At 69.6% G+C, this 56,918-nt stretch carries 54 protein-coding genes and 3 pseudogenes; 26 read left to right on the forward strand and 31 right to left on the reverse strand.

Annotated elements, in window-relative coordinates; translation table 11 throughout:
• Positions 1–307: 307 nt before the first annotated feature.
• Positions 308–493, forward strand: a pseudogene (locus A3IC_RS0138820) (transposase); the annotation flags it as partial.
• Between the two features lie 416 nt (positions 494–909).
• Here A3IC_RS0138820 and A3IC_RS0138825 read toward each other — a convergent pair.
• The 3 genes from A3IC_RS0138825 to A3IC_RS59045 all read right to left on the reverse strand — a co-directional run bounded on the left by A3IC_RS0138825 (position 910) and on the right by A3IC_RS59045 (position 2,454).
• Complete coding sequence (locus tag A3IC_RS0138825) at positions 910–1,176, reverse strand: hypothetical protein (RefSeq protein ID WP_020555466.1); 267 nt, start codon at positions 1,174–1,176, stop codon at positions 910–912.
• On the reverse strand, positions 1,169–1,528 hold the full coding sequence (locus A3IC_RS0138830; protein WP_026219241.1) for a hypothetical protein: 360 nt from the start codon (positions 1,526–1,528) through the stop codon (positions 1,169–1,171). Before A3IC_RS0138830 ends, A3IC_RS0138825 begins: the two co-directional genes overlap by 8 nt.
• Positions 1,529–1,992: 464 nt before the next feature.
• Positions 1,993–2,454: a MarR family winged helix-turn-helix transcriptional regulator gene (locus A3IC_RS59045; RefSeq protein ID WP_052174014.1), complete on the reverse strand. Its 462-nt coding sequence runs from the start codon at positions 2,452–2,454 to the stop codon at positions 1,993–1,995.
• 61 nt (positions 2,455–2,515) lie between these two features.
• Between A3IC_RS59045 and A3IC_RS0138840 the strand changes: the two genes are divergently transcribed.
• Positions 2,516–3,931, forward strand: coding sequence for an MFS transporter (locus A3IC_RS0138840; protein ID WP_106669134.1), 1,416 nt, complete (start codon positions 2,516–2,518; stop codon positions 3,929–3,931).
• 459 nt (positions 3,932–4,390) lie between these two features.
• Positions 4,391–5,402, forward strand: a pseudogene (locus A3IC_RS59050) (TniB family NTP-binding protein); the annotation flags it as partial.
• A gap of 1,960 nt (positions 5,403–7,362) precedes the next feature.
• On the opposite strand, the gene A3IC_RS73785 reads toward A3IC_RS59050, so the two are convergent.
• The 7 genes from A3IC_RS73785 to A3IC_RS73790 form a co-directional block, all read right to left on the reverse strand.
• Positions 7,363–7,824, reverse strand: coding sequence for an SUKH-3 domain-containing protein (locus A3IC_RS73785; protein ID WP_079026967.1), 462 nt, complete (start codon positions 7,822–7,824; stop codon positions 7,363–7,365).
• A complete protein-coding gene (locus A3IC_RS59055; protein ID WP_020555474.1) occupies positions 7,825–10,131 on the reverse strand; it encodes a polymorphic toxin-type HINT domain-containing protein in 2,307 nt (768 codons plus the stop codon).
• A 79-nt stretch (positions 10,132–10,210) separates the two neighbouring features.
• Positions 10,211–10,606 (reverse strand): hypothetical protein, encoded by a 396-nt coding sequence (locus tag A3IC_RS0138860; RefSeq protein ID WP_020555475.1) that lies wholly within the window; start codon positions 10,604–10,606, stop codon positions 10,211–10,213.
• A 202-nt stretch (positions 10,607–10,808) separates the two neighbouring features.
• On the reverse strand, positions 10,809–11,627 hold the full coding sequence (locus tag A3IC_RS0138865) for a hypothetical protein (RefSeq protein WP_020555476.1): 819 nt from the start codon (positions 11,625–11,627) through the stop codon (positions 10,809–10,811).
• Between the two features lie 312 nt (positions 11,628–11,939).
• Complete coding sequence (locus A3IC_RS0138870; protein ID WP_020555477.1) at positions 11,940–13,379, reverse strand: tetratricopeptide repeat protein; 1,440 nt, start codon at positions 13,377–13,379, stop codon at positions 11,940–11,942.
• Positions 13,380–13,617: 238 nt separating this feature from the next.
• Positions 13,618–14,199 (reverse strand): hypothetical protein, encoded by a 582-nt coding sequence (locus A3IC_RS0138875; RefSeq protein ID WP_020555478.1) that lies wholly within the window; start codon positions 14,197–14,199, stop codon positions 13,618–13,620.
• A gap of 7 nt (positions 14,200–14,206) precedes the next feature.
• Positions 14,207–16,675: a DnaB-like helicase C-terminal domain-containing protein gene (locus A3IC_RS73790; protein ID WP_020555479.1), complete on the reverse strand. Its 2,469-nt coding sequence runs from the start codon at positions 16,673–16,675 to the stop codon at positions 14,207–14,209.
• A gap of 340 nt (positions 16,676–17,015) precedes the next feature.
• Between A3IC_RS73790 and A3IC_RS73795 the strand changes: the two genes are divergently transcribed.
• On the forward strand, positions 17,016–17,510 hold the full coding sequence (locus tag A3IC_RS73795) for a GIY-YIG nuclease family protein (protein ID WP_425387384.1): 495 nt from the start codon (positions 17,016–17,018) through the stop codon (positions 17,508–17,510).
• A 491-nt stretch (positions 17,511–18,001) separates the two neighbouring features.
• Here A3IC_RS73795 and A3IC_RS63240 read toward each other — a convergent pair whose 3' ends face one another.
• Genes A3IC_RS63240 through A3IC_RS0138910 form a run of 3 tightly spaced genes read right to left on the reverse strand, consistent with a single transcriptional unit; the run spans position 18,002 to position 20,000 of the window.
• A complete protein-coding gene (locus tag A3IC_RS63240) occupies positions 18,002–18,814 on the reverse strand; it encodes a serine/threonine-protein kinase (protein WP_052174015.1) in 813 nt (270 codons plus the stop codon).
• Positions 18,815–18,816: 2 nt separating this feature from the next.
• Positions 18,817–19,785, reverse strand: a complete 969-nt coding sequence (locus tag A3IC_RS59075; RefSeq protein ID WP_020555484.1) for an MvdC/MvdD family ATP grasp protein — start codon at positions 19,783–19,785, stop codon at positions 18,817–18,819.
• On the reverse strand, positions 19,785–20,000 hold the full coding sequence (locus A3IC_RS0138910) for a hypothetical protein (RefSeq protein ID WP_020555485.1): 216 nt from the start codon (positions 19,998–20,000) through the stop codon (positions 19,785–19,787). The genes A3IC_RS59075 and A3IC_RS0138910 overlap by 1 nt, the downstream gene beginning before the upstream one ends.
• A 202-nt stretch (positions 20,001–20,202) precedes the next feature.
• Here A3IC_RS0138910 and A3IC_RS0138915 point away from each other — a divergent pair, with 202 nt between their 5' ends.
• The 3 genes from A3IC_RS0138915 to A3IC_RS0138930 all read left to right on the forward strand — a co-directional run bounded on the left by A3IC_RS0138915 (position 20,203) and on the right by A3IC_RS0138930 (position 25,990).
• Positions 20,203–21,510 carry a helix-turn-helix domain-containing protein gene (locus tag A3IC_RS0138915; RefSeq protein WP_020555486.1) on the forward strand — a complete coding sequence of 436 codons (1,308 nt, stop codon included), beginning with the start codon at positions 20,203–20,205 and terminating at the stop codon, positions 21,508–21,510.
• Between the two features lie 914 nt (positions 21,511–22,424).
• Complete coding sequence (locus tag A3IC_RS0138925; protein ID WP_026219246.1) at positions 22,425–25,538, forward strand: NACHT domain-containing protein; 3,114 nt, start codon at positions 22,425–22,427, stop codon at positions 25,536–25,538.
• The gene (locus A3IC_RS0138930) at positions 25,469–25,990 is read left to right on the forward strand and encodes a hypothetical protein (protein ID WP_020555487.1); all 522 of its coding nucleotides are present in this window, start codon (positions 25,469–25,471) and stop codon (positions 25,988–25,990) included. The genes A3IC_RS0138925 and A3IC_RS0138930 overlap by 70 nt, the downstream gene beginning before the upstream one ends.
• A 319-nt stretch (positions 25,991–26,309) precedes the next feature.
• On the opposite strand, the gene A3IC_RS69180 is transcribed toward A3IC_RS0138930, so the two are convergent.
• Positions 26,310–26,480, reverse strand: a complete 171-nt coding sequence (locus tag A3IC_RS69180) for a hypothetical protein (protein ID WP_020555488.1) — start codon at positions 26,478–26,480, stop codon at positions 26,310–26,312.
• Positions 26,481–26,827: 347 nt separating this feature from the next.
• On the opposite strand from A3IC_RS69180, the gene A3IC_RS0138945 reads away from it, so the two are divergent.
• Positions 26,828–27,337, forward strand: coding sequence for a hypothetical protein (locus tag A3IC_RS0138945; protein ID WP_158696280.1), 510 nt, complete (start codon positions 26,828–26,830; stop codon positions 27,335–27,337).
• A 218-nt stretch (positions 27,338–27,555) separates the two neighbouring features.
• Here A3IC_RS0138945 and A3IC_RS69185 read toward each other — a convergent pair whose 3' ends face one another.
• Positions 27,556–28,713, reverse strand: a complete 1,158-nt coding sequence (locus A3IC_RS69185) for a DUF8094 domain-containing protein (protein ID WP_020555491.1) — start codon at positions 28,711–28,713, stop codon at positions 27,556–27,558.
• A gap of 750 nt (positions 28,714–29,463) precedes the next feature.
• Between A3IC_RS69185 and A3IC_RS0138960 the strand changes: the two genes are divergently transcribed.
• From A3IC_RS0138960 to A3IC_RS0138980, 4 genes are all read left to right on the forward strand, one after another.
• Entirely contained in the window at positions 29,464–30,120 is a 657-nt protein-coding gene (locus tag A3IC_RS0138960) for a hypothetical protein (RefSeq protein WP_020555493.1), read from the forward strand.
• A 113-nt stretch (positions 30,121–30,233) separates the two neighbouring features.
• Positions 30,234–30,434 carry a hypothetical protein gene (locus tag A3IC_RS0138965; RefSeq protein WP_020555494.1) on the forward strand — a complete coding sequence of 67 codons (201 nt, stop codon included), beginning with the start codon at positions 30,234–30,236 and terminating at the stop codon, positions 30,432–30,434.
• Positions 30,435–31,052: 618 nt separating this feature from the next.
• Positions 31,053–31,904, forward strand: a complete 852-nt coding sequence (locus tag A3IC_RS59080) for a hypothetical protein (protein ID WP_020555496.1) — start codon at positions 31,053–31,055, stop codon at positions 31,902–31,904.
• Positions 31,901–32,362, forward strand: coding sequence for a hypothetical protein (locus A3IC_RS0138980; RefSeq protein WP_020555497.1), 462 nt, complete (start codon positions 31,901–31,903; stop codon positions 32,360–32,362). The genes A3IC_RS59080 and A3IC_RS0138980 overlap by 4 nt, the downstream gene beginning before the upstream one ends.
• Positions 32,363–32,399: 37 nt before the next feature.
• Here the strand turns inward: A3IC_RS0138980 and A3IC_RS59085 are convergent, their stop codons facing one another.
• Complete coding sequence (locus tag A3IC_RS59085) at positions 32,400–32,921, reverse strand: NUDIX hydrolase (RefSeq protein WP_040877871.1); 522 nt, start codon at positions 32,919–32,921, stop codon at positions 32,400–32,402.
• Between A3IC_RS59085 and A3IC_RS69190 the strand changes: the two genes are divergently transcribed.
• Complete coding sequence (locus A3IC_RS69190; protein ID WP_158696281.1) at positions 32,901–33,272, forward strand: hypothetical protein; 372 nt, start codon at positions 32,901–32,903, stop codon at positions 33,270–33,272. The genes A3IC_RS59085 and A3IC_RS69190 overlap by 21 nt on opposite strands.
• A 72-nt stretch (positions 33,273–33,344) precedes the next feature.
• Here the strand turns inward: A3IC_RS69190 and A3IC_RS0138995 are convergent, their stop codons facing one another.
• The 4 genes from A3IC_RS0138995 to A3IC_RS0139005 form a co-directional block, all read right to left on the reverse strand.
• Positions 33,345–34,394 (reverse strand): hypothetical protein, encoded by a 1,050-nt coding sequence (locus A3IC_RS0138995; protein ID WP_205353671.1) that lies wholly within the window; start codon positions 34,392–34,394, stop codon positions 33,345–33,347.
• Positions 34,395–34,515: 121 nt separating this feature from the next.
• On the reverse strand, positions 34,516–34,923 hold the full coding sequence (locus A3IC_RS72745; RefSeq protein WP_079026970.1) for a DUF6262 family protein: 408 nt from the start codon (positions 34,921–34,923) through the stop codon (positions 34,516–34,518).
• The gene (locus tag A3IC_RS0139000; RefSeq protein ID WP_106669136.1) at positions 34,913–37,156 is read right to left on the reverse strand and encodes a tyrosine-type recombinase/integrase; all 2,244 of its coding nucleotides are present in this window, start codon (positions 37,154–37,156) and stop codon (positions 34,913–34,915) included. Before A3IC_RS0139000 ends, A3IC_RS72745 begins: the two co-directional genes overlap by 11 nt.
• Positions 37,153–38,259 carry a tyrosine-type recombinase/integrase gene (locus tag A3IC_RS0139005; RefSeq protein WP_026219249.1) on the reverse strand — a complete coding sequence of 369 codons (1,107 nt, stop codon included), beginning with the start codon at positions 38,257–38,259 and terminating at the stop codon, positions 37,153–37,155. Before A3IC_RS0139005 ends, A3IC_RS0139000 begins: the two co-directional genes overlap by 4 nt.
• Positions 38,260–38,518: 259 nt before the next feature.
• Here A3IC_RS0139005 and A3IC_RS0139010 point away from each other — a divergent pair, with 259 nt between their 5' ends.
• The 4 genes from A3IC_RS0139010 to istB all read left to right on the forward strand — a co-directional run bounded on the left by A3IC_RS0139010 (position 38,519) and on the right by istB (position 41,115).
• Positions 38,519–38,863 (forward strand): helix-turn-helix domain-containing protein, encoded by a 345-nt coding sequence (locus A3IC_RS0139010; protein ID WP_020555503.1) that lies wholly within the window; start codon positions 38,519–38,521, stop codon positions 38,861–38,863.
• Between the two features lie 269 nt (positions 38,864–39,132).
• Positions 39,133–39,831 carry a hypothetical protein gene (locus A3IC_RS59090; protein WP_020555504.1) on the forward strand — a complete coding sequence of 233 codons (699 nt, stop codon included), beginning with the start codon at positions 39,133–39,135 and terminating at the stop codon, positions 39,829–39,831.
• A gap of 61 nt (positions 39,832–39,892) precedes the next feature.
• The gene (locus A3IC_RS0139020) at positions 39,893–40,348 is read left to right on the forward strand and encodes a Mu transposase domain-containing protein (RefSeq protein ID WP_020555505.1); all 456 of its coding nucleotides are present in this window, start codon (positions 39,893–39,895) and stop codon (positions 40,346–40,348) included.
• Positions 40,345–41,115, forward strand: coding sequence for an IS21-like element helper ATPase IstB (gene istB, locus A3IC_RS0139025; RefSeq protein WP_020555506.1), 771 nt, complete (start codon positions 40,345–40,347; stop codon positions 41,113–41,115). Before A3IC_RS0139020 ends, istB begins: the two co-directional genes overlap by 4 nt.
• 17 nt (positions 41,116–41,132) lie before the next feature.
• Here the strand turns inward: istB and A3IC_RS0139030 are convergent, their stop codons facing one another.
• Positions 41,133–41,507 carry a hypothetical protein gene (locus tag A3IC_RS0139030; RefSeq protein WP_020555507.1) on the reverse strand — a complete coding sequence of 125 codons (375 nt, stop codon included), beginning with the start codon at positions 41,505–41,507 and terminating at the stop codon, positions 41,133–41,135.
• A gap of 792 nt (positions 41,508–42,299) precedes the next feature.
• On the opposite strand from A3IC_RS0139030, the gene A3IC_RS0139040 reads away from it, so the two are divergent.
• From A3IC_RS0139040 to A3IC_RS0139055, 4 genes are all read left to right on the forward strand, one after another.
• Positions 42,300–42,563: a hypothetical protein gene (locus A3IC_RS0139040; RefSeq protein WP_020555509.1), complete on the forward strand. Its 264-nt coding sequence runs from the start codon at positions 42,300–42,302 to the stop codon at positions 42,561–42,563.
• Positions 42,564–42,723: 160 nt separating this feature from the next.
• A complete protein-coding gene (locus A3IC_RS0139045; protein ID WP_026219250.1) occupies positions 42,724–43,155 on the forward strand; it encodes a hypothetical protein in 432 nt (143 codons plus the stop codon).
• Positions 43,156–43,224: 69 nt separating this feature from the next.
• A complete protein-coding gene (locus tag A3IC_RS73195; RefSeq protein ID WP_020555511.1) occupies positions 43,225–43,362 on the forward strand; it encodes a hypothetical protein in 138 nt (45 codons plus the stop codon).
• A 399-nt stretch (positions 43,363–43,761) separates the two neighbouring features.
• Positions 43,762–44,451 carry a DUF6461 domain-containing protein gene (locus tag A3IC_RS0139055; protein WP_158696282.1) on the forward strand — a complete coding sequence of 230 codons (690 nt, stop codon included), beginning with the start codon at positions 43,762–43,764 and terminating at the stop codon, positions 44,449–44,451.
• Between the two features lie 98 nt (positions 44,452–44,549).
• Here A3IC_RS0139055 and A3IC_RS59095 read toward each other — a convergent pair whose 3' ends face one another.
• Positions 44,550–45,128: a hypothetical protein gene (locus tag A3IC_RS59095; RefSeq protein ID WP_158696283.1), complete on the reverse strand. Its 579-nt coding sequence runs from the start codon at positions 45,126–45,128 to the stop codon at positions 44,550–44,552.
• A 51-nt stretch (positions 45,129–45,179) separates the two neighbouring features.
• Here A3IC_RS59095 and A3IC_RS59100 point away from each other — a divergent pair, with 51 nt between their 5' ends.
• The 3 genes from A3IC_RS59100 to A3IC_RS73205 all read left to right on the forward strand — a co-directional run bounded on the left by A3IC_RS59100 (position 45,180) and on the right by A3IC_RS73205 (position 46,684).
• Positions 45,180–45,614, forward strand: a complete 435-nt coding sequence (locus A3IC_RS59100) for a hypothetical protein (protein ID WP_020555514.1) — start codon at positions 45,180–45,182, stop codon at positions 45,612–45,614.
• A gap of 392 nt (positions 45,615–46,006) precedes the next feature.
• Positions 46,007–46,186, forward strand: coding sequence for a hypothetical protein (locus tag A3IC_RS73200; protein WP_321184063.1), 180 nt, complete (start codon positions 46,007–46,009; stop codon positions 46,184–46,186).
• 111 nt (positions 46,187–46,297) lie between these two features.
• Positions 46,298–46,684: a hypothetical protein gene (locus A3IC_RS73205; RefSeq protein ID WP_020555516.1), complete on the forward strand. Its 387-nt coding sequence runs from the start codon at positions 46,298–46,300 to the stop codon at positions 46,682–46,684.
• A 279-nt stretch (positions 46,685–46,963) separates the two neighbouring features.
• On the opposite strand, the gene A3IC_RS69195 is transcribed toward A3IC_RS73205, so the two are convergent.
• Positions 46,964–47,170, reverse strand: a complete 207-nt coding sequence (locus A3IC_RS69195; RefSeq protein WP_158696284.1) for a hypothetical protein — start codon at positions 47,168–47,170, stop codon at positions 46,964–46,966.
• Positions 47,171–47,448: 278 nt separating this feature from the next.
• On the opposite strand from A3IC_RS69195, the gene A3IC_RS0139080 reads away from it, so the two are divergent.
• Positions 47,449–47,757, forward strand: a complete 309-nt coding sequence (locus tag A3IC_RS0139080; RefSeq protein WP_026219252.1) for a hypothetical protein — start codon at positions 47,449–47,451, stop codon at positions 47,755–47,757.
• On the opposite strand, the gene A3IC_RS65840 is transcribed toward A3IC_RS0139080, so the two are convergent.
• The 7 genes and pseudogenes from A3IC_RS65840 to A3IC_RS0139115 form a co-directional block, all read right to left on the reverse strand.
• Positions 47,747–48,646 carry a DUF397 domain-containing protein gene (locus tag A3IC_RS65840; protein ID WP_079026971.1) on the reverse strand — a complete coding sequence of 300 codons (900 nt, stop codon included), beginning with the start codon at positions 48,644–48,646 and terminating at the stop codon, positions 47,747–47,749. The two genes, A3IC_RS0139080 and A3IC_RS65840, sit on opposite strands and share 11 nt — an antisense overlap.
• A gap of 628 nt (positions 48,647–49,274) precedes the next feature.
• Positions 49,275–49,475 carry a hypothetical protein gene (locus A3IC_RS0139090; RefSeq protein ID WP_020555520.1) on the reverse strand — a complete coding sequence of 67 codons (201 nt, stop codon included), beginning with the start codon at positions 49,473–49,475 and terminating at the stop codon, positions 49,275–49,277.
• A 125-nt stretch (positions 49,476–49,600) separates the two neighbouring features.
• Positions 49,601–50,482: a helix-turn-helix domain-containing protein gene (locus A3IC_RS0139095; protein ID WP_020555521.1), complete on the reverse strand. Its 882-nt coding sequence runs from the start codon at positions 50,480–50,482 to the stop codon at positions 49,601–49,603.
• A gap of 426 nt (positions 50,483–50,908) precedes the next feature.
• Positions 50,909–52,534 carry a hypothetical protein gene (locus A3IC_RS0139105; RefSeq protein WP_020555522.1) on the reverse strand — a complete coding sequence of 542 codons (1,626 nt, stop codon included), beginning with the start codon at positions 52,532–52,534 and terminating at the stop codon, positions 50,909–50,911.
• Positions 52,535–52,928: 394 nt separating this feature from the next.
• A complete protein-coding gene (locus A3IC_RS63245; RefSeq protein WP_020555523.1) occupies positions 52,929–53,489 on the reverse strand; it encodes a hypothetical protein in 561 nt (186 codons plus the stop codon).
• Positions 53,490–53,744: 255 nt separating this feature from the next.
• A pseudogene (locus A3IC_RS73800) lies at positions 53,745–53,889 on the reverse strand (IS256 family transposase); the annotation flags it as partial.
• 69 nt (positions 53,890–53,958) lie between these two features.
• Positions 53,959–54,735 (reverse strand): SDR family oxidoreductase, encoded by a 777-nt coding sequence (locus A3IC_RS0139115; RefSeq protein ID WP_020555524.1) that lies wholly within the window; start codon positions 54,733–54,735, stop codon positions 53,959–53,961.
• Between the two features lie 197 nt (positions 54,736–54,932).
• On the opposite strand from A3IC_RS0139115, the gene A3IC_RS0139120 reads away from it, so the two are divergent.
• Positions 54,933–55,823, forward strand: a complete 891-nt coding sequence (locus A3IC_RS0139120; RefSeq protein WP_020555525.1) for a helix-turn-helix transcriptional regulator — start codon at positions 54,933–54,935, stop codon at positions 55,821–55,823.
• A 452-nt stretch (positions 55,824–56,275) separates the two neighbouring features.
• Here A3IC_RS0139120 and A3IC_RS71745 read toward each other — a convergent pair whose 3' ends face one another.
• A complete protein-coding gene (locus A3IC_RS71745) occupies positions 56,276–56,758 on the reverse strand; it encodes a helix-turn-helix domain-containing protein (protein ID WP_245599787.1) in 483 nt (160 codons plus the stop codon).
• Positions 56,759–56,918 lie beyond the last annotated feature (160 nt).

Below are 56,918 nucleotides of genomic sequence, written 5' to 3' on the forward strand. Positions count from 1 at the left end.
CGGCGTGACCCGGAACCGAAGGAGTTCATCCGGCAGCGTCCGGACCGGCGGTGGAGCCCGGAGCAGATCTGCCAGGCCCTGCGCACCGCCTTCCCGAACGAGCCCGAGCGGCACCTCGCACACGAGACCGTCTACCAGGCCGTCCATCTGCCGCACCGCAGCGGCCTGGAGCGCACCCCCGGCGTCCTGCGCACCGGCCGACCCGCTCGCCGTCGACGCCGCCGGCCCGACATACGCGCCACCCGGTTCATCGACCCNGGCACCCTGATCGGCCATCGCCCCGAGGAGCTCAACGACCGTCGAGTGGCGGGTGGTTAACGAGAACACGAACGGCCTGCTCCGCCAGTACTTCCCCAAGAGCACCGACCTGTCCCTCTTCGGCGCCCAGGACCTCGCCTTCGTCGCCGCCGAACTCAACAGCCGCCCCCGCAAGACCCTCGGCTGGAACACCCCCGCGAACCTCCTCGCTAAGCTCGTCGCAACACTGGAATGATCACCGTGTTGCGACGACTGCTGGAATCCGCCCTTTAGGCGTACAAGGCTATGTGCAACACACCCGCGCGTTCTCAACGAAACTGCGACATCCCCAGGCCAGACCCCTCACGGCCCTCGCCCGGACAGCCGCAAAACGTTCTCAACCAACCTGCAACACCCCAGCTCACACCACCACCCACACACCAACTACCACTGCGAAATCACAGCAACGTGTGGTGTCGGTGACTGAGGCTTCGTCATAGCGATCAGGTGTGGAGTGGCCGGCGCCGACATCCCGCAGTTCCTCACCACTTACCTCACGCAGCATTCCTCACACAAAACCCTCACCAACTTCCGAGTCGGCATCGGAACTCGCCCGCGTGCCACCGTCCGGGCTCCGGAGCGGGCGGCACGGGCGACGACAGGGGGCGGGTGTCAGGGTCCGAGCCAGGTGACCTGGGTGACGTAGATGCATTCCTGGCGGGGGACGGTGAGGTATTCGAAGAGGAGGTTGCGGGCCGGGTCGCTGTGGGTGCGAATGCCCGGGCCGGTGCCCTGGAAGTCGACACCGTCGAGATAGACCATCGAGTTGACCGTGGCCAGGTCCGCGGCCGCCTTCTCGACGGCGGACAGCACCTCGGACGGCAGACCCGCGGCGACCTCTTCCAGGCTGGGCAGCCATTCCCAGGACCAGTCACTCACCGGCGATCTCGCGGTGCGCCTCGGCGCGCAGGCGGGCGATCTCGGTCCCCGCGTTCCGAATCTCCCCGGGATCGTTCGACCGCGCCACGACACGCTCCAACTCTCGCAGACGCCGCGCGAGGGCGGGGCGGCGCTCGATCGCCACGAACACGGCCCACTTGCGCAGGAACAGACGCACCGCGTTCGGCTGGAGGTTCTCGGCTACCCAGTCCAGAGCCTCGTCCTCCTCCTGCTGGAACTCCGGCAGATAGGTCGGACTCAACACGGCCACCGCCTCCCGAAGCGCCCGGATCTTCAAGGGCGGCATCGAAATCAGCGGCTCGTCACCCCACTCGGCATGCTCAGCGGTCATGATCTCCTCCTCCACCACCCAGTCAACCAGAACCATCCGACCCACACCCCGACGACCCCAAGTCCCACCCGACCGCCGGCCATCGCGAGTTCGCCGGGTCCGCCGGGTCCGAGACCGCCCACAACCGAATCGAGGTGACCGCACGCGAGCCTCGACGGGCCACGTGAGGTTCGGGGCGACCGCGAGGCGTCGCCCGTCCCCAGTCGCCGAGACGAAGACGACGCCGTCGGGTGTGACGCGGCTCGGGTACCCCGGGGGATGTGACGAGTGCGGCGCCACTCCCGTACGCGGCGATCGCGAGGTCCGCGTCGCCGGCGTCGTCCTGTACCACGAAGCCGGGCCCCGATGTCCTGACCCACAGCGCGTGGTAGAGCGTGTCGTCGTCGCCGCGGCGGAAGGCGACGCGCGGCGCGCATCCAGTCTGCGCGGCGGGCTGTCGTCTCGGTCGCGGTGGATCCGGTCGGCTACCGGCGCTCTTGCTGGGCGGCGAGGAAGCGTTGCAGATACCCGTGGAAGCGCTGCACATCGTCGGCCGACCAGTCGGCGGTGAGCTCGGCGAAGACGGATTCCTGCCACCGGTGGGCAGAGGCGAGCATCTTCGCTCCCTTGTTGGTGACGAGGAGTCGCCGTTGCCTCGCATCGGTGGGCGAGGCGACCTTGCGGAGGTAGCCGCGTTCGACCGCCTGGGTAAGGAACCGGCTCGCGCCGGACTGGTCGATGCCCAGTTCGTCGGCGACCGCATTGACCGTGGCGCCCTCGTCGCCTTGGAGGGCGGCGACGGCCTCGGTGACCATCACGTCGCGTCCGCGCTCGGCGTCGACGCCCTGACCTGTGCCGGTCCACCGACGTGACCAGTACCGCACTACGCGGAACAGCGCACGCCCCGCCCTGGCACGTTCTGCGGGCTCCGGTGTCTTCGTGTCCACGCGAAAGAGTCTATGCGATACGCATGTACAGTGTATGCGTATCGCATAGATCGGGAGGGTGATGAAAACCGAGGCATCACCAAGGTCAGGCAACCGCCGGGCAGTTCCGGCGCGTGTCGAGCCGGCGTTCTTCGCACTGCTGCTCGGGATGCTGCTCGCCCAGCTCGACACGAACATCGTGGTGGCGGCTCTTCCGGGCATCGGCGACGACCTGGATGCCGGACCGGCGATAGCGGGGGTGACCGCCGCGTATCTGCTCGCCGTCACGGTCACGACGCCGATCGCAGGCAAGCTGGGCGACATCCTCGGCCGGCGCGCGGTGTTCGTCGGCTCGGTGCTGGTCTTCGCCGCCGGTTCCCTGGCATGTGCTCTGGCACGCTCGATGCCGCTGCTTGTCGCGGCTCGCGCCGTGCAGGGCATGGGCGGGGCCGGGCTCATCGTGACAGCGGTGAGTACCCTGGGCGTGCTGTTCGACAAGACCGAGCTGATCCGCCGGCAGGTGTGGCTCACCGCGGTCACCGCGATCGCGGCACTGGCCGGGCCTCCCGTCGGCGGGTACCTCTCCGCGTGGGTCGGCTGGCCGGCGATCTTCCTGGTCAACCTGCCCGTCTGCGTCCTCGCCCTCGTGATCGGATACTGCGGTCTGCCGGGCAGGTCCGGCACGACCAGCCTGCGTGGCTTCGACTTGGCCGGAGCGGTGCTCATGCTCGTGGCGACCTCCGGCATCGTCGTGCTGGGATCGTTCGAGGCGATCGCCGGCTCCGTCGTCCCCTCGGCGGCGCTTCTGGCCCTCTCCGTCCTCGCGACCATCGCGTTCGTCGGACGCGAGCGGCGAGCCGCGGACCCGCTCGTCCCTCCCGCGATCTTCGCCTCGCGAGGATTGTCCCGGTCCATCATCGTCACCGGGATCGGTGGGGCCGCGCTGTTCGGAACGTTCACCTTCGTTCCTCTGGCCGTGAACGCCGGCACCGGGTACGACGTGTCGACCGTCTCGACCCTGCTGGTCGCCCTCACCGCCGGCCAGCTCGTCATCACCGCAACCTTCTCGGTCGTCGCGCGGAAGTTCCCTCGCATCGTGCCCTGGGGACGGCTCGGTCTGATGCTGGGTGTGGTGGGCCTGGGCCTGCTCTCGATCCTCCCTCTCGGGAGCACCTGGCCGAGTCCTCTCGTGCTGGGAATCGCGCTTGTGGGCCTGGCGCTGTCCGGTGCCGCCCTGGGTCTGCTGATGCAGGCGTACACGCTGCTCGGCATCACCACCGCCCCGCCCGAGCATTTCGGCTCCGCGATGGCCACACTCACCCTCGCCCGACAACTCGGTGGCTCGATAGGCGCCGCCGCGTTCGGCTGGCTGCTCATCATGATGTCCGGCTCATCGGACGCCACCGTCGCGATCCTGGCCGTCGCCGCCGTCCTGCTCGCGATCGGGCTTGTCGTCGCACCACGGCGCCGTGACGAATCCGAGGCCGAGAGCACATGATCGTCCGGCAGTGGTGACACCCGATCGAGAAGCAGACCGGCTCGGAGGCCTGTGAGGTGGGCCTGCGATGTCGGCGTCGATCACGCAAAAGGCAAGGACTGCCGGGCGCGCGTTCGGCCCACGAGTCGAGGCCGTGGAGGACGAGCGCGGCGGCGGGGTGGAGGACGACGAGCCGGTGCTTTTGCGGGACGACCGGCTCGCCGGCGCCGCCGGTCCCACCCGACGAGCCCGATGGCCCTCGGGAAGGAATACCGCACATCTCGAATAGCGCTCCCCGCCAGTCGGTGCCGCCGCCTGGACCACGGCCGAACGCCAGGCGTACGCCCACGACCCGGACGACGGGCACGGCGACAGAGCGCAGTTCGCAGACGTCGCTCGAGCACGGGGTGGGTCGCCTGTGTCGGTCGACGACGTGGGCACCCGAAGGCGGGTGATCGGGCAGGACCGCGGTCGCCGGCCACCTGGGAGGGTTGGCGGGACTTCGTCGCCGCGCCCGTTCCCGTCCCTCCCCCGCCCGGCGCCGAACCGCGGGGCCCGGAGGAACGCCTCGCCTATCACTCCCGGTTCGCCCGCCGTGCGCACCCCCGCCATCGACGCGCTCGCGAAGAACGTGCGCACCCTGATGATCCCGGGCCGGCACCAGGACGTCACCGCACGCCCCGGCCTGATCGTCACCGGGCCCGCCGCCGCGGGAAAGACCACGGCCCTGTTACAGGTCGGACGCGCCTGCCACCTCGCCCACACCGCGCGAAGCCGCGCGGGCGGCAGTGAGGGCGGCGGTGAGGGCGGCGGTGAGGGGGTACCGGTCGCGTACGTCCTCGTGCCGCCCGCGGCGACCGCGAAGACCCTGGCGGCCGAGTTCGCCCGCCACCTCGGCGTGCCGATCACCGACCGGATGACCCAGGCGCAGATCACCAACGCCGTCTGCCACGTCTACGGCGAAGTAGGGGTGCGACTGGTGATGATCGACGAGATCCACCGACCCAACCCGCGCACCACCGCCGGCGCGGAGACCGCCGACCTGTTGAAGGACCCGACCGAGCGCATCGGCGCGACGTTCGTGTACGCGGGCATCGACGTGGCCGCCACACCGTTGTTCACGGGGGTGCGCGGGGCGCAACTCGCGGGCCGGGCGGCGTTGATCGACTGTGGGGCGTTCCCCGCGCGTGTGGGTGGGGCGGAGCCGTTCCTGGACCTGGTCGCCGCGATGGAGAACGCTTTGGATCTGCGCGCCCATCGGGCGGGGACGCTGCCCCGGTTGGTGTCGTACCTCCACGCCCGCACCGCCGGGCGGATCGGCAGCCTGGCCCGGCTCGTCCGCCGGGCCGCCGTCACCGCGATCCTCGACGGCACCGAACGCATCACCCGAGGCGGCCTGGACGCCGTGCGCATCGACCACCTCGCCGAGGAGCACCACCGGCCCCGCAACCCCGCTCGGGCGCGCACCCCGCCCGCCCGCGCGACGGCGTGACGCGTTCCGTGAACGCGAACGAAAGGGCACGCGGGAGGGGGAAGGCGCGCGGGGGGAGGGGACGCGAGAACGACGGGTGCGGCGGGGAGCACCGCGGCCCGGGCCCGACGTGGCGATACCCGCAGCTCCCGCCCTCGGGTGCCCTGCGGGTCGCGCCCGTGGCGTTCGAGTCGACCGCCTCGTACCTGGGGCGCCTCGCGGGCGCCTACCGCATGGGGGCGGCGCAGTTCCTGGACGGCCTCGGTATCGAACTCGACGGCCCGGGAGAGCGAACGGGACCGGGACCGGCGGCGCCGCGCGTCGAGATCCACCTCGACACCGAGGCGCGGCTGCGCCTGGCCGCGTTCACCCGGGTCCCCCACGACCACCTGACGCAGGCTCTGCCGCGTCCGACCACTGCGGCCGAATCCGGCCCGCGCCCGCCCGCCGGACACAGCCGGCCGGCATCGACGACACGGTGGGGCCGACCCGCGTCGGCGAGGAGGACACGACGCGCAGACGGACGGCCCACGCGCGGGTACGCGTCCTGGACACCGACGAGCGACCCACCCGGGCCTGCCCGGTGTGCGTACGACGCCGTACCTGCGGGGCTGGCGATGTCGTGTGGACGTATCCGCCCGCGCACCGCGTGTGGTGCCCCCGCCACCGGTATTGGGCGAGCGAGCCTCGACTGCCGGGCCCCCTCGACACAGGTGGGTTACCCGAGATCGGCCGCGCGTATCGGTCCCACCTGCGCCTCGCGCGACACCGTGACAACGCGGCCGCGTACGCCTGGGCCGGGGCGGTCACCACCCGCCGGCAACGACCGCGGACACCACTTGGCACGACGCCGGCAGTCGCGGCTGGGCCGGCTCACCGCGGGCAACCCCGCCCCGGCCGCGACCGACGGCGGCGTCTCGCCGGTTCTCCTGGCCCGCGGTGTGGTCACCTATCCCGAAACCGTCGCCCTCGCCCGCGCGTTCACCACACTCCCCCACCCCGCCCCGCGGGACACACCCCACGGGCCGGCTCACGCGTGGCGACACACGCGGGCCCTGGCCCACATCGCCGGCCACCTCGAACTCCCCCGCCTGACGGTCGCGCCCGACGACCTCCTGTGGGCGAGACTCCACCACCACAACCCGGCCCGACCCGCTGCCCGGGGACAATCACCGACCCCCGCAAAACACCAGGCCACAAGGCCGATCAGGCCTGCGAACACCCACCTCGGGCACCCCCGCACCGACACCCCGAGACCCGAGAAAAACCCGCAGATGCCTTACGACGCATCAATACATCAACGAGAAAACCACAACAGTTCTCACGAAACTACGAAACCCCAGGCCACCACCACCGGGCCGACCCCAAGAAACCCCCACCACCACAACCCGAAACCATCGACCGACCCCGCCGGATTCTCAACCAACACACGAAACCCCAGATGGGCCATCAACCCACCCCACCACCGCAATGCTCCGCCACATCAAGGCCCCAGAACCGGCCACGACAACCCTGGGCGGCCCCGATCGAAAGCCCGAAAGTTGTAAGGAAAATCCGGGGCAGGAATCGGGGCACCGCAGAGCACCCACCTCCACCCGGCGCAGCACCCCAACCCACACGGCGGACCGGACACGGCCAACTCACGGGCACGCATGGGAAGTTGCAGGACACTGCCCCGCAGGACGTCGTCTCCCCGACACCGGAAACCACATCCAAACGACACGAACGGCGCCATGCGAGGCCGCGACCCCAGGCACACCGACCCACGACATCCTCACACGGCCACCACGACACCCAACCGCAACTCCACAGCGCCCTACGGCCCCCACGCCGCCACACAACAACGAACCGGCACCGACTGGCAAGGGCAGGGTTCCGGATCCTGTTGGTCACAGTTCGGCGACGTTCCCAACCCAGACGGGTGAAATCAGGCCACACCGCCTCGGAAACCGAGAACCCGACCTGCGTGGAAGCATACGGATCATAGCTGAACTAGTTCAGCTCGATTCCGAACATCGCGCAAGGCGCGATAACCATCCCGGGAAATCTTGGCCAGAAATCGATCGTGACCTCCATAAGTACTTCCATCAGAGGCCATGTACAAGAATAGGTTCCCACTGGCCGATTGCCCAATTGGGCACAATCCACGACCAAGTCGCTCCTCATATCCTGTCACCAGTGACCGCATAACTCTTCGCGACGAAGCAACGCCTGATATCAGACATGAATGCAATCCACCAACGGCCGGGTGCCTAGGATAGGTAAATTCAAGACCACTGCATTCTGCCATGAACTCACGGACTGCATCAGGGACCGCGTATCCGAACAAGGACCACGCCTGAAGGTCGGCTGTCAGATCCACGTCCCGGCCTGGGCGCCACCCGATACTCGTCATAAAATTGACTAGATCGACATCGCCAGATGCCAAGGTCATGAGACCCATTCAGCTCGCCGCCTCCCTAGCACCACCGCCACCCAACAGGAACCGACAGTTGTCACAGGAGGGGAAATTACCTCCTGTTGTCCGATATATAGTCGCATACTCTACCTCATCAAGCATGATACCAGGCCGCTTCCACAGTAGATTATTACAAGCATTGAATTCGGCACACTCACCCATTGGCCAATCCTCCAAAGAGCCACCGTGCTGTTTCGTCAATGCATCAAGGCGTGCCTGCAGTTGCGGGTGGACACGCGCGGGAGTCATTCCACTTTCACCGTAAGACCATTCCCCTGTATACGTATCACGGGCAACTGCCCCTGCCGTGTTCTGGCTCGTCGACTTCGCTGATTCGATCCTGGCGAGATCGTGCAGATCGCAGTTATGCACGAGAGCCGAGACGGTGCCCGCCAACACATAATAGGTATGGTCGGCATCCACGGTCAGGTCGTATGTGCGTTGCTCCCGAGCAAGGATCCGAATCGCGCTAATCTGAACTCGGGTGCCTGCGGAGGTCTGGAGCCATTGGCCTGGGTTGAGGTCGCCGGCGTTGATCCACTGCTTGAGATCCGGGATCCAAAATGGGTGGTTAGTAGTGGTGATGATGGAGGCTTCGCCGTCGTCGGTTGTGATGGTGAGATCGGCGAATTCCTTGTCGTCCTCGGTGGTGATGGCGGCAAGCACGGTGCGGGGCTTGGACTCGCCGGTTTCGGGGTCCGTGGCCAGGACGACGTCACCCGGTTGGATGTCCTGGATGGCCTTGGTGGTGCCGTCGGCCATGAGGACGCCGGTGCCGGGGACGAAGCTGTGGCAGACCCGCGCATACTTGTTGATCACGCCTTGGGCCACACCACCCGTCAAGGCGCCGACGCCGGCATCCTCGGCGATCTTGACCAGGGATTCGGTGGAGCTGCGGTCGCCGTGGTTGAGCTGGTCGTCGAGGGCGCCGTAGATGGAGTTGCCGAGTGCTCCGCACAGCATGGCCCCGCCCACCGCGGATGCGCCGGCGGTGGCCGCGCCCGCGCTTGCGGCCGCTGCCATGCAGCCCCATTCGGCGAGGCCGCCGACCACGATGGGGGCGACCTTCTTCCAGTTGTCCTCCGCGTAATGGACCGCCTGGGAGGTCTTCTTCTTGACCCCGCCCCAGGCCTTCGCGAAGGGGTTCTGGTTGCCCTTCCCCTTGCCCGTGTGCGAGGTGGGCTTCTTGGGCTTGTCCATGCAGTAGTTGACGCAGCCGGCCGTGCCCCCGGGGGCTGTGGGCGAGGTGGTGGTCTGGTCGGTCCCGGAGCCTCCGCAGGCCATGACGTTGCCGCAGTAGACGGGGTCCGGGTCGCAGGCCATGACGTTGCCGCAGTACTTCATCCCGGAGGGGTCCGAGAACGTCAGGGGGTTGTTGTTGCTGTAGGTGTAGCCGTGCATCTGGCCCGCGTCGGTCAGGTCCATGATCGGGTCGACGCTGATGAAGCGGCCGAGGCTCGGGTCGTATTCGCGGGCGCCGACGTGGGTCAGGCCGGTGGCGTCCATGGGCTTGCCGAGGAAGCCCTTGTCGTCGGGCCATTGGCCGTTGGCCTGGGTGGGTTGCGGGCCGCGGGCCTCGCCGAAGGGCTTGGACTGGCGGCGGGTTGCCGTGAGGGTGGCGGCGTCGAGGGTGCTGCTCGGGGTGCCGTGGTGGTCGGCCGCCATGTACACCAGCGCACCGTTGCCGCTGCGGACGACCGTGGTGCCGCCACCTGTGGGGTAGTAGCGGGTGCCGACGACGGGGCCGGTGCCGTCGGTGTTGGTGGTGAGTTCGTCGCCGCCGAGGTAGAGCGTGGTCTTGCCGGCTTCGCGGCGGATGATGCGGCCGCCGTCGGCGTCGTAGACGTAGTCGCTCGTGCCGGTCGCGGAGGCAACCTTGGTGAGCTTGTCCTCTTCGTTCCAGGTGAGGGTCTGGAGGTTGGAGTCGGCGCCGGGACGGGTCTTCGTGTTGCCGGCCTGGTCGTAGGTCAGGCCGGTGGTGACGGCCTCGCGGGTGCCGGTTTTGACGGTGACGGTGTCCAGGCGGTGGGTGCGGTCGGTGGACTGCGCGCCCGGGCGGTAGGCGTACTCGGTGGTGACGTTCTTGGTCGGGTCGTTGGTGGGGTCGTGGTCGACGAGTTTGGTGCGGTTGCCGACGGCGTCGTAGTCGAAGGACTGCCAGTACGGGTCCGGGCCGCCGACCGTGGTCGTGTTCGGGGTCGGGGTGGTGCAGTTGCCGAGGCCGCCGGGGCGTGTAATCGCCGGGGTGTCAGGCGCCGACGCTGTGACCTGGACGTCCCTCTTCAGTCTCACGACATGTCGGCCGGCGGTTGTCTCAGCTCGGTGTCATTTCCTCAGACTGTCCGGCAGGCTGCATCACTGCCCAGAGGCGTCACGAACCTGCTTCGGCACCCGTCCCTTCCATCCACTCGCGGACGGTTACCGCTCGCTCGATGCGGCTGACAATGTCCTTCTTGGAGGCCGGGTCCAGGGTCTCCGGGATCTTGTCGAAGGTGTCGGGAAGGACGTCGAGCAGCCCCCAGATCTGTTGGCCGGTGTTAACGGTCAGCAGTTGCTGGCACCTCCACTGCAGCGGCATCTCGGGGCGGTGCGTGAGCCGCTGCACGAGCGTCGGGAACAGGTAGTGCGTCGCCTCTGCGGCGAGGTGCTCGCGGAGCCAGTCGACCGGAAGCCGCTGGCTGAAGCCGTGAATGGCGGCCTCTTGGGCCAGGTCCAGGAGTTGAGCGGTGTCGACGGCTCGAACAGTGCGGGGAAGGGTGGGGGCCATGTCGCGATGATGCCAAGAAGTCCCCGCAGGGCCGAGAAGTCAGCTGAACCGAGATGCGACCTGGCGACGGGCAGCCCCCAGACTGCCTCGAACCGGTCGAAGCGGCCTGGTTGTCACCGGTGAGGCCCGCGACTCGTCGGATCGGTGCGCGGTGTTCGGGCGCCCGGCACGATCCGAAGGCGAGCGCCCGGGTGACGTCCCATCAGGAGCGGTTGAACCAGCGGCGTTTGGCCCGAGGCTGGGGCGAGGCTCCATCGGCCTGGGTCACCGACGGGTCGTCGTACTCGCGGGAGATCACCCGGACTTGGCCCGACTCGACGTCGTGGCGCACCGTGTCCAGACCCAGGCGGTCCAGCTGGGTGATGCTTTCGGCGTGGATGGTGGTGTTCAAGGGGAGCATCCCGACCTTCGGGTGCGTCCGGCCGAGCTTCACCTCCCCGCCGAGCAGGATCTGCAGCAGATGGTCGGCGGAGGCCGAGGGCAGGTCCTCGTCCACGGCAACGTGCAGCATCAGGTGTTCCTCGCCGGTGGCCCGCCATCGGACCTGCGCCACCCACACCGAGCGGACGGCGGGGAACTCGCGGACCCGCCGAACGAGTGCGTCGCACAAGGCGACCGCCACTGGGTCGGTGGACCATTCGAGCTTCATTTCCGCCCCGGGCCCGTAGGTCGCCCAGTCCCGCAGCACGTGCTCGGAACAGATCGCCTGTCCGTTCTCGGAGCGGATCCCGAGCACGGCGACGCCGGTCTTCTCCAGGATGTCCCTCACCCGCACCGCGTCGCAGTGCACCATCCCGGCGGCCGCTGGCAGCAGTTGCGCGCCCAGCGCCGCGTCGGTGAAACCGAGCAGCGTCGGTGGCTGCTCGTCGTCGGGGAGGAACATCACGGATCCGGTGTCGGTGACGGGAACGAACACCCCGCCCTCGAACAGCGCGGCGAGCACCGCCTCCGGCCCGGGCTCGAGGCCGTCCGCACGGCGGTCGAGAAGGTCGGCGAGACGTACGTTCGAATGCTCGATCACGCGTGCAGCGTAGTACCCGGACCTCCACCGGCCCCGCCCCATCGTCAAGGCAGCAGGTTGAGGCGTCACTCGAACGAATGACGCCTCAACCTGCTGTCCTGTCGCACTCGGGATATCCGTGGATCTTGTCCAGCGCTGCAGGCTTGCCAGGTCGGTTGAGAACTGTCCATCCGCGCGTTCTCAGCCGACCTGGCTTGTGCGAAATCCCGGCGTGGCTGCCGAAGCGGATCCGATCAGGCGCTGGTTCGCGCCGCGACTGACCGGGCCATGAGCTCGGCGGCCTGGCGGACCTGTGCTGCGTACGCCCCCTGGCTAGAACGGGGGCTCCAGGGTGAACTCGCCCTCAGCAGACCAGGGATCATCTTGCTTCCGCCGCTCCGCTGCCTCCCGTTCCCGCTGTTCGACGGTCGCGCGCGCCTCGGCGATCGTGGGGATGGAGTCGAGGGCCTCGGCCGGACGATCGTGCCTGATCAGCATGTCGGGCAAGTCGTGGTGAACCAAGTAGTGAGTGGAGGAGCGGAGCAGTGCGAGGGCCTCCTCCAGTCGTCCGTCCCGCTCCAGCAGCCGCGCCAGCGCGGTGTCCCACCGGCCCGGCTCCCGCTTGTTGAGGGTGGTGGCCTCCGAGATGCCCTCCGCGCAGCGGCCCGCCTCGCCCAGCAGCCAGAGCCGCAGGTGGCGGACCTGGTCCGGGTGCTCCTCGACGTATGCGACGGTGAGGCCGTCCAGGAGTTCGAGCGCCCGGTCGGGCCGGCCGTCGTCGACGAGCAGTTCCAGCGCCCAGTGGAGGAAGTTCCAGCAGTCGTAGTACTCGTAGGTGGGCCGACCGATTTCTACGGCTTCGTCGACCCTCCCCCGGCGGACGAGGAGGCGCATCAGCGCCGCCCGGTCCTTCGGGTGGTCGTGGGCCTCGATCCCCTCGCGCAACACGGTCTCCGCCTCGGACGCCCGCCCCGCGTCCTCCAGCGCCTTCGCGTACACGTCGAGAGCGGAGCGATGGTCTTCGGCAGCGAGGGCCCCCAACTCCTCGATCAGGCCCTGCCGGGCGAGGAGTTCCGCGTAGTACTCCGGGAAGTTGACGGGGTGGCGCTGGCCCGAGGCCCACTCGGCACGCAGGACCTCGACGGCCTCGTCCGCACGCCCGGCCCGCTCCAGGACCCGGGAGATCAGCAACAGCACGTCCCACCGGTCGGTCCGGCCCGTCCCGCAGGACTCACCGCAGCGCTCGCACGCCCCGGCCTCCGCGCGCTCCCCACGCTCCGCTTCCCGCGTGAGCACCTCCAGGACGAGGTCGTCGCGTCCCTGGCCCTCGGTCACCTCGACCAGGCGGGACCGGAGCCAGTACTCCCCGAGATGGGGCGTGAGCACATCGACGGCCTCCTCCACCCGTCCGGCCTTCGACAACAGCTCGGCGTAGCGGGCGCACACGTGGCCGTCGCCCAGCTCGGCGGGGTCCGGACGCACCATCGCGAGTGCCTCGTCGTCCTCGCCCCGGCGGATCATGATCTCGGCGGTGACCCACTCGGCGGCCCGCCAGCGGATATCCGCGAACGGGTCCACCAGGGCCAGCGCCCGATCGAACTCCCCGGCCGCACACAGCTCCCGGGCCGCCGCCTCCGCACAGTTCCAGTCCCCACGCTCCCGCGCCGCCCGGATCAGCAGTTCCACCTGCCCCAGGTCGAGGAGGGTCCGCACCATCCGCGGGTAGACGCCACCATGGTTGCGCGCCTGCCAAGCAAGATCATCGATGTTCACGCGGGCACCCTACGAACTGCCACCGACAGCCTTCGCCCAGCCGCAGCCGGGGTGCCGACACAGACCCCGCTCGGCTCACGAAACGGTGCGAATCCGACAACACGGATGAGATCGAGTGAGAATCCGCCAACTGCAATGCGACAGGACACCTGCAGTTCTCAGCTCCATGTCAGATCTGACATTCACCTGACATCGTGATTGAGAATCTGACACGAGTTTTGAGAACCTACACTGGCCGTCACGCGGCGAAGCCGACTCCGGTGGCGTATTCGTAGCCGCCCCAGTCGGAGCCCAGATCCGCCAGGACCTCGTCTGTCCACAACTCGTCCAGGGCGTGTTCGTCGCCGGTCGCCCAGGCGCGGACGATGGCGTCCCACCGGCGGACGTTGACGCTGCGGTGCCCCGCGACACCGGCCCGGCGGTGCTGGTCGCGCACTCCGGACTGGTCGTGCGGGTGCAGTTCCACCCGGGTGCCGCGGCCGCCGTTGTTCAACCGGCGGATCAGCGAACGGGCCACGTTGCGCCGGCGCAGGTCCCGGTAGGCCGCGTCGATCCGGCGCAGGTTCGCCCGGCTCGGCGTGCGGTCCTCGGCCAGCCAGGCCGCGAGGGTGCGCGGCGTGACGGTGATCCCGGCGCTGTCCATCGCCTCGTAGCCGGCTCCCGAGGCGGTGAGGTAGCGCAGGCGGGCGGCGAGGCCGCGTTCGGTGTCGACGGGGGAAGTGACGCCGTCGGCGAGTTCGTCCAGGCGCTCGGCCGCCAGGGCGGAGGCGCGCATGCCGCGCATCCCGTATTTGCCGGGCTCCAGGGAGCGGTACGGCATTCGGCGTTCAGTTCCTTTCCTTGGTCTGGAGGGTGTAGGTGTCCTTGATCTTCACGTCGCCGACGCCGCGGCCCTTGGTAAACACGGTGCGCCAGTCACCGCCGGTGAGGTGGAGTTCGTCCGTGCCCATCACCCGCACCACCGTCAGGCCGCCCTGGTGGGCCTTGAACGCCTTGACCCACAGGTTGGAGAACGCCTGGGAGCGGATCATGTGCATCCAGTCCGGGCGATTGATCTCCCGGTTGTAGTTCGAACCACCCATCGTCGAGACGAGTTTGGCGTACATCTGCTTCACGTAGTCCAACGTCACGTCATCGCCCTCCGCGATCGCCGCGTCGCGGGCATCGCGCAACGCGGTCCGCAACCGCTCCAGGAGGTTCTCCGTCGCCACCGCCGTCCACGAATCCAGGACCTGCGGCTCCTCGCACAGGCTGCCATACGCGGGCGACGCGCAGCGCAGGAGCAGACGCAGCGTGGGGTCGGTGATCCACAACGGGCCGGGCTCGTCCCGGTCGCCGAGCGGATTCGGCAGATCGTCGTGGTCCCACGCCGGGGGCTCGACAAGGTAGATGCCGGCGCGGCGGCGTTTGCGGCCGCGCGGCCCGTCGAAGTCGTCCAACTCCGGGCCCGCGCGGTGTTCGAGCGGACCGATCGGCAAGTGGGCCTTGAGCGCGGACAGGTACGCCGCGTTCATGTCCAGCGCAATGACCTCGTGATCCCCCGCGGGCAAGTGCCTGTTGCGCCACTTGGGGCGGGCCTCCCACACCGCGTCCGACTCCTCCTTGCTCCGTTTGCGCAGCAGGTCGGGCAGGGGCGGAAACCACGTGTGCTCGTACCGCGAACCCGCCCGCGACAGGCGCAGAAGCTCCATCACGTCCGGGATCGCCCGCCGGGCCAGGGCCTCGCTCGCGGCCGTGATCTCGCCCTCGGCGGCGGCCAGTTCCTCCGCGACCGCGCCCGCGATCGCACCGGGCAGCGGGTCCTCGTCGACGTCCACCACAACCCTGCGCGCCTTCTTCGACGCCGCCGGGGCCTTCGACGCGGTCGACGCCGAGCGGGCAGTCCCGCGCTCGGGCGCGGTCGACGTACGGGGCGCGGTCGCCGGTGCGCCGGACGCGGGTCGGTCCTGTCCACCCTCGGCGCGTTCGCGAGGAGTGGGGGCCGGGGATCCTGCGGTGTCGGCCGAGGCCGCGCCGACCGGGTCCGTCTCGGTCGAGGTCGGCAGGGGGTCGGTGAAGCGGACGTGTGCCAGGTCGGCGTGCAACGCCGCCTGGGCAACCGGGCCGAGATCGCGTTCGGCGACGATCGCGAACGCCTGCTCACCCTCACGCGTCAAATGCACCACGGTGTCCGCCTCGGCCAGCGCCGCCGCAACCTCGGCCGGCTCGCCCGCGCCGGTCTCCCACACGGCCACCACCGGCACGTCCAGGTCCGCCGCCAACCGGCGCAACGCGGCCACACCATGGCGGACATCGGGACCGACAAGGCCGGCCGCACCGGGGAGAAGGTGGTTGAGCGGATCCACCGCGACCAGGCGCAGTCCCGCGACATCCGCAACAGTCTCCCGGAGCAGGTCCAGGGTCAGGTCGGTGCCGTCGTCCAGGAGCAGTCCCCCGGCGGCCAGGCGCGCGGAGGCGGCGTCGGCGGCGTGGCGTTCGGTCTCGGTGAGGGTGCCGGCGCGGAGGCGTCGGTGGTCGACTCCGGCGGCGGCCGCGGTCAGGCGGGCGGCGATGTCGGCGCGGGGGCGGCCGGGCGTGCACGAGAGCACCGCGCTCGGCGCGTCGGGGTCGTCGGCCGGGGCCAGGGTCGCGGACAACACCGTGCCTGCCGCGAGCAGGCCCGCGCCGGCGCCGGGCGCACCGACCACCAGGACCAGGCGGCCGGGCAGAGCGCCGCCGCCCAGGGCCTCGTCCAGGGCGGTGGGGCCGAAGGAGACGGCGCGGCGGCGGGCGGTGGTCGCCTCGTTCAAGGCGGTCGCGAACGCCGCGACCCGACGCCCGGTCTTCGGGGCCGTAGACGGGGCCGGCGCAACGACGTCGGCGTTCCGGTGCGTGATCGCGGCGGCTGGCGCGGCCTGGACGGTGGCGGCCTCGGGGGTACCGGTGGGGGCGGGTGCTGCGGAGAGGTGGGTGATCTGGGCGTAGACGGTGCGGTAGCGCAGCACCAGTTGCGGCGTGCCCGCTGCGGCGGCGCGCACGAGGTTGCCCAGGCCCTGGCGGGCGGCGGTCATCGTGAACGCGGGCAACTCGCCCTGTGCGGCGATCACATCCGGGGTGGGTGGCGCCAGCGCGGCCCGGACGCCGTGGGGGGCGTGGATCACGATCCGGGCGCCGGCGGCGGCGTCGGCCACCACCTGGGCCCACTTGCGGCGGACCTCCTCCACACCCAACGCCACGTCCGGACCGGACCCGGCCGGGAGGCGGTACGGGGGTTCGGTCCGCTCGTCCTGATCCGACGCCCGGCTCTCGTCGCTCATCCGCCCGACCTCTCCCACGATGGCATCGATACCTCTGATCCTACCGTGATCCGACGTGAGAACCTGGCGAATGACAAGGAATTCAAGTCGGTTGGGACTGTGGATCGGTGCTCGGAGTAATCTCGCCCGCGCGGCTCCTGTCGTGACCGATGCCGCGAGGGGCGCCGAACCGAGCGGGGACGAGGCGGTGTCGGGTGGTGGCGGTCGATTTCGGCGCCGGCTCCGGCGAGTGTTCCGTCGGACCGAGACGACGGCCCCGCCTGTGGGTGGTTCCTCCGTCCCGGCCGGCTGTGTCGAGGCGGATGAGCGGGATGCGCCGGAACGGGTTTTGGTCGGGCGGATGGACCGTGACGAGTTCGAGCGGCGCCTCGCGGAGAATCGCGCTCGCCGGCCGGTGCTCGAGGACCGACGCACCGCGGGGTACCGGCTGTTCGACCTCGACGATGTCCTGTTGTACGTGGGCATCTCCGTGGATCCGAGGAAGAGGTTCCGCGGCCACCGGTACGGCAACAAGCGGTCGAAGCCGAAGGAATGGTGGCCTCGGGTCGCGTCGACCCGCATCGAGTGGTTCGACTCCCGCCCCCAGGCCGAATCCGCCGAGTCGTTCGCCGTCGTCACCGAGTACCCGCGCCACAACAAGGCCAAGACCGGGGAGGCGTCCGCCCGACGGTTCCGCCACCGTTGGCTGGAGGAGCGCCTCGCCGGCGGGCCCGTCCGGGGCCGGACGCGGGCGCGAAGGCGTGGAAGGCGTGGGACGAGTCCACCGCCGAGATCTGCGGCCACGAGGTGCCGTTCGAGCTGTGGTGGAGCCCGCACCGGCCGTGCGGCCGCCTGACGGCGGAACGCGCCGAGGCTGCGCGCGAGCACGGTCGAACGCTCCCGGAGCACACCGCGTGGCCGTTGCCGGCCGGGGAGCCGGCACGCCTGACGCGTCATCGTCACGGTCACTGCGAGCGTTGCCGGGTGCCGTACCCGTGCGCGGTGGTCCGCTCGGCCGCCGCACGCTTCGCGAACGACCCGCAATACGCAGTGCTGTGGGACCGGCCGGCCTTGCCGTGAACGCCATGGCGGATCGGGGCGCCGCGCGGCGGTGGGCCGAGAGCGTCGTGCGGCGACCGGCCGGGGTTGGCGGCCCGCTGCCGGCCGGTGTCGGGATCGCCTTCCCGGAGGCCCAGAGCGCGTGTTCGACGGCGTAGGTGGCGATCAGACGGTCCCGGGGGCGCCGCCGGGGCGGGCCCGTGGGTGCCGTCGCCGCGCGCACCGGGGAACGCGGTTCGCCGGGATTCGGCCCGTGAAGGGTCTCAGAGTGATCCTTGGCCGTCGGTGTCACGTTCGATGTGCGGGATTCCGATGGGTCGCGTGCTGGAGGAGGGCTTCGAACTCCGGCGCCGGCCAGGGGCGCTGTCGGGACAGGGGCACGCGGTGCCGGCCGGTGGCGATGTCTTCGAGGAGGTCGGTCAGGGTGACGTCCGGCCCGACGTCGCGGGTCGTCTGGGGTGTGGTGCCGGTCCAGGCCCAGCGCAGGGTCGCGGCGAGGGCGTGGCGTTCGTCGGCGGGGGTGAGACGGATGTGGGTGTCGGGGGTGGTGCTCAGCAGGCGGCGGGCGACGTCCGGGGTGGTGGCGTGGTCCATGCCGCCGCGATAGGGGTGCGGCAACGGCAACAGGGCGGGGTGGTGGGTGTATTCGTGGTCGACGAACGCCACTTCGTCGGTCGGACCGACCAGGACGTTCCACGGTTGGAGATCGCCGTGCCGCCACCCGGCCACGTTCAGGCGCTCCAGTGCCGTGAACGCGCGGCGGGCGACGGTGAGCAGGCGGGCGGCGAAGTCCGGCGGGGGGTCGGGGACGCGGCCTCGGGCGCACCAGTGCCACAGGTCGGTGCCGGGCAGGAACTCCACCGCGGTCCACACGCCGTCGCCGACCCGCCCGTGTCGGCCGTCGGGCGCGTGCAGGCCCTGGGAGTGGAGCAGCCGCACGGCGTGGACCTCGTGGAGCAGCAGGGTGGCGGTGGCCGGTTCGGTGGTGGTCTTGATCTTCCAGCGGCCGGCTCGCCAGGCGTGGGTGTGGTGCGCGGTCAGGGGGTGGGGCTCGTCGGCGACGTCGAGGGCGGTCAGTGCGGCGGCGAGCAGCGGGTCCATCGTCACATCCTCGCGCGTGTGGCCGCGGAATATTGGGGGTCGGGGGTTTCGTGGTGGGTGAGGAGGCGAGCGATCTCGGTGGAGATGGGCAGGCCCGCCAGGGCCTCGATCCAGCCGAACTCGCCGGCGCAGTTGGTCTCCAGGTAGGTCCAGCCGTCGATGGTGACGACGAAGTCCAGCGCGGCGTAGCGCAGGTCGAGTGCGCGTACGTGTTCCACGCAGGCGCGTTCGACGTCGGCGGGTGGCGTGATCGGCGTGTGGCGGCAGTCGGCGGCCGGGACGGTGCGCCAGTCGAGGGCGTCGGTGGTGGTGATCGACGCGGCGAACACCCGGTCGCCGACAACGGTCACGCGGGCATCGAACAGGCGGTCCTCGACGAGGGCCTGGAGGTAGTGCAGCGTGCCGGCGATCGCGGACAGGTCGTCGGAGTCGTGGAGGCGGGTGGTGGGGATCAGGGTGGTGTGGCGTTGGGTCAGTGCTTTGACCACGACCTTGTCGTGGTGTGCGGTCACGAACGCGCGGGCCTGGTGCGGGTCGCAGGTGAACAGCGTGTCCGGTACGCGCAGGCCGTGGCGGGCGGCGGAGGCGAGTTGAGTGGGTTTGTGCTCGGACGCGTCCACCACGAGCGGGTCGTTCACCCACAGAAGCGGATGAGCGCGGAGCAGCCCCAGGAGACTGGTGGTGTTCTCGTCGGCGCGCCATCGCTCGTCCGGGTCGGGGTGTGTGTCGGGGCGTGTGGGTTTGCGCCAGTACACCGAGGTTGTGGGTCCGAGGGTCGCGGCCCGGTGGCCGTCGTCGATGACGGTGGTCCAGGTGCCGGCGGCGAACCGGCCGCCGGCGGTGACGGTTTCGCGCAGGCGGCCGGGGTCCAGGCGGATGAACGCGTCGCGGTCGAGGCGGCTCGCCACCAGGTCGGCGGTGAGGTCGTTCTCGGCCGCGACGACGATCACGCGGGCTTCGCGACGGGGCATTACTTGGGGTCGTCCTTGCGGCGTACGCCGCCCTGGTCCTGGGTGCTGGTGTAGTTCGCCACGACCGCGGGATCGGCCGCCTCCACCAGCAGGCGGCCGTCCGCGACGACGTTCGCACCGGCCCGGGGGTCGTAGCGGTGCTCCGGCAGCGAGAGCGGGCGGGTGGTGGGTGCGGGAGCCGCGAGGCGGCGGGTCAGGAGCAGCGGGGTTGCCATGGGTGATCCTTTTCCTGTGTCGTCGGTGGGTGTTGTGTGGTGGGGGGTTCTGTGCGTTACCAGCAGACCGCGCTGCGGTGGGGGCGGGAAGGGTGTGTGCGGTTCGTGCAATCGGTGTGCGTGTTGTGCACACGGCGTCGACGCTGGGTGATTCGCCGGCTACGGTGGGGGCGGACATCGTCTGCGCGCCCTGGGGGTCGTGATGGTCGAGCTCCGTCCGCCGTGGGACGCGCCGCGGGTGCGGCTGTTGGCCGCGCGCGGCGACGTCGGGGGCTTGGTGCGCGTCGGGCGTTTGGCGCGGAACTGGCGGCAGCGCGACCTGGGTTCGATCGTGGGTTACTCGGCGTCGACGGTGTCGCGCCTGGAGTCGGGCGCGCGTTCGGGTCGGGATGTGGCGGTGTTGCGCAGGTTGGCCGCCGCGGTGGACATGCCTGTCGGGGTGCTGGGCGCGGCACTGGGCGTGAGCGCGCCGCTACCGGCTAGGGTGGGCCGGACCGCCGTGCGGCGGGAGGAGGAGGACGACTCGATGCGCCGACGCCGCCTGCTGACCGCCTCCCTCGCGGCCGTTCCCGTCACGATGCTCGGCGGGGTCGACCAGGCGCTCGCGTCGATCCCCACCCGCTCCTCCCCCACCACCGGGGGCGACGTCCTGGCCCGGCTTCGGTGTGCCCACGGGTGGTACGACAGCGGCGATCACGCCCGACTGGTCGCGGCCCTGCCGGAGTTGCTCGCGGCCGGGCACACCCACGCCGACACCGCTCCCGGTGATCAGGGCGCGTTCGCGCGCCTGGCCGCGTGCTACGACCTCGCGACCGAGATGCTCTCGAAGATCGGCCACTATCAGCGGGCGCGGACCGCGGCCGACCGGGCGACGGTGTACGCCCACCAGTCCGGCTCACCGCTCGCGGCCGCCTCCTCCGCGCGGATGCTCAGTATCGTGCTGCGCCACCAAGGGCAGGAGGCCACGGCCCAGCGCGTGACGCTGGACGCGGCCGCGCGGGTGGAGGGCACCGGGTTGACCACGCCGGAGCAGGCCGCGGCGTACGCCCAGATGTTGTGCACGGCCGCCTACACGTGCGCCGGGGCCGGGGATCGGGCGAATGCGTTGGAGTTGATGGCCGACGCCAAACGCGCCGTCCGGCGCGTACCCGCCGGACCCGAGGCCAGGACGGTGTTCACGGTGACGCCCGCGTCGGTAGGGCTGTACGAGGTCGGAGTGCTGTACTCCCTCGGCGACGCCGGCGCCGCCCTGCACGCCGGCCGCCGGCTGCACCCGGAACAGTTCCCCACCGCCGAGCGACGCGGACGCCTGCACACCGACATGGCCCGTGCGTGGTGGCAACTCGGCAAAGCCGAACAGACCGCCGACGCGCTGGCCGCCGCTCATCGGGAGGCGCCCGGCGAGGTGCGCGACCGGCCCTCCATCCGTGGCATCGTCACCGACCTCGCCCGACGACACCCCAACGCCATCGGCGTCCGAGATCTCCTCACCGCCACCAGGACGCAGTGAAAGCATCACGCCACGCCTCCCGGGATGGCGCGTCCTTCGCGGCCGACTTTCGTGGCAGTACGGCGCAGCGGAGGTGGTTGCCGGAGCGAGTGCGGGAGTTCGGATCGACGTGCGGTCTCGTCCGTCGACCGGTGGGGGTTGCTCACCACCGCTTGGCGCGGCCCCAGGTCCGCACGCAAGGCGGGCTGGTGGGCGGTTGCGCGCCCAAAAGCGTCTGCGCGCACAACGCTTGGGCCACGTTCGCGTGGTGCCGTCGCAGCGCGCTAGAGGCGGTTTCGGGCGGCCGCCGCGTCCCTGAGCCGCCGTTCGACCTCTTCGGCGAACTGCCGGGGCAGCTTCGCGGGGGGGGTACTGGTGGTAGCGGTGGAGTAGTTCGCCGGTCTCCCGGTCGAACCCCATCTCGGCCGGCCAGGATTGTCGGCCGGAGTTGCTGCGGATCAGCAGTTCCACGTAGAAGCCGGTCACAGAGACGATCGTGACGCCTTGCATGGTGGCCGCGACGTCGCGCACGACGGCCTCGAACGCGCGCTCCTCGGCGGTCGATGCGCGGCCGTCGGACGGCTCTTCGGTCGCGGCGTCGCGGGCGTATCGGTAGTCGCTGACGGCGCCGGCGAGAAGATTCACCGCAAACACGGCTGTGAGGCCGAGGGCGGCTCGCATCGGGGTCAGGCCCTTGCGTGCCCCGGCTGCGGGCGTTCGAGTGGGCTGGTCGGGCACGGCGGCCGCCTTTCCGGTCCGGAGGAACCGGTGCCACAGTAACGGCCGGGCAGTCGCCGCGCCGGGGTTCGGCGGTTCTCGTCCGGCGACCGCCTCGGCACGGGCCCTCGGCTCCCTCGACTCCGCCCGATCGGGGTGTCGGTGTCGGGTGTCGCACCTATCTTGGGGCCCGGTGCGTGGGTGCTCGAGGGGGGCGTGTGGCGGGCGGCGGCGGTCAGTCGTGGCGGTACCTGTACGAGCGGTTGGGCGAGAAGCCCTTCCAGCAGTTGTGCAACGCGTTGCTCGCGCAGGCCTTCCCGAACGTGCGGTGCTATCCGGTGGGGCATTCCGACGGTGGTCGGGACGCGGTCGACCCCGGCGGGGACCGGAAGGTGATCTACCAGGTCAAGTGGTCTGCGCGCGCTGAGAAGAACCCTGCCGGGTGGCTTGAGGCGACCGTCAAGGCGGAGGCCGCCAACATTCGGCGGCTGGTCGCCGAAGGCGCCGACGAGTACTACCTGATCACGTCCGTCGCGGGCACTGCAGTGCCCAAGACGGGCAGCATGGACGTTCTCGACGAGGCTTTGAAGCGCCTGAGCAAAGCATTCGGTATCCCGATGACGGTGTGGTGGCGCGCGGACGTCGACGCGCGCGTGGACGGCGCGCCCGCAACCCTGAAGTGGGCGTACGCCGACATGCTCGCCGGCCACGACCTGATTCGCTACCTGATAGAGGGCGATCGGCTCGCCGCGCACGAGAACGCCCTGCGGGACTTGCTGCTGCGGGTGATCGCCACACAGTGGGAGGAGGACGCGAAGGTCAAGTTCAAGCAGGTCGAACTCGACACCCACCGTCTCGACGACCTGTATGTCGACGTGGAGGTCACGCGTGTCTCCGCCCCGCGTGCCGTCGCCGGATCCCGGTCGGAGCGGCGGGACGAGCTGGGCGGGGCGGCTGCCTACCTGGCCACCGCCTCCCAGCCGTTGGCGCTGGTGCGGGGGGAACCCGGGCAGGGGAAGTCCACTCCGGGCCAGTACCTGTGCCAACTGCACCGTGCCGCCTACCTGCCCGACGCCACCGGCGCGCCGGTGGTCGCGCGGCCGCGGATGCCGCTGCGGGTGGACCTGCGTCAGTACGCCGCCTGGTTGGCGTTTCGCGATCCCTTCGGTGACGATGACGACGCCCTCCCGAGGAAGCCGGGCCTGCGTGCGCGGGGCTCCGTGGAGACGTTCCTCGCCGCGCTGTTGCGCGCGCGCAGCGGCGGCTTGGACGCGAGTGTGGACACCGTGAACGACGTCGTGCGTCGTCTGCCGCTGTTGCTGGTCCTGGACGGTCTGGACGAGGTGGCGAGCGAGGAGACCCGGCGGCGGGTGGTCGAGGAGATCGACGCGTTCACCGCCCGGTCGCGGGTGTCCCCGTTCACGCCGCAGGTCGTGGTGACCACCCGGCCCAACGCCGCGAACCTGGCCGAGCCTTCCGCGGATCGGTACGAAACGCTGGTGCTGTCGCGGCTGAGCCCGGAGCTGCAGGCGAAGTACCTGCGCAAGTGGGCGGAGGCTCGGGCGATCCGGGGGCCGGAACGCCGGTCGTTGGAGCGGATCTTCCGGCAACGGTCCGCCGAGCCGCACATCGCGCAGCTCGCGGACAACCCGATGCAGTTGACGATCCTTCTGTATCTGATCCAAAAGCGCGGGAACTCGGTGCCGGCGAGCAGAACCGAGCTCTACGCCTCCTACATGGAGACGTTCCTGGACCGCGAGGCGGAGAAGTCCCCTGCGGTGCACGAACATCGCGTGGTGCTGGAGGAGATCACCGCTTTCCTGGGCTGGCTCCTGCAATCGCGCGCCGAGATCCACGGGGACAACGGGCTGATCGCCACCCGGAAGCTGAAGAAGGAAATCCTGACCTATCTGTTCGACGCGCGGAAGGAGACCTCGCTGGTCGAGGATCTGTTCACCGGCGTCACGGCCCGGGTGTGGGCACTCACCAGCAAGGTCGAAGGAACCTTCGAGTTCGACGTCCAGTCGCTGCGCGAGTATTTCGCGGCCCGTTACCTCTACGCGTTCGCCGGCGCCGGCACTCCCCGCTTCGACAAGCTCGCCGTGCTGCGCGAGCTGATATCCCGCCCGTACTGGCTCAACACCACCCGCTTCTACGCCGGGTTCGCCCAACCGAACGAACTGGGCGGACTGATCGAATGCCTCAAGGAGGAGTGGAACAACCCCACGTGCCTGCAACAGGTCCGGTACACCGCGTGGACCCTGCTCGTCGACGGCGTGTTCCGCTGCCGTACCCCCTCCCAGCAGAGCGCCGCCGCGCTGTTTCTCGACCCGCTCAGCGTGCGCCTGATCAACAGCGCCCTCGACCGGGCCGAGATCCCTCCGCTGGCGTGGGACTGTGGTGCCAACGATCTGACGTCCGCGTTGCTCGACCAGGTCGCGGACGACCCGCACTCGCCCGCGACCGCGGAACGGCTGGCTCTCACCGGGAAACTCATCGACGAGGAGGGCGTCTTCGACGCATGGTGGCTGCCCCGCATGCGCGCAGCGATCGGGACAAAGGACGAACTCGTCTGGTTGACCATCGGCGCCACCCTCACCGCCGCGTCCCGGACCGAGCCCGCGGACCTGGAGGACCTGAACCTGGACGATCCCCGGATCGCCGCTGCGGCCGTCGCCGCCGGCCTCCGCACCAAACCGAGCTCCGCAGCGGAACGGGCAATGGTGCGTGCGGTACTCGACGGACACTGCTCCGACCTGGACAACGCCTCGCTCACCGGCTTCCCCCACGACCTGATCCGCGTCGCGGCCCCACAACACTTCCTGCGCAAGGTCCAACTCTTCCAACGCGAGGCGACTCCCGACGCCGAGGCGATCTACCACCCACCCGTCGACCACACCGACCGCAAAATCGGCAACAACGAACAGCGGGCGGCTCTGACCCGGCTGCACGAGCGTGACGGCCGCACCTCGACGCTGCGGCAGGCCCTGAAGTTCACCCGGGGACAACGCGGCACGACCTCGCCCTGGGTCAACGCCGCACGCGCCCTCGCCGGCATCTTCGGGCCGTGCTGGCTCGCTGCCGAGATCGCCGTGATCGGCGCCGCAACCCCATCCGCACAGTTCGTCACCGGCGGGGACATCACCCCGGCTCCGAACCCCTGGGTCCGGATGCGGACTACGGTCGCCTGGTGCAGGACCTGCGAAGGTTCCGCGACACCGGATCGTGGTGGACGGCACAGTACGAGCAACACCAAGACCCCTTGTCCCGCGCCACCTGGGTCCTGGCCCTGGTCGCCATCGCCTGCGACGACGTCCTCGTCGAGAACGTGACCCGCGTCGACGAGGCGACCCGCGCTCTGCCCGAGGAGACACGCCGCGCCTTGGCCATGAGCTCCAGCCGCATCGGCGCGGCCATGCTGATCACTCCGCGCAAAACGGACGTCCTCGTGGCGGCCGGTGGGCTCTCTCCGCTGGCGACCCTGCTCGTCGCCCACCATGTCATGCCGGGACGTTCTCCTTTGTTCACCACCGCACTGGCGGAGATGGCACCGTACGGGGCCGCGGCCTGGCCACTCGAGGAGATCGGACGAGTAGTACCAAAGCGCAACCATGAAAATTTTGCGGTACTGACGGAGGAACGCAGGGCCGCCCTCGCCGAGGCGGTGACGATCAAACCCTTCGCCCTTCCCTTGAGGCTGCTCAACTCCGCCGTGGCCCTACTCTCACTCACCGAGGAAAGACCACTCGGCGAAGTCGCCGACACCAAGGGCTGGTTCGGATAGCAGCCCTCGGGTGTACCGGGCCCTGACGTCCGGCACGGTCATCGCGTGGCCCGCGCCGGGTGTAGGTCTGCCTGTAGTTCCTCCCGCGCTGCCGCCCCCACAGGCGCGTTGGCGCGAGTGGGCAGGTCACGGGCGGATATCCGGAGCTTGACGTCCGGTCCGATCAAGGGAGGTCGGGCGGGTGCCGGTTGACGAGTCGCAAGAGTGTGGCGGAATCGGGCAGGGCTGAGGCGGGCTGGGGACGAGACAGCGGGTGGATGAGGACGGGGCGGGCGGGAGACGAACGAGGAGTCTCGGGGTGGGTGGAGGCGAGGGGTGCTCAGGAGTGACGACGGATCCGTCCGCCGGCCTGTGCGTGGCATGGTGCCGCGAGGCCCTTCCCGGTGCCGATCCGCGAGACCCGCCGTCCGGTGTCGAGTTCGTCCCTGCCGCCGATCGCGTCGTTGTTGCCGGACTCGGACGCGACGAAGGTCGTCGAGTTGGGGAGCATCGACGCGAACGGCGCCCCCGCGCCGGGTTCGTTGGTGCACTTGACGGCGACCGACGGAACGGGATGCGCCGAGAGCGCCTCGACCGCCGACGGACGTCCGTCCTCTCCTCTTCGGGGCCGCGTGGAAGATTCTCGATCTGCTCGTGGAACTCGTCCTGGAATCGTCCAGGCCGGTGCACAAACAGCGCGAGCGGATGCCGATCTCCTCCAAGGTGAACAAGGCCGAGAACGGCGGCGTGTAGGAGCAGGACCCCTTCGGGGGTCGACCCGACCTGTGGGATCGGATCATGCGAATGTACGCCGCGACCGCGGAACTTCGGCATACGCTCGTACACCGAGGACTCGTCGTGGATCCGTCCACCGGCACCATCTCCGAAACCTCGCACCGGGGCACCTCCTCGGCCGGGAATCTCACCACCGACCAGCAGTGGGCCTTGTGCGGGCTCGCCCGAAGCGTGGCGGACGCGGTACTCGGCGCAGCGCCGCTGACGACGCGTCAGACCGATCGGATCGGTTGGGACCTGGACGTTCTCGTCCGTCGGCACAAGCAGCCGTCGACGGGCGCACCGGCCTGGAGCGGCCTGATCCCCGTCGTCATCGTCCGACAGGGCCCGTTCGACACGCTGCGGCTCGACTTCGGGGCCATTCGCGCCCTCGCGCCCGGCCACGCGCATCACGATCTCGAGATCCACCTCCGGGACGGGAGGGTCCTCGCGGGGCCGTTGGAGGACGCGCCGCAGGGCGCGGCCGACCTCTCCACCGACAGGCCGCCTCCATGGCTCACGTGGCAGTGCCCCCCGGACACACCACGTCGACCGGGAACCGGGTCGGGTCGGGTCGGGTCGGGTCGGCCGTGAACGCCCGGGTTCCTCGTCCTTGCCGCCGGAGCACCGCCCACCCGACGGCCGGCGTGGGGAGGCCCGTGACGGGTAGTCCCGTATTCGGCGGGGCGTTGACGAAGGCGAACGATGCGTGGTGAGCCGGGCGTCCCGCGCATCACCATTTCGGGGCATGGCGACCGTTGTTCGGAGAGTCCGCGCGGGTGCGCTGGTGGCGTCGGGACGCGGAGCGGTGGCTATGCGTCCGGGATCCCGGTGGCCGAGCGCAGGGTGCCCTGGGAGAACAGGACGTCCGCGGGGGCGCCGTCGGGGGGAACGGCGAGGACGGCGACCTCCACCAGCGTGCGTTCGACGCGGGCCCAGCGCGGTTGTGCTCCCAGCAGGCGCAGTACCTTGGCGTTCGCGTCGTAGAGGATGTGGCGGCCGGGGGCTTGGCGGGCGTCGGTGACGTCGAGGCTGTCGAAGGTGCAGGTGACCAGGGCTTTGCCGTCACCGAGTTGCAGGATCGGCAGCCCGGGGTCGGTGGTCGGGCGGAAGTCGCGGGTCCAGGTGATCGGGCCGAGTTCGCGGGCGCTTTCGGCCTCACGGCCGGTCAGGCCGGTCGTGCGGTCGCCGGGGACGAACCGCTCGCCCGACGCCTTGGGGCCGGTGGCGGTGCGGCTGCGGTACGCGGCGAAGTCCGCGCAGATCCCGGCCGCCTTGCTCGCGGCCTCGCCGGTGAGGGTACGCGCGCTCTCGCCGTCGAGGGCGGGCATCGCGGGCAGCGACTCCGGCGCCGTCTGGCCCGGGGCGAAGGTCTCGGTGGGTGTGGGGAACGGCGTGGCTGGCGCGGTGGCGTCGACGAGGGGTTGCCCGGCGTCGCCGTTCCTGACGTTGATCGGGCTCGAGAACGTGGCCTTCCAGGGGCCGTTCGGCCTCTCCTGCCGGAAGTAGGTCAGGTCTCGGCCGTGTGTGGTCGAGGGCCAGCGGGAGTTGCGTGCCAGGACCGCGAAGTAGCGGGGGTGGCCCTCCTGGCGGGGGACGAAGAAGAACGGGTCGGACTGCTTGAACGGCTTGGGCGCCTCGTTGCCCGCGCGTTCGATCGCGTAGTCGCCGGTCGAGGCGGCGAGCAAGGGCCCGTCCTCGACATCGGCCAGCCGCCGATCGTCGCGTGTCGCGTTCGCCTGCGCCTTGACCTCGCCGTAGTGGGCGAATACCGCCTCCGCGTCCCGCCGGGAGAGCCCCGCCGCCTCGGTGGAGGCATGTGCGGAGGCGGCGGGGGTGGCAGAGGCGCCGGAAGCCGGCTCGCTCGAACCGGAGGACGTGCAGCCGGTGGCGAGCAGAACCACCCCTGCGGCCGCCGTCAACGCGGCGCGTCGGTGTGTCACCCGGCCGGGCCGGTGGCGAATGACCACGTGGCGCGTCCCCCGTCTCCCTGGTCGATCCGCACACCCTAGAGGGTGCCCCCGACCAGTGGGTACGGAGGAGGAGGTGGGACGAGCCCGCTCGTAGGTGCCCGGAACTCGCCCATCGAGTCCCGGCTCGTGGGCCGTGTCGGCACGTGTGTGTCATCGGGTTGGTCCGGGCCGGTGCACTTCGCGGCTTTCGCGCCACGACGACGGCCGGACGAGCGGGCCGGACTACCGAAACAACAGGGCACAGGTCCGGCACGCGTCGACATCGCGGAGCCGGGTCACGAACCGATGTTCGCCGCATCCCGAACACACCGCCTTCGCCGCGAGGTCCGCGCACCCCACACAGACCAGCTCGTCGCCGTGCTCAACACACACGGCCCGCCTCCGGCACCACGCACACGGCGCCTCGAACAGGGCCTTGCCCCTGGGGCACCACTGTGCCGTCGCGCGCGAGGCGCACCGCCCGCACGTGGCCTCGTGGCGCGCGATGCGGGCCCTGAACACCGAAACCGCCGACACCTCGACCACCCGTTCCCCGAGCACCGGCCCGCCTTCGAAGCACGCCCCGCTGCGGGCACGCCGGGAGTCCACGACCGCACCCTCGCAGGCGGATACGACACCGCCCGCCCCGTGCCCGCACCCGCCGGCGTGTCGGCGGGTGCGGGCACGGGGGCGGAACCGGACGCCCCGGAGAGTGGCGAATCGCCATTTCGGACCCGGAGGCGGACATTCCCCGTCTACGTTCGCGGTATGAGTTTCGAGCCGCGTTGGACGCGCAACGCCGATCCCGTCACGGTCGAGGACCGCATGGACCTGGAGGACGACCTGGAGCAGGAACCGGACGGCACCCGTGCGTTCGGCGCGATGCTGCGGTCGTGGGCGCATCCCGAACCGCGCGTGGCGCGGGGGCCGCACGTCGCCGCGTTCGCCCTAGCCGCCGCTGCGGCACTGGTGGAGGGAGCCGGCGGCACCTGTGCGGGGCCGCGCTACCGGGCACGGGAGAGCGCGGTGGAGATGTCCGAGGTCGCGAACGCAGTCGCCCTGGGGAACATGGATCTGGAGCGGGCCGGAGACGGCGACATCGAAGCCCGGCACACGCTGGCCCTGCGGTTGCAGTTCCAGGCCGAACACGCCTCCTGGCTGGTCGCTTTGGCCGCACGCGTCGCCGACGAAGCCCTCGCCCTGTCCCCCGACGACCCGGCCGCGCGGGCGGACCTGGCGACCGCGGCGGCCCTGGCCCGGTCCGTACTGCAGGCCGCCCGCGCCTGCGTCGCCGGCTGCGTGGCCCGCGTCGAGGAACTGCGCCTGCCGGACGAGCCGTTCGACGCGGCGTCGGCCCGCATCGACAAACACGAGGCGACGATCGAGATCGCCGCCCGACGCCTGGCCGACGAAGTGGGGCGCTAGCGACCCCGCGTCCGCGGCACGCCTTCCTCGACGAACTCGCCACCGAACGCGGCGACACCACACGCAAACCCAAGGCATCGACCCTCTACCACCCCACCCCCGACGTCACACGCATGCTCGACTGGCTCGTCCGTCACCACCCCCACCACGCCCGACGCGTCATCGCCGAGATCGTCGGCGAGGCCGAACGCCGACTCGGCATCCCCCAGAAGGCCACCGCCCGCACCCTCCACCGGGCCCTGGCCATGGACGGAAGACTCGACGAGGACACCCTCGACGACTTCATGCGACGCGTCCTGCCCTCCACCCGCTGACCGAACCCGCGCCCGGGGACGCACCACACGGCCCCGGGCCGGCCGCGGACACGGCCACCAAGGCACCGGCTCGACGGGCCGGCGCGGTGCTTCGGGAACGTCGCATCCGCGCCGGGTCACGCGCCGTGGACGCTGCCCGTCCCCTCGGCGCGCTCGGTGTCGGGGTTTGAGGAACATCGGAACGGAAACCGGCGGTAAGGGCTTCGTACGTCTGAGAGCGCGTTGACCTGAGCTTCCTCGAGGGCTGAGCCTTCGGCAGTCGTGTTGGTCGACCGATCGAGAGGAGACCGGGTGAGTCAGGAGTGGGAGCCGGAGGACGTGATCGGGGTCTGGACGTTGCTCGAAGACGACATGAAGCAGTTGCGGAACAAGTCCGGGGCGAATCGGTCGGGTTCGCCTTGATGCTGAAGTTCTTCGAGGTGGAGGCCCGGTTCCCCGGGACGGCAGGGGAGATGCCGGATGCCGCGGTGGCGTATGTGGCCCAACAGGTGGGGTTCCGGCGGCCGAGTGGGCGGGGTACGACTGGTTCGGCAAGGCGATCAGGCGCCACCGGGTGGAAATCCGGGCGGGGTTCGGGTTCCGGGCGATCACCGAGGACGACCAGGCGGCGTTGGCCGAGTGGCTGGTCGTGGACTGGAGCAACTGCACGAAGGGCCCGCAGAGGGAGCCCTGCTACTGGGCCGGTTCGCCTTCAACATCCGCTACCAGTGGTTCAAGAACTGGGTCAACTCCGACGTAGGCCAACGGCTCGGGCTCGCGCCGATTCCCGACGGGCCGGTCAACCTGCGGATGCTGCGACGGACGTTGTCCCTGGAGATGGCCTACCGGCCGGGCGGTCTCCTGGCCTCCAAAATTCACCTGAAACACATCGCCGTGGCCACTACAGAGGGCTATGCCTCGCGCCCCGGCGGGGCTCAGGCCGAGCTGTTGTCCGAGGTCAACAAGCACGAGAGTGAGCGCAATCTCCAGCTGGTCCTTGAGGAGTTCCGCAACTACCAGCAGGGCATTCTGCCCGCCGGGCCGGGAGCCCGCGGCCTGACCGAGTTCTTCGCCGGCATCGACGAGAAGCTCGACTCGGCGGCAGCATCGGCGCCGAAGATCCAGCGCAACGACCGCGACGTGCTGAACCTGCTGACCAAACGCGCCAAGGTCCTCCACCTCGGCCCGGCGAACTACTGCTGGTTCACCGACCCCTCCCGGGCGCTCTGCCTCAAACTGGCCGGCACCCCCACCTCCGACCGGCCACTGATCGGGATGTGTGACTCCGCCCGCTGCCCGCAGGCAACCCACCACCCCGGTCACCGACCCGTCTGGGCCGAGCATGCCGACAGAACAAAGATCTTCATCGGCCAACTCGGGACAACCCGCAAGAGCGAACGCACCCGGCTCCAGGCCGACTTCGACCGAGCCCTCCGAGTCGTCGCCGAGATCGACGCCGCCAGCGCCACCACGGATGAGGAGTCCGCATGAGAATCTCCGCAACCCAGCGCACCGAGAACGAAAACCGCATCCGAGCCGCCATGGATCGCCTCCTGCGCGGCGAGATCCCGCCCGGCGGAAAATGCGACATCAAGACCCTCGCCAACGAGGCTGCCGTCGACCGCACCGCGTTCTACGGCACTCGCCCCTACTCTCACCTCCGCGTCGAGTTCGAACGACGCCTGCGGGCCCTCCAAGATGCCGGCGAAATCCCCGACCCCCGCGAAGCCCGGGTCGCCCGCCTCAAGGCAGAGAACGCCAAGCTCAAAGCCCGGATTGCCCAGTCCGAGGAGACGATCGACGAGCTCACCGACTTCCGCTCCCAGTCCCTGGCTCGCCTCGCCGCGCAACACGAAGAGATCGTCCGGCTCCGCAAAGCCTCCGCCGGAACCACCCGAGTCAGGCGGCTTCCAGCACCACGAACCACGGTGATCGGGTCCTGCAGCTGAAATGGCCGCCCTGGACCGAGGCCACTCGCATCGCCGATCACCCAGCTGCCAGTTCGCCCGCACCGCTGCCGGATCCGGACTCCAGGTATCGACGCAGAGCTTCCCGCCCTCCCGGAACGAAGCGCCATTGATCAATCACGTCGCGCAGTTCGTCCAACGTCAGCCAGTCCAACCAGCCGATCTCACCCGGGTCCGGGACCAGGGGTTCCGCCACGACAGCCTCATGCACCCCAAACCACACGGGGCTGATCCCCTCCCGGCAAAGGAACTTGAACATGAAGCGCACGGGCACACGAACGCCCAGCTCTTCGGACAGTTCCCGGGCCGCGGCTTCCTCATACGACTCACCCACGTTCACGGCGCCACCGACCATCACGTCGTAGTAGCCCGGGAACCGGGGCATCGTCTCGGACCGCCGCAGCACCAAGATCCGCCCTGCCCGATCACGGCAGATCGTCGTCGCAATGCGATGCGGCCAGCCTTCACGCTCCGCCTCGCCTCGCTCGACGACCCCCAACACGAGATCCCGCTCATCTACATGCTCAACCAGTTCGCTCACGCAGACACGATCTCCGCCCTCGCTGACAACACGACCCCACGAGCCCAGAGCAAAGTGATCTGCATTACAGGAAACGTCACCGAATGCAACACACTCGACCATCTGCATCGCGAAAGCGACCTCAACAACCCGGCCTGCTCAATCGCCACACGAGGTCATCCGCACACGGGCTCTGCGGACACAAGACATTCCTACGTCACGCATTTGATCGAGGACGGCTTCGACGCGCTGTTCGGCTGGATTATCTTGAGTCTGGTCATGCTTCGCGTCTGTGAACTGGGCATTAGCGTCGAGCACGTTGTCGTCGAGGCACGGTTCGCAACTCCCGCCGCACCACACGTCACTGACTGATCGTTACCCGGGTGAGACGCACTGCGCCGGATCAAGTCGGGATCGCTCGTTTCCTCGGGGAGGTACTGGGGTTCACGAGGTTGTCGGTCCTGACGCAGCACCACGGGTCGCTTGACCGAATTCCTGCTCACGTTCATGGGCTGCGGCCTGCTGCAACGTGCGGTAGCGGTGGAGTATCAGCGGATCATCGGCCTGTTCGGCAGCCGCGACAGCGGCGGAGAGGACTCCGTCCATCCAAAGCCGAGGGATCCCTTGCAGATACTGGTCACTCGCGGCAAGCCGACGGCGAGCTGTGGAGTCGTCGGGTGTGAGCGGGACGAGGAGGAAACACTCCTTGGCGAAGTGCCACCACAGTCCTTGGCACGACCCCTGCTTGTCGGATGGCAGGACGCTCCGAACCTCTTCGAGTGTTTTCCACGCGCTCGAAGGGTCGTCGGCTCGTCGCTGCAACTGCGCAAGCGCAAGTAGTTTGCTCGCTTTTGCCCCCGGCCACGATGATTCGCTGATCGCGATGGCTTCTCTCTGCACCACCACTGCTTCGGTGAGGTAGCCGAGTTGAGCCAGGTGAAACTGGAGCGCGTTGAGCGTGGCCTCGGTGCGTGGCTCGCCGATTGCCCACTCGGTCATGAACAAACGGGATGCCTCGCGCTCGCCGAGGCGCGCGGCGTGGTGGGCCCAGGATTCGAGGCTCTCGTCGGCCGGGGCGGCCGGGAACCGTGCGCGTTGTCCGTTGAGCCACTCCTCAACGGCTGCGTCGGTGTGGCGGTCCGAGGTGATGTCGCCCAGGATGCGGTCACGATCAGGGTGGGCACTGGCTCGCACTGCTTCGACGGTGGCTGCGACACCTCCAGTCAGCAGGTGGTAGAGGTGGTAGCCGAGAGCCGTGTCGAAGCTGACGTTCTTGGCGGTCCAGTGCAGCCAGAGATCCTCCACCTGTCGGTGCTCGGCGACCAGGAAACCGGCCAGCGTCAGATCCGGGGCCATTCCCCAGGAGACGACCTCTTGGTAGAAGGTGGTCTGCTGTTGGAGGAGGAAGCGTAGGAGAGGAAGATCCTGGGGGCGGCGATCGTATTGAAGGGCCCACAGAACTCCGAAGCGGGCGGCCCTGTTTCGGTCGGTCACGTGACCTTCGTGGAGATGCTCCGCGAGGAAGGCCAAGTCGAGCCACGTCGCCGGGTCCTGGCGCGCTCGAGGTCTCTTCTCGGCCCACGTAGAAGTCGGTCTTGCTCGTCAGCGGTACTCATCATCTTCCCCTCGTTTGATCCCTCGTGATTCTGTCTGCTCGTTGCTCGCCGAGTGCACGGGCGAGCTGATCCCGAAGGCCCCGGTTCTCTTCCGCCAACTGCCGGGAGCGTGCGTTGGCCGCCTCCAGGCGCCGCAGCAATGAGGCCTCCGACGTGCGCTGACGCGCGGGGAGCGCAGACGAGGGTGCTCGCCGATGTGCTGCCCGCAGGCGCTCGACTTCAGCTCGCAGATCCGGCTGACCGTAGAGCCAGGACCGCGAGACGCCCGCTCGTTTTGCCACTGCCTCGAAGGTGATCGGTTCGCCGGCGGCGTCCAGGGCGCGCAGCGCCTGGACTGCCTTGGAGCGGGTGAGTTCGCTGCGGCGGTGGGCGTCTTCGATGATGTGGCGGCTGTTGTCAGCTCGCATCGGCGGTCGCCCCCGGCTCGTCGGCGTCGGTTTCGAGGCCGGTGATGATCCGGTCCAGGTTGCCCAGGACCTGCCGGTTCATTTCGACCACACGGGTCTGGCCTCGCGTATCGGCGGCCGAGATGATCTGAAGGACTTGCTGGCGCTGTTCGCGGTGCAGAGGGAGGAACTCGCTGGTGGTCACGAACATCGGGCACGTCAAACAAGCGTTGGCGTGCGGGCAGGTCTTCTGTACCGGCAGTCCGCAGTAGCCGTTGGGCAGGGCCTGGGTCACGCGCCCGAGCCGCTGCTTGGCCCAAGTGGCCTCCGCCAGCGGGCCGGCAGGATCGACGGTGACGTGCTCGCCCTTGATGTTGACTTTGCGGGCCTTCTCCCAGTGCCGGCGGACCGTGGAATCGTGCAATCGGGCGTAGTGAGCGGTCATTTCACCGGATGAATGATCGAGAAGGACGCGTACCACTTCCTGCGGGACGTCCCGGTTGATCAGCCTGGTCCCGAAGGTGTGGCGCCATTGGTGGGGCGTCAGGCGGACGGCGCGGCCGTGCTCGTCCCGGATATCGCACAGGCCGAGCCAATCGCGGAGTTGACCGCGGTAGGAGTGCGTGCTCAGGGGGGTCCGGCCATCGGGGTTCATCTTCGGGGCCGGGAACAACCACGGGCTGCCGTCCGGCCAACGACGCAGGATCCGCCGTTGCTGTTCGGTGATGGCCTGCTCGACTTCCTCGTCGATCGGGACGAGGGCTTCGCGTTTCATCTTGCGGTTGACGTAGCGCAGGTAGGGGGCGTTGTCGCCGTCGCGCACGACGCAGTGGAACGCGATCGTGCTGGCGTCTCCGATGCGCAGGCCGCAGCGCATCAGGATGACCGTGAGAAGTCGGCTGTCGGGGTTGTGCCAGCGGTCGAGGTTGTCCGGCTGTTCGACTTGGGCCATGACGTGCTCGGCGAGCCCGCGGGGCAGGCGCTTCTCGGGTTTGGGGAAGTCGTCGGGGTAGAACGCGGCGCCGGCGGGCAGGGTCCGGTCCCATTCATGGCGGCGGATGGCGTAGAGGAACGCGCCGAGTGAGCTGATGTCCCTGCTGCGGGAGCGCACTGCGCGGGGGTCGGTGGCCAGGTCGGCCAGGTAGCGTTCCAGCGTCGTCCGGTCGACGGCGGCAAGGCTGATGATGCCGACCGGCGGTGAGGCAAGGAAGCGGGCGAGGCGAGTCACGGCCTGGATGTCGATATAGGTCTGGATGGGACTGCGGCCGATGCTGAGGCGCCAGCGGGCGAACCGCTTGGCCAGCTCGCGCAGCCAGGGCTGCGGGATGCCGTCGAACCGCAGCCGTTTGCGGCCCTCGATCCCGAGTCGGTGCAACTCCCAGATGTCCCTGGGGAATTCCGTCTCCCATCCGCTGCCGCAGAGCAGGTCCTCCAGACGCCGGTGGGCGTATCGCAGGAAGGCCGCCTGCCCGTTCTGACCGTGCTTCGCGGCGTGACGGGCGTCGAAGAACTCATTCCACTGTTCGATCGGCCAGTCCAGCAGCGAGGCGACCGGGCTCGCTGTGACCAGCGTGATGACCGGGCGCGCGACGGCAGCGGGCGTCTTGCCTTGGCGCTCGTCGTGCCGACACTGCAGGGCGTACTGCAGCTCCATTTTGAGTTGGCGACGATCGCCGAGCGGCCTGAAGTCGAAGCGGTCGTCGCCGTAGGACTCGCAGAGCACCGTGAACTCGTCGAGGTCCGGCCGACCCACCGCCTCCCAGCGCGACCGGTGGTTGACGCAGAATTGTGATCGCCCCTGCGTCCACAACGAGCAGTAGGACAACGCGCAGACCGGGTGATCGGGATTGTGGACCCGGTCGAGGCCGGCCAGCCATGCCGTGCGGTTCGGTTTTCCCGCCCGTTCCCAGAATCCGTGGTGCCGGACGCACAACCCTCGGCGGGTGCCGCCGTAGCGGCAGCCGGGCGCGACGCAGACGGTGAGTTCCCTGCGTCCGAGTCCCTCCGGAGAGGCGGCTGCGGCGAACCCCTCAATGTCGGGGCCGCCTTCGTCCTGCCACTGGTAGTAGTGGCCCTTGCAGAGCCCGCGGGTGCGCGGCTGTCGGACGCAGCCCGGCACCCGGCAGGGCGCGGAGTCGAACATCAGCGCGCCGCGTTCGGGGACGAAAATGTCGACCCGGAACTCTGGGCGGACTGCGGCCATCAGCTTGCCCAGCAGTCCCGATGCCGGCATCGGCGAAGCTGCGGTGGTCACCACCGCGCCTCCTGTCCGGTCAGGAAGCCAGCGGCTTCCAGGGCCCGGCGGGCGTCCTCGGCGGACAGGTGGCCATAGATGTCGAGCGTGGTCGCGATCGAGGAATGACCGAGCAAGGTGCTGACCACCTCGATGGGCACCTTCCGGCGCAGGAGCAGGGTGGCCCGGGTGTGTCGGAACCAGTGGGGGTCGAAGTCGATGCCGCTCTCGCGGCGGATCCGCAGGACCAGGTCGTAGACGGTCGCGTAGCTCAACGGACGCCCGTAGGAGCCGCCCCACAGGTTGACGAACATGTAGTCGCTGTCCAGGTCGCCGTACTCGTCGTGCAGGTAGTCCGCGTAGAGCCGGACGATCTCGGCGCCGACGGGAACGGTGCGCGAAGAAGCGGACTTGGCCCGCGCCCGGTTGTCGTTGAGCCGGGGCGTGACCGTCAACTCGCTTTCTGCCGCGGCGAGATCCTCGTGACGCAGACCGAGTGCCTCGCCGATCCGGATGCCGGTCTCCCACAACAACGCGAACAGGAACCGGTCGCGCAACCGGGTGCACGTGTCCAGGATCGCCTGGACCTGCGCGGCGGTGAGTATCGTCGGATGCATACGGGGTGCCGTCAACTTGATCGTGCGGCGACGCTCCGGCCGGCCGCCGGACAGGTGGTGGAGGAACGGCTTCCATCCCGAGCGGCGGGCGCGAACGGGCTGCAATTCCGTGACCAGATCACCCAGGTCGACACCGTGTCGCGCGTGGAAGACGTAGAGGCCGCTGACTGCGGACAGCTTCCGGTTGACCGTGGTGACCGAGCAGTGGTGATCCGCCGAGGGCAGCAGCGTGACCCCGCCGCCGCGGCCGTCGGGCGGCAGGCGCAGCCAGGCGACGAACTCGCCCAGGTCTTCCAGCCGAACCTCGCGCCAGTCCAGACCGCGGCGGTCGAGGAAGACGAACCAGTCCTTCGGATCGTGCGCGTACGCCTTCACGGTGTTCGGGGACCGCTCGATGTCGGTCAGGTAGGCCAGGTAACGCTCGATCGGCTCGACGGGCCCGGTATCACCCAGGACCGTCCACGACTCAAGCAACGAGGCGGGCATCACAACCCGCTGCACGATCATCGAACCTCCACGGAATCCGCGTGCTGGACCGCCGTAGATAACCACCTCCAACACGCGACTTCGAACTCGTCGTAGCCCCGTGCTGCACGTCGTGGACACCATTCCGTGGACTCAAGAGAATCCAACAGCAATGCGGCCACGAGAACGCCAGCTCGACGTCGGTCTACACCTCGGTCTCCTCCGACTACAAGACCCGGGTGCTGCGGGCCGCGCTGGACAAGGTCATCGAGCAGGCCGAACAACAGAGGCAGGACCAGTCGTGACCAGGAAGACGGGCTACCACTGGCTGCTGCGCGAGCGCATGGCCGCCCAGGGCATGTGGAAGACCACCGACATCGCGCCACTACTGGCCGAACGCGGCATCCATCTGTCCGCCGCGCAGATCTACCGGCTCGTCTCCGGCACCCCCGAGCGCCTGTCGCTGCCCATCTTGGTCTCAATCTGCGACATCCTCGGCTGCACCCCGAGCGACCTGATCAGCCCGCACATCGAGGCCGACAGCAAACCGCGAAAGGCGGTCGGCGCGGACCTGTCCGACGACGTCCTGGACCTCAACCGCATCGGCCGGCCGCGCCGCGCCCGCATCACCCCGGACGCGCGATGAGGGACGGCTCCACCCCGTGCGCCCGCTGCGGCCGGCGACGACGCCACTCTGCTCGTTGGCCCGACAGCGTGATCTGCGCGGCCTGCCACAAGGCCGCCGGGCGGTGTATCGGCGCTTGCGGCGAGTGCGGACGGCACCGGGTCCTGCCCGGCCGCGATGGCGGTCGGAATCTGTGCGCTCCCTGCGCGGGCATCCCTGGCTTCGCCTGCGCGACCTGCAACGCAGCTGATGAGGAAATGTGGAGCGTCCACGAATGCGTCCGCTGCGCTATGCGGCGGCGCCTGGCCGTGCTGCTGGACGACGGAACCGGCCGCCCCGCGCCCCGCCTCGGGCCGCTGGCCGACGCACTGTGTTCCGCACGCAACCCGATGAGCACCGAAGCCTGGCTGAGGTCCCGTCCGGTGCGGGAGCGGTTGAAGTCCATCGCGCGCGGCGATCTGGCCCGGGCCCACGAGGCGCTGTCCGCCTTGCCGCCTTCCGGCGGCGTCAACCACCTTCGCCAGCTGCTGATGTCCGTGGGCCTGTTGCCGCTCCAAGACACCGAGTTGCTGAAGTTCGAGCAGTGGACCAAGCACCTTCTCGACCGTATCGAACCAGCGGAGGACCGGCGAGACCTCGCCACCTACATCGCGTGGCACCACCGCCGCCGCCTGCGCGGGAAACTCGCCGACGGCAGCATCAAGCCGAAGACCTGGCGCACCGCGCAAAGCCAGATCAGAACCGCGGCCAAGTTCCTGGCCTGGCTCCGCGCACGAGATACGGCACTTGCGGACTGCACCCAGCACGACGTCGACCGGTGGTTCGCCGGAGGTCCCAGCACACGCAACTACGCACGGCGGTTCATCAACTTCGCCGTCCAACGAAGAATCTGCGGGACGCTCCGCGTCCCCTACGTCAAACACGGCCAACCTGTCGGCGTACACATGTACGTCCCCAGCCACGTACGGGTGAACGCGGCCAGTTGTTGATGCCGTGAGTCCCATCGGTTGCCACACTGCTGTGTGAGGCAGTTGGCGGAGGTGGCTCGCTGTGGTCTTGGATCCGCAGCTGCGGCACGTCGGCAAGGACTGCCTGGTCGCCTTCGACGGGAACCTCTACTCGGTGCCCGCCCGCCGCGTCCGCCCCCGCCAACTGGTCGAAGTGCGGGCCACCAAGTCCGAGGTCATGCTGCGCTCCACCCTCACCGGCGCGGGCACCGACTCGCTGCTGGCGACCCACCCACGCGCCTTCGGGCGGGGCGTCCGCGTTGTCGACGAGCACCACTGGGACGGCCTGCCCACCGGCAAGGGACGCCGGACCACCACCGGCGACGCCCCTGCCCGGTCGCGTCCGCAGCCCGACAGCGAGGAAGCCCGCTCGCTGCAGTCCCTGCTGAACCGGGCCGCGGTCGCCCGGATCGAGGTGGGCCGGCGCCCGCTGTCGGTCTATGACGAGCTGACCGGCACCCGGCCCTTTACGAACGGATCGACGGAGGAAGCCTCTTGAGCGAGCTGACCGGCAGCCGCATCCGCTCCACCGCCCGCAAACTCGGCCTGCCCCACCTCGCGGAGACCGTCGACGAGTTCGCCAAACGCGCGGACGAGGCCAAGATGGGCTACCTGGACTTCCTCGACCTGGTGCTGTCCGAGGAGTGCGCCGTTCGTGACGATCGCCGGTTCCGCCAAGGCTTGCGGCTGTCGAAGCTGCCACATCACAAGACGCTCGACGAGTACGACGTCTCGTTCCAGCCCGAGCTGGACCCGCGCAAGGTCAAGGACCTCGCGACCTTGTCGTTCGTCGAAGCCAAGGCGAACGCCGCCTTGCTCGGCCCTCCCGGCGTCGGGAAGATACACATCGCCGTCGCGCTTGCGGTTGCCGCCTGCCGGGCCGGCTACTCGATCTACATCACCAGCCTCGACGACATGGTCCGCAACCTCACAGCCGCCGAAGCAGCAGGACGGCTGACCAGCAAACTCGGCACCTACCTGCGGCCGAGCGTCCTCGTGGTCGACGAAGTGGGCTACCAGCCACTCGAACGCGCCGAAGCGAACCTGGTGTTCCAGGTCATCTCCAAGCGCTACGAACGCGGTTCGATCATCCTGACCTCGAACAAGACCTTCAGCGAATGGGGACAGGTGTTCGGCGACGAAGTCCTCGCCACCGCGATCCTCGACCGCCTCCTGCACCACTGCGACGTGATTTCCATCAACGGCCCCAGCTACCGGCTGAAGAACCGTCTCAAGGCCATCGAACGGGACAACGAGGTGGCCTGAGCACGGTTCGGGCCCGGTCAGTCGTCATCAAGGCGCTGGAGGACCTGCGAGAACTCGCCGGAGTCGAGCAGGCCAGCGATCACACCGCTCATGCTCTCGATGCCGGGGTCCCGGACAATCAAGCCGTCCGAGCACCAGAAGTACCGTCCGTCCAGCGCCTCACCGCTGGCTGCCCAGCTCTTCATCAAGCGGTCGACTTCGGCGAGGGTGAACACCGTCGCGCTCCACCGTGATCCGTCCATCAGCCGGACCTCGACATCGACGTTGCACACCGAGCCCAGGTCCTCATCCGGGTTGGGCAGGAACGATGCCTCGAACGCGTCCCTGCGAACCCGGTAAAACGGCCCGTCCCACCCTCGTTCGACCGACCCTGGCGATGCGCTGTCACCCATCGTGCGAGTGTCGTCGGTCGGCCAGACGATCTCAACCGAGTACCTCGACCGCAGTCCTGCCCGCGACCACTACTGGGGACGTTGGGCCGTACGCGGTTGGGGAACTCAAGTCGTACGCCGACACAACCCAACGCACAGCCCCGCGCCGAGCGCATCGCCTTGGTCCGTCGCCTGTTCACCGACGACGAACTCTCGGTCGGCGACCGCGTCGCCGGACTCCTCGTCCTCCTCTACGCGCTGCCTGCCAGCCGCATCCGGGCTTGGTACTGGTGGGCTTGCGTTGTGACCACGCGCTGCCACGCCAGGATCGACCCCCGATGTCGCGCCGAGCAGCCGGGGGCCCGGATCGGTCTCGGCGATCCAGTCCAGAAGGTCCACTTGGTGCCGGCTGACGCGTCCGAGGTCGGGCCCGAAGCCGGGCCGGCCCGATGCCGTGCGAATCCTGTTGTCCGCGTCCAGCGAGGACCGCCAACTCGACAACGCCCCGAAGCCCACGACGTCGTGGACCATCCGCGCCGTCACCGAGAACAAGTCCGCCCGCCCGATGGGGAGATCGGCCTGGTCCGCGTGGGAGGTTCGGGCCCGGAAGGGCGTTCATGGCCATGCGCGGCCACCGCTCCCCCGTCGCCGACGTAGCCGACATCGTCCGCCCCGACCACCGGCCCGACGCGTCGACCACAACGCTGTCATCGTGGGCCGTCGCCGTCGGCGACCGCCACGACGAGGCCGTCATGGGCCTGCTGCTGCCCGGGGCTATGGACCCACTGGAACGACGGGCCCGAAGAAACCGGCGTGCGGTCACGGCTGTGGGTCGGCGACGACGCCGGCACCTCCTGGGCGAGCATCGACTACGACGGCAGGCAACTCGACACCTTCCACGTCCGCCAACACGGTCCCAGCCTCGTCTGGGACGAGGTCGAGACGGCCTGGCGCTGGTGGAACGAGCACGCGCGGCCCGCCTTCGACACCTTCGACCTCGACATCCACCCCGACGGAGAGCAGCGCGTGTGGTGCGACAAGACGCCCGATGTGACCTGGGCGGCGCCCGCACACTGACCGCAGCCCGTCGATACACGTGCGGGGATTGCCATTGGGTTGGAGTGGCACTCGACCCGGCACGTATCGATCCGTGGGATGCGCGGATCGCGCGTCGCGCGCCCGAGAGCGGAAAGCGGCCCTCGCGAGGTCCCCGGACGGGCACCGATACGCTCAGGCGATGAGGTTCGACGATGCCGATCGAAGGCAACTCCTCGTTGTGTTGCACGAGTACGCCGAACACGCCCTCGACGAGCTGACCCTGTTGCGGGCCCGGACGAAGTACGGGGACGTGTACGTCGAGGTGTTCCGCACACTCCCCCCGGACATGACCGACGACTCCTTCCACTCGATCGACCACCTGCTGCCCCCGCTCGGTGCGCGGGAGAACCGGTTCACCCCGGCCCACGAGATTCGACTCGCCGTCCTGGTCCGCGCGTACGCCGAGCACGACCTCGACCAGTGGACCGCGCTGCAGACGCGAACCACACGCGGACCCGTCTACTTTGGGATCCTCAACTCACCGCCCGGCGACAGAACCCACGACGACTTCCGCTCGCTCGATCACCTCCTTCCGGCACCGGACATCGAGAACCGAAGCGACAGCCGCTGAGCCCGCAGGAACGGCCAGCGGCCCGTGGGCCCGCACGTGACGGTGCGTCGGAGTGTCGGAGTGGTGGGAGTGAACGCACCGGTTGACCTGCTGAAAGACCTCACCGAACGCATCGGGGTGACATTCGTGTACGCGGGGTTCGACGTGGCCGCCACATCGTTGTTCGGCGGGGTACGCGGGGCCGGCTCGCCGGACGGGCCTCGCTGATCGACTACGAGCGTTCCCCGCCCGGCTCGGGAAACGCGAACTCTGCAACGAGTTGATCGCCGGGGTGGAAACCGTCCTCGAGTCGAACGCACACCGCGCCGGGACAGCACCGCCGCCTCGCCGTCCACCTCCACGGCGATCGTGGCGCAGGAGTCGAGCCGGTAGCCGAGCGGCAGGAACGCCGTGGCCGGGGTGTACCCGTCCCTTTCATCCGACGTGCGCGGGGAGTCCGGGACGCGACCGTCGCCCAAGCGGAGGCCGTCGTGGTGGCCGTCGAGTCCACCGTTGCCGTACAACCCCGAACACGCCGACTCCGCCCCACGGATCGCGGGTGGGCCGGGGCATGTTCCCCACGTGTGGGGCGCGGCGGGTGTCGGATACCGGTCCTACGGTGTGGGCATGAGTGCCTGGGACGGTATCGCGTGGCTGCGCGAGGCCCGCGAGTTCGGATCCGACTACTGCGTGACGTTCGCCCGGGGCTTGGAGCCCCTGGAGTTGCTGACCCGCATGGGCTGCGACCCCGGCACGGCCGCGCCGATGGGGCTCGTCGACGCCACCGAGACCGACTTCGACACCGGCGTCGAGACCATCCGGGCCGGTACCTCCCACGGGTGGGCGTACGCCGTGGAAACCACCGGGAACCGCGGATTCAAAAAGGGTGTCCTGGCCGCGGTCTCCGCCGGCACCGAGGCGGTGCTCGTGTACAGCGACTGCAACCCCGTGGCGTACCTTGTCCACGCCGAGGACGGCGAGGTCGTGTGCGGTTTCGAGGAAGACGCTCCCGAGGATCGCTTCGGCACCGACCCCGACCGGCTCCTCGCGCACATGATCACCGCCGGGCTCCTCGCCCCGGACGGCACGCCCCCCGACGACGCCCAGGCGCGCGGATGCGAACTGCGCATGGCCGAGACCGTGTTCGGCCTCGACCTCCCCCACGACACGGTCGTACACGGCCCACTCCTCGCGGCCGGACTGCGCAAAGGACTCTCCCCACCCCTACCCGTCGACACCTCACCACCACAACTGATCCCCGACACCGGACCCATCACCCTGACGGCCACCGCCGTCGCCGAACCACCCGGCGAGTAGACGAGGCAAGGCATTCCGCTCCTTCCCTGCCTCCCACATGCCCAGACGCCGACGCGGACCGCCCGCGAAGCGTCCGATCGCCGGCCGCCACCGAGCCGTCAAAAGGGCGGGTCGGCGCATCCCTCGGCCTCCGCCCAGAGGCGGCCGTCGGCCACCGAGCGTCGGAACGGGTCCGGGTCGAGCAGTTGCCGCAGGATGCGGGTCGATCCGGCGCCGTCGCGGTCGACCCGGCCCAGCCAGGGCACCGAGGCCATCACACGGTCGAGCTCGGGGGTGACACACGCGTCGAGGACGGCACGCAGGTCGTCCGGCACGAGATCCTCGACCAGACACAACCACCCCAGGGCGGCGCCCACCCGGACCTCGGCCGGGCGCGCGGGGTCCGACCACAGGGCGCGGGTGAAGGCGGCGGCATCCTCGTGTCGGTGTTCCCGGGCCGACTGCGCGACCGCCAGGACCAGGCTCGCGCGTACACGCGCGTGGTCCTCGATCCGGAAGCGGTCGTGCAGGGCGGCGGAGATCTCCCCGGCCCGACCCGAGGCCGCGGCCAGGGCGTACGCGGGCGCCTCCCGGATATCGGGGTCCGGGTCGTGAAGGAGCGCGATCGGAAGATGCGCGTCTGCGGCGATCGCGCCGCGCGCCGCCTCCACGGTCCAGTTAGGACGCAGTCCACGCATCCGCCGCCGACACCACCTCCGGGCCGATCACGTACGCGCGATGATGACGGCATGCTCCCTCCGAGACTGCTGTGGCGTGACCCGCGGCCGATCCCCCGCCTCGATCCCCAGGACATCGTGATCAAGGTGGTGCGGGACCCGTCGTTCCACGAGCCGTCCGAGACGGATCCGTGCGTCTCCTTCGGGTACGTGTGCCTCACCCACGACCGCGCCTACGTCGGGGGTGGTTGCGGCGAGGGAGAGCATCTCGTCGCGTCGGAGTGCTCCGTGCACGGCCCGGAGAACATCGGAGCCCACCCGCTCATGCACCGATTCCCCACCGGATTCACCCCCGCCCTCACTCCGGATCAATACGCCGAACTGGAGAACGACCTGTACCCCGAGGGCTACACGCGCCCGGACGGACGCCGCGACGGGATCCCGGGTCGATCCGACGAACGGATCACCGCGTGGCGGCGCGCCGCCAACGAACCGTTCCATCCTTGACGTGGCGAGGGTCCGTGGACGCCACACACAGGCACATCGACAGCCACCCGGTCGGCGCGGCGGCGGGCGGATCGAGCGCGGACCCCGTCGGGTCGCGGGGCGGTGGCGTGCTCGAACTCGCGTGCCGCGCGGGGTTGTCGCCCCGTGCCCGCAGCCTCGGGAGCCTGGACGAGGACCGGCCGGTCTACCTTTTGCGGTTGTGCGCGGCACGAACGGTCCGCGGACCGAGGGCATCACCCGACCCGGGCGTGCGACTGATGGCGTGCACAGGCCCAGAGCCCGGTTGTGGCGGTGGTCGTCGGCTGACCATCGACCGTTCGAGGCGTGCAGTCCTCTGCTCTCCGGTCCGCGCGGGGGTTGTCACCGGTCTCGGCTCGGATGGGGCCACGTCCGTGTATGAAGTGACCCGCCGACTGCCCGAGATCTCGATGGTTCGAGACCGTTCCCGAGCCATGGCGATGCTGGACGCCATCATGAGCCCGGACTGGGAATTGCGGTACTTCTCCTTCGATTCCCGTTGGTCGCCGACCGAGGAGATGGTCTCGATGCGGAACGGCAGCGGCATCGAGTAGTCCGTCGTCTTCTCCGCGGCGGGGGCGTACGCCCGCGGGTTCGACCACGAGTCGCCGATGACCCCGTATCGGGACGATCCCCCGACCGCATAGCCCGGTCTGGTCGACACGGTGCCCGAGATCTTCCGTCCGTGCGTGGAGGAGCCGGCCTTCTGCGAGAGGGACGGGACGCCCCGGGCGACCGTGTGCTTCTGGCGTGAACGCTCCGATGTCGCCTGGCGGTCGGGAGCCGTCGAGATCCCCTCGCAGGACAGGGAGGACGCGGACGGCTCCGAGTGGCTGTTCGACGTCCCGGTCGACGGACGGCCCGAGGCATACCAACGATTCGCCAAGCACTACTACGAGGTCGCCGTCGACCTCAAGGCCGTGCGTCACGTCCATGCCCTGCGCCCGCTGTCGCAGGACGTCGTCTCGTCACCGAACCCGGACGTGAGTCCGGGCGAACTCGCGGAGGACACCGCGCAGATCGACTATGTCGATCACCGATCGGCTTGTTGAGCCCCCTGGGGTGGCTCGAGGGTCACGACTGCTCACAGGCTACTTGCGATGTCTTCGAAGCCGTCGACCCGGCCACGATGCGGTTCACCACGTGAAGGACCGAAGTGACCCTTGCGGGATTGATGGGGATCATCGGCGATCCACAGGCCCGGCAGGGGCGAACGGATGCCTGGTCGAAGCACAGGATCCGGTGAAGGCCGCCGACATCACGTGCGATCACCGAAAGCCCGGACACACGGGTGCCGGGCTGCCATCGGCTGCCCGGGATTCAGCAGCAGGCTAAAGGAGCCGCCAACGGCGACACACGCACGCCATGCCGCCCGCAGGACGTTCCCGGTCACCCGACGCACGCTCGACCACGACCCCGCCGTCCTCGGCCCACAGCCGGTCCCCGGTGCGCAGGAACAGCGGCTGCTCCAGCTCGAACACCGAGCACCCGGGCTCGAAGTCCACCCCGTTCAGCAGCAGCATCCTCGGGGCCGTCACACGCTCACCGGTCAGAATCACTCCCCCATACTCCCGCACCGGTCGAGTGAGTCTCCCGAGCACGCCGGCCACATCGACGATCACGACCCGGGTCGGGACAAGGTGAACCCATATTCCGGAGTCTCGCGAACGGTCGAAGTTCACCTTCACGAGACGGTCGGCGGCGGCAATCGAAGCGGACCGACAGGCTCGCGACTCGGGCGGCGGGCGCGGCTCCTACGCCCTTCCGTCCCGACGGTTGGACGCGCGCCGGATGTGCAGGTCGTACGATCCGTGGCATGTCAGGACTTGCGACGGTGCGCGCGTGCGACCAAGGCCATGTCGTCCATTACCCGGAGACCCTGGACGCCACGGCCATCGAATCGATGCGGGAGTTGGCGTTCTGCTCGACGTGCGAGTGCGGCACGGTGCACTTCGTCGTGGTGTGGGCCGGGGACCGTACCCGGGTCATGGCATCCGGCGGCCCCGAGGTCTTCGAGAAGTTCGAAGCCCAGACTTGGCCGGGGGCGACGCACACGGACGAGCTTGGCACCTTCTTCTACAGGGTCATCGACAATCCCCTCGCGGTCACCCTCTTCACGAGCTGATCACTGGCTCTGCACACTCCATCGGGCGCTGGAAGTCACAGCACACCTGCGACGAAGGCCGCACGGCCACGAACAAGTTGGCGCGGCGCCACCACGGCTCCCGCTCGTCGGCCATCGCACCGCCCGGGTCACCGAATTTCCCCGCCGGTGCCCGCGCGGCAGCCGTTTCATCCGTCCGCCCGGAAACCGGACGGGGTACACCCGGTGCGCCGCTCCCGACGGGAAACCCGGGCGGCCCTGGTGCAGTTCGTGGTTGACGACGGCGAGGCCCGCCCTCGGACGGCCGCTGCCTGCGAAGGCGCGACTCGACGCCCGTGGAAGGCGAACCGGCCAAGCCGAGCGCGGCTCGCCGGCGGGAGCCGCGCTCGACGGTGGACGCCAGTATCGGCCGCGACCCCCATGGACACGGCTGCTCCCCTGTACGAGGCGACCCCAACCGGCGCCACGTCGACCCCGGCGTCCTCGTCGTTACCGTCCTACGCCCGGTCGCACCCTTCGGCTGACACCGGCGGCAACCTCCCAGACGGTGCGCGAGGGTCGACCACCTGCGGCCGTCCACCGCGTGGGTAGGCCTGTGGTCGACCATCAGATTTTGAATAGAGCATTCGTGCCGTATCGCCCGAGGCTCATTGCGATTTTTCGGATTATGTCCATTGGTGTCTCTGTATTGAGAAATTCCCTGTTGCTCTTCGTTCGCATCGTCGCGCAGAACGACCAGCAGAGCGGTCCACGAGGTCCGCTGCACGCGGACACACCCGCTGTCCATCGTCTTCGAGTCTCTGACCAGCACGTTTCTGGTGGCGAGCGCCGTTTCCACGCAGTCGATGGCCTGAGAGACGGAGCTCTTTCGCCATCGTAGATCCTGGTCGGCGCCCACTGTCTCGGTCATACAAGATCCCCCCGACGAACGGTTGGTCGCAACATGACGGCAATCGGGGAATTACCCTCCGGATACACTGATCATGTACCGCCGCTCCGCACTGGCGACTACGTCCGGTAATCCCGGTTGCGGTTTTCCCGATAAATCAAAGCGCACTGGGGCACACTTGGACCAGTGGCAGCGTGTGTCCGACCGCTACCGTGTGGGAGACGGAAGGCTCCCCCGATTGGGTGGTTCTCCCTGTTTCAGTGCAATCGGGCGGGGTGAGTACACCTACGTTGGCTGTTGAACGCGACCCGAGGGAGAGAGCGTGGCTGGCCTCAACCGTCCGATCCGCAGGTACGCGAAAAACTTCTCGCGTTCGGCGCGGGGTCGACCACTCCTGATGCTGGGTGCCTATGTCACGGCCGTGGGCTTCGCCACCGTCGGTGCCGTATTCCTCGCGCGTACCGCGGTCGCCGGGAGCGGTGGCCTTTGGGAAGTGGCCGTCCCCGCACTGGCGGGAGCCGCAGTCACCATCGGCGCGGGCCTGTTCGGCCCGGCCTGCCTCGATCCCACCGCCCGCCGGGAATCCGCCGCGCCGGTGCCACGACGCGAGCCGGCCACGCGCGACGACACCCGGCGAGAGCGCCGGTCGTCAGAATCGGCGCCCCCGGCGACGCCGCGCCGCGCGTAGCCGAAGCAGCGGCGTCAGGGCCATCACCGATGTCGCGAAGGTACCCCAGTAGACGGGGTCGACCCGGCGTACGAAGACGATGAGACCGAGTACGACGAGGGCGACGGCCACCGTCGCCATGAGGGTGACGAGGACCGCGATCGCGGTGCTTGCGTCGTCCAACCAAAGCTTCCACCCTTTGATGCCCGGGGCCCGCTTGGGGCGGGACGAAGTGGTGATGTTCCCCCCTGGTGACCTCACGGCGTACCTCGCTGTTCCCTCGAAATGTTCCGGAACACCCGCGATGGTCAGTCGACGCCCTCCCCCGCGGACATCGCCGCGATCGCCGCGTCGATCAACGCCGTGGTCTCCTCGGACTCGAGCGCACGCGCGTACAACGCTTCGAACGTGTCGAGGTACCTGGCCCTCTCGGCGCCCTCGACGAACTCCTCGTCCCTGACGAAGGCCACGTCCTCCGGTCCGGACGCCGCGTCGAACTCGTAGATGGTGATGGGGCCCCGCAGCCCGGCGTGCATGCCTGCGGCGAACGGCAGTACGCGCAGGTCGATCCCGCGCACGCCCACCTGTTCCTTGATGTAGCGCAGTTGCTCGACCATGATCGACGCCTTCTCGGGAGCGCCGACCCGCCGCAGGATCACGGCCTCGTCGAGAACGAACCGAACCCTGGGATGCCTGCGCCCCTCCTTGAACACCTCCTGGTATCGCCGGGCGCGCAGGCGCGCCAGAGTGTCCACCCGGTCCGGCCGCGCGGTGAAGTGCGCCAGGACCTCGCGGCTGTAGTCCTCGGTCTGCAGGAGACCCGGGACGAGCGAGGGGGCATAGGCGTTGATCACGTTGGCTTCCGACTCGAACGAGAGCAACCTGCCCAGCCGGCCGTCCCTCGTCCCGGCGGTGGGATCCAGGTACGGCTGCCACCAGGGCTTCTTTCGCGCCTCGATGCCGCGCGCAATGAGTTCCTCGCCCAGCGGCGTGTCCAAAACCTCGTACAGGCGCAGGACCGCCTCGAGGTCGGTCTTGCTGGCCGGGGTGTCGCCTCGCTCGATCCGCGTCAATTTCGAGGCCGACCAGTCGAGTTTCGCCGCGGCCTCGGACTGGCTGAGTCCCTTGTCCGTCCGCGCGGCGCGCACCCCTTTACCCACCAGTCTCCGCTGGACCATCGGGTCCGCCATTTTCGAGTCCTCCCGAGCTAGCCGCGTTTCGATTGCCTGCAAGTCTCGCACGCCCGCGTCGAATCGATTCGGGCGGTATGCCTCGGTCGTAACGGGTCCCCAGTATGAACAGGTGAAGATGACCCTGTCGTGCTGCAATGTCATATCGAGTGAGTCATGGACTTGGGATGCCTTCTCGAGTGAACAGGCGTCATGCACAGCCCGCGTGCGGCTTTCCCGGCCCGAAGGGGCGCCGACCGAAGCGCCGCGCGCCGGCGCGAGGGCGGCTCGGCCGGAACCGGCGGCCGGGGAGGTCGCATCGGGCGGAGCGGGACGGCGACCACGGTGGTGTCGCGACGCCCCGAGGCCGGCCCCGGTCGCCGGCGTCGCCGGTGCGGCCGGTGCCTCAGGCCCGGATGTCGACGCCCGCAGTCGAGAGCTCGGGCGTCACGGCAGCGTCGACCGCTCGGGCCCGCGCTGCGACGGCAGGCTCACCGCCGTGCGCGCGTGGGTGTAGGCCGCCCGAAGCCAACCGTCCAGCGTCGGATCGTCCAGCAGCGGCGGGGCGTCCGAGCGTGGCGGTGGGGAGGCGTGGTGCCGCACGTGGGCGGCGATCAGCGCACGAACCTCGTGATCCTCGAAGTAGGACGTGTGCAACAGCGCCTCGGAGGCCGACGCGAGATCCTGCCTGGTCGCCCCGACCAGGGGGTCCGGGTTCACATTGTCCGCGAGGGCCGTGGGGGCGAGGAGCTGTCGCAGGACCGGGGCCAGTGCGGCGATCCGTTCATTCGAACGGTCCTCCAGCCGCTTCTGCACCGCGTCCGGCAGGCCCTGGCGGTCCGGCTCGCCGGGCAACGGCCACCGGTTCACCGAAACCGCGCGGGTGTACGGGACGTCCTGCCCCAGGGCCTTGCCGGCCGCCCAGCCCAACAGGGCGGCCGTCCACCGCGGGGCCACGAACCGGTTCGCCAACGAGAGGCAGGGACGCAGGAAGACACGAAGCCCGCGGACGGAGACCTCGGGCGCCAGTTCCACGAGCGCGACCGGCGCCGAAAGCTCGAGGGACTTGGCGGAGTTCGACGCCTCGGCGTGCCGTCCGGCCTTCCTCCGCTGCGACTTCCTCTTCGCGCGCGCCGCCGCGACGTGCCTCTCGGCCTTCTCCTGCATCTCCAGCGCGCGCCGCAGTCCCGCGATGGCCTCGTCCTGCTCGGCCCACAGCCCCAACCAGGTGCCGCCGCGTCGGGCGAAGACCGTCTCGGCCGCGCGCTCGCGCACGGCCAGGGACCTCGACAGTGTCCGGCGATACATCGCCGCCAGCGCACAACCGCCCGCGATCGGCAGCGCCGCGACGGCGACCAGCCCCAGGGCCAAACCGTGTCCGGAGACGAACACCGGCCGCGCCGACACCTCGTCCGACACCCCCACGAGCGCGTACAGGGCCAGCCCCACGAACGCGAGAGCCAGCGCCGCGGGAACACGCACTCCACGCCGGGAACGCCACCGCTTCCCGATCCGCCCGGACTCCCCCGGCGCCGACGGGCCCGCAGGACGGTCGCGGTCGGTCCGGTGGGTGAGGAACGGCGTCCCCACCGTCGTCCAACTGCGCAACCCGGACAGGCGGGCGAGTTCCGCCACGCGTGGGCCCTCGCCCTCGACGTCCGCACGATCCCTCGGGGGCTCCCCGTCCGCCAGGCGGTCCACCAACTCCCAGGGGACGTCGCCACTCGTGTGGATCACGTGCGCGGACACCAGCGCTTCCCAGATCAGCGATCCGCCGTGGCTGTGGCCCACGAGATGGTACGCACGGCCCCGCCGTTCCAACCGGATCAACGTCGCCAGCAGCTCGTTCGCGCTCCCGTACCGGTGCGACTGCGCGTTCCGCCCACTCCAATGGAACAACGCGCCCTCGGACAGGAGTTCGGCGCCGTCCGGAAGAAGCTCGTCCAACGCCCGCCAGGTCGGGCTGTCCCGCTGCCACCACCGCGGGCCCTCGTCGTTCTTCTCCGCGTCGTGGGCGAACGTCCCATGAACGAGCAGCACCAGATCCGGCGCATACCCCCGATCGTCACCCATGCGGGAATCGTGCCGGCGACCACGCCGCCACGCACCCGAAACCACAACTTTCCCACCACCGACCGCGATTCACGACCCGGCACCTACGGAACACACCGACTCAAGGTGCCCGAACGCATCCGAACCCGATCCTGGACCACGACGCCGAGCAGCAGTCGGTGCCGTCCTCGCGGACGAGCGGCACCCTCCGACGCTGCCGGAAAATCTCGGCACGGTTACCGGGAACCGGCGGCGGTCGGGCCCGTCAGGGGCGCAAACGCCGGGCGGGCAGGTTCGACGCCTCGCGTCGGACGGCGCTGTCGGTGTGGTCGCCCGACAGGGCCCTCACTCTTGCCGTGACACGCCCTGCCTGTCGACGAAGAACGCGCCGTCGGGATGGAGTTGGTGTAGGAAGTCAACGAAGGAAGGTCGCGATCTCGTCGTCCTTCGCCCACGCGCTCTCGTAGGTGTCGGGGTCGGATCCGGTGAGCCTCGACAGTGGCGCGAGGGGATCGGGGCGCCCGCGTCGGCGTCCGGTCGCCCTTGCCGAATCAGCGAGGTGTGTTCGCAGGCACCGGGAGAGGGTGATCGTCAGCCGATGCAGGGCACGGGTGAGGTCGGAAACGGGGCGGGTTCCGTCGAGGACGAGGTCGGCGTGGGTTCGGGCGGGTTCGACGTGGCGCATGTGGGCGTCGCGGCCACGTTCGAGGTAGCCGCGCGGGGTGTTGGCGGGGTCCTTGCCCTCGGTGATCTCGCGGAGGACCTTGCGGCCGATGCGCAGGTCGGCGAGCGTGCCGAAGTAGGCGGTGCGGTCGGTCAGTTCGCGGATCTGCGTGAGGGCGAGGGCGAAGGTGCCCTCGCCGACGATCAGGGCGGCGTGTGCATGTCGGGCGAGGGCGGCTCGAACGCGGTCGGGGTCGATGGCGTCCGGGTCGCCGACGTCCACGATGGGCGTGCCGCCGTCAAACGCGGGCACGGTCGGCGCCAGGGCGGAACCTCTGGTTGGAAGCGGCTCGGGGCATCGGGGTCGCTTGCAGATGGGCGGCCATCGTCGCGTGCATGATGCTGTGTAGGAAGGGGGCTGTCCGGTGAGAAGTTCATCGACGATCGATCGTCGCGAAACCCGCGGACATCGAACGGCGGGACCCCTGACCACACGCCCTGTTGCGCCGTGTCCGGCGGCTGCGGCCACGCCCACTGGGAAGTCCCCTCCAGGCGGCCTCCTGGCGACGTCCGTCTCCGCGTCGAGTGCGTCCTTCGTCAGGTGCTTCGCGAGTGCCTGCAACAGGCCCGCCCTCGCCGAGCAGACGCACCCCGCCGGCCCTGGCCTGCTCGGCCGCCTTCTCCGCGAGTTCGGCCACCGCAGCCGTCAACATACTGTCCACGCGGCCCGAGCTGGGTGCCGCCGCCCTTGTCCGAGGGCGGCGGCCTGCCGCATCCCGCGGTCAGCCGGCCTGCGCGGTCGGCATGATGGTGACCTGCTGCAGGTTGACCCGCGGCGGCAGGGCGGCGATGAACCCGACGGTCTGGGCAACATCCCGCGGCGTGAGCCACTCCACCGTCTCCTTGGAGCCGGCCAGCCACTCCAGTGCGCCTTCATCGGTGACGTGGCTCTGCAGTTCGGTGCCGACGATGCCCGGCTCGATCGCCGACACCCGCACCCTCTTCGCACCGAGCTCGGCTCGCAGGTGCCGGGACAGATGTGTGACGTACGCCTTCGTGCCGGAGTAGACCGCGAAGGTCGGGAAGATGTTCCGCGCCGCGATCGACGAGGTGTTGATCAGGTCGGCCACCCCACGCTCACCGGCGGCCTCGACCAGCTGGGGCGTGAACGCGCCGATCACGTTCATCAGGCCGGAGACGTTGAGGTCGATCTGGCGCTGCCACTGGTCGGTGGCCAACTCCTCGACGGGGGCGGGGAGCATGACGCCCGCGTTGTTGAACAGCAGGTCGGCGCAGCCCAGTTCGGCCGCCACCCGGTCGGCGGCAGCCTGCACCCCCGCCGCGTCGGTAACGTCGGCGGCGATCGCCAGGGCCTCGCCGCCGCTCTTCTCGATCCGGGTGACCAGGTCGTCGAGCCGTTCCGCGCGCCGCGCCAGGACGACGACACGGGCGCCCAGCGCGGCCAGGTGCTCGGCGGACGCCTCACCGATGCCGCTGGAGGCACCGGTGACGACCGCGATTCGGCCGACCAGGGGCTTGGAAGGATTCTGCGTGCTCATGGCGCACACCTTTCAAGGTGAGTGAAGTGACTGATACGAGACGACGGCCCAGCGCCATCGCCTCAACCAGAACACCACCCGTCACGCCCTCGTGGGCGGCCAAAATATGCCCTGACCAGGCAGGTATCCGCGAGGCAGGCACTGACAGGGCCACCCCGCCACAAGCTCGCGAGCCGTGGCGTGCTCACACTGGGACCATGGACCGCACACGCGAGATCGCCGATTTCCTGCGCTCCCGGCGCGCCGCACTCACCCCGGACCGGGCCGGACTGCCCGACGACGGACGCACCCGCCGGGTGCCCGGACTGCGCCGCGACGAAGTCGCCCGCCTGGCGGGCGTCAGCATCGAGTACTACACCCGCCTCGAACAGGGCCGCGCACAAAACCCTTCCCCGGAAGTCCTCGAAGCCCTCGCCCGGGCCCTGCGACTCGACCCCTCAGAGCGCGAGCACCTCACCGACCTGCTGGCCGGTCCCCCCGCCACCCGCCTCGCTCCGAGCAGCCCGCAGCGGGTCCGGCCTGGCCTGCATCTGATGCTCCACACGCTGGAGCACGTGCCCGCCTTCATCCTCGGCCGCCGCACCGACGTCCTGGCCTCCAACCGGCTCGCCCGCCAGGTCCTGACCGACTTCGACGCACTGCCCGCACCCCGCCGCAACCTCGCCCGCTACTACCTCCTGGACCCCCAGGCCCGCGAACGCGTCGTCGAATGGGAACGGATCGCCGCCGAAACCGTCGCGATGCTGCGCCTCGAAGCCGGCCGCCACCCCAACGACCGCCAACTCGCCGACCTCGTCGGCGAACTCACCCTGAAATCACCCGAGTTCTCCACCTGGTGGAACGATCACCGCGTCCTGCGCCGCACCCACGGCGCCAAGTGGTACCACCACCCCCTCGTCGGAGACCTCCACTTCTCCTACGAGTCCTTCCAAGCGCCCGGCGAAAGCGACCAGACCCTGTGCGTCTACAACGTCGAACCCGGCTCCGAATCCGCCCGCTCCCTCCAACTCCTCACCAACTGGACGGCACCACAGCCGGACACGCTCCCCCGGCCCGAGCCCACCATCCCGCCCGAAGCAACCCCGTAGCGATTTCGCCGGTCGGCATCAAGCCGGAGTCCCGACCGACCGGGCCGTCAGGCGCGGCGGGTGGCCGTCTTGCGCAGGCCGTAGGCGGCGGCGCCGACCGCGATCACCGCGGGCCCTCACAGCACTGAGGCCGGCGGCAGGGCGAAAGCCAGGACCAAGCACCCGGCGGTGCCGACGACCGGCACGATCCTGGCGGGGCGGCCCGCGTCGAGGGCGAGGGTGAGCGCGGCGGCGATGGCGATGGCGGGCCATCGCCGGCGTGGTGCGCGAGACCCCGAGGATCAGCGCCGGCAGCGCCCCGAGCGCCGCGCCGACGCGCACCACCCTGACAAGTCCCGGGCCCTGTTCTCGTACAGCCACGGCCAGGTGGCGTGTGGCTCTGCGCGAGGGCCGGGAGGCCCGCTCCTGTGGTGTTGACCTGCTGTCGAGACTGCCGCGGCGTGTGGAGACTTTTAGCCTTCGTGGGTGTTCTGACGGTGCGGGTGGTCGATCCGGCCGGGTTGGAGGGTGGCGGTCCAAGAGGTGGGGGCCAGGCCGGTTTGGCGTCGGAAGAAGGTGGTGAAGTTGCCGGTGTCGCGGAATCCGAGGTGGTGTGCGCAGTTGCCGACCGGTAGGTCGGTGTAGGCGAGCAACCGTTTCGCTTCGAGCAGGATCCGCTGGTCGAGGAACGTCTTGGCGCCGGTTCCGGAGGCGGCGCGGGTCGCACGGGTGAGTGTCCGTGCGTCGTAGCCGAGTGCCTGCGCGTAGTCGGCCACTTGGTGCCACCGGGTGAAGTGTTCCTCGACTGCGGTGCGGTAGGCGTGGAAGATCTCGAGCGGCCGCTTCCCGGTTGTGGTGTGGGAAAACGGTGTGGATGTCTTGGGAAGTACGCGCAGGACCAGTGCCGCCAGTAGGTGGGAGAGCAGCGCGGAGGATGCCAGACGCGGTGATTGCACTGCCGCGCGGTGCTCGCGGTCGAGGTGCTCGGCGGCCAGCACTGCCAGGGGGAGGTCCGGACACCCGGGCCGTGACCGGCAACGCCACGAAGGACACACCCGGGACGGACGAGATGCGCCATCGCGACCGTGCCGATCGGCGAGGCGCGGATGTGGCGTT

It is taken from the genome of Embleya scabrispora DSM 41855 (assembly GCF_000372745.1).
GTDB classification, from domain to species: domain Bacteria; phylum Actinomycetota; class Actinomycetes; order Streptomycetales; family Streptomycetaceae; genus Embleya; species Embleya scabrispora.

Bases quoted from the DNA above. Each gene is read 5' to 3' on its own strand.
- A3IC_RS0139030 (WP_020555507.1), bottom strand. From the start codon at position 41,507: ATGGGTGACAGCGCATCGCCAGGGTCGGTCGAACGAGGGTGGGACGGG.
- A3IC_RS0139120 (WP_020555525.1), top strand. From the start codon at position 54,933: ATGGACCGCACACGCGAGATCGCCGATTTCCTGCGCTCCCGGCGCGCC.
- A3IC_RS59075 (WP_020555484.1), bottom strand. From the start codon at position 19,785: ATGCCCCGTCGCGAAGCCCGCGTGATCGTCGTCGCGGCCGAGAACGAC.
- A3IC_RS0139105 (WP_020555522.1), bottom strand. From the start codon at position 52,534: ATGGGTGACGATCGGGGGTATGCGCCGGATCTGGTGCTGCTCGTTCAT.
- A3IC_RS69190 (WP_158696281.1), top strand. From the start codon at position 32,901: ATGCTCAACCAGTTCGCTCACGCAGACACGATCTCCGCCCTCGCTGAC.
- A3IC_RS59090 (WP_020555504.1), top strand. From the start codon at position 39,133: ATGCGGCGGCGCCTGGCCGTGCTGCTGGACGACGGAACCGGCCGCCCC.
- A3IC_RS73795 (WP_425387384.1), top strand. From the start codon at position 17,016: ATGGACCGTGACGAGTTCGAGCGGCGCCTCGCGGAGAATCGCGCTCGC.
- A3IC_RS0139005 (WP_026219249.1), bottom strand. From the start codon at position 38,259: ATGATCGTGCAGCGGGTTGTGATGCCCGCCTCGTTGCTTGAGTCGTGG.
- A3IC_RS0139115 (WP_020555524.1), bottom strand. From the start codon at position 54,735: ATGAGCACGCAGAATCCTTCCAAGCCCCTGGTCGGCCGAATCGCGGTC.
- A3IC_RS0138960 (WP_020555493.1), top strand. From the start codon at position 29,464: ATGAGTTTCGAGCCGCGTTGGACGCGCAACGCCGATCCCGTCACGGTC.
- A3IC_RS0138830 (WP_026219241.1), bottom strand. From the start codon at position 1,528: ATGACCGCTGAGCATGCCGAGTGGGGTGACGAGCCGCTGATTTCGATG.
- A3IC_RS59100 (WP_020555514.1), top strand. From the start codon at position 45,180: ATGCTCCCTCCGAGACTGCTGTGGCGTGACCCGCGGCCGATCCCCCGC.
- A3IC_RS0139055 (WP_158696282.1), top strand. From the start codon at position 43,762: ATGAGTGCCTGGGACGGTATCGCGTGGCTGCGCGAGGCCCGCGAGTTC.
- A3IC_RS0138840 (WP_106669134.1), top strand. From the start codon at position 2,516: ATGAAAACCGAGGCATCACCAAGGTCAGGCAACCGCCGGGCAGTTCCG.
- A3IC_RS59095 (WP_158696283.1), bottom strand. From the start codon at position 45,128: ATGCGTGGACTGCGTCCTAACTGGACCGTGGAGGCGGCGCGCGGCGCG.
- A3IC_RS72745 (WP_079026970.1), bottom strand. From the start codon at position 34,923: ATGCGAGCTGACAACAGCCGCCACATCATCGAAGACGCCCACCGCCGC.
- A3IC_RS0139095 (WP_020555521.1), bottom strand. From the start codon at position 50,482: ATGGCGGACCCGATGGTCCAGCGGAGACTGGTGGGTAAAGGGGTGCGC.
- A3IC_RS0138910 (WP_020555485.1), bottom strand. From the start codon at position 20,000: ATGGCAACCCCGCTGCTCCTGACCCGCCGCCTCGCGGCTCCCGCACCC.
- A3IC_RS0138860 (WP_020555475.1), bottom strand. From the start codon at position 10,606: ATGGCCCCCACCCTTCCCCGCACTGTTCGAGCCGTCGACACCGCTCAA.
- A3IC_RS73790 (WP_020555479.1), bottom strand. From the start codon at position 16,675: ATGAGCGACGAGAGCCGGGCGTCGGATCAGGACGAGCGGACCGAACCC.
- A3IC_RS73785 (WP_079026967.1), bottom strand. From the start codon at position 7,824: ATGGGTCTCATGACCTTGGCATCTGGCGATGTCGATCTAGTCAATTTT.
- A3IC_RS0138875 (WP_020555478.1), bottom strand. From the start codon at position 14,199: ATGCCGTACCGCTCCCTGGAGCCCGGCAAATACGGGATGCGCGGCATG.
- A3IC_RS0138965 (WP_020555494.1), top strand. From the start codon at position 30,234: ATGCTCGACTGGCTCGTCCGTCACCACCCCCACCACGCCCGACGCGTC.
- A3IC_RS0138915 (WP_020555486.1), top strand. From the start codon at position 20,203: ATGGTCGAGCTCCGTCCGCCGTGGGACGCGCCGCGGGTGCGGCTGTTG.
- A3IC_RS63240 (WP_052174015.1), bottom strand. From the start codon at position 18,814: ATGGACCCGCTGCTCGCCGCCGCACTGACCGCCCTCGACGTCGCCGAC.
- A3IC_RS0139080 (WP_026219252.1), top strand. From the start codon at position 47,449: ATGTCAGGACTTGCGACGGTGCGCGCGTGCGACCAAGGCCATGTCGTC.
- A3IC_RS0138980 (WP_020555497.1), top strand. From the start codon at position 31,901: ATGAGAATCTCCGCAACCCAGCGCACCGAGAACGAAAACCGCATCCGA.
- A3IC_RS65840 (WP_079026971.1), bottom strand. From the start codon at position 48,646: ATGACCGAGACAGTGGGCGCCGACCAGGATCTACGATGGCGAAAGAGC.
- A3IC_RS0139045 (WP_026219250.1), top strand. From the start codon at position 42,724: ATGAGGTTCGACGATGCCGATCGAAGGCAACTCCTCGTTGTGTTGCAC.
- A3IC_RS69180 (WP_020555488.1), bottom strand. From the start codon at position 26,480: ATGCTCCCCAACTCGACGACCTTCGTCGCGTCCGAGTCCGGCAACAAC.